Origin of the sequence: Stenotrophomonas sp. S39, from assembly GCF_016624665.1 — a bacterium.
GTDB lineage: Bacteria > Pseudomonadota > Gammaproteobacteria > Xanthomonadales > Xanthomonadaceae > Stenotrophomonas.
On sequence record NZ_JACVTT010000010.1, the window covers coordinates 1 to 57671 of the forward strand.

Sequence of the window (57671 nt, forward strand, 5' to 3'; positions counted from 1 at the left end):
GACGTACTTGCGGCGTCCCCGCAATCCGACACCGCCCCGCCAACCCACGGATAGCCCGCTGTTGCCTTTGACGTTGACGTTGCCTTGAGCAGGTGCAGGGCGCAGCCCTGCCAAAAAACCTACTTCACCCGGCGGCCCGAGCGGTCGATGCGGAACCATTCGCCGCCTTCCATCGGCGTATGCCCATCGCCATCCGGCGTCCCACGCCGGCACCCGTTGCAGACCTCCGCCACGCCATCCTTGAACGGCCACGCGAAATCGAACAGCGCCGGAATCACCTGGCGGAACTGCAGGTCGAAATAACCCACGCGATCGCCCACGCGCCCGCGCAGCAGGCCTTCCTGCGGCGTGTCCGGGCCGTTGTCCCAGGTCAGCACCGGCAGGCTGCGGCCCGTGCGGTCCACGTAGTGGAAGCCCTGGTCGGCATAGACCACCGCCAGCCCGTGGTCGTCGTAATCCAAGTCTTTCAGCGCCCCTGCACTGATCTTCAGCGTGTGCCCGACCACTTCGCAGCCGGGCAGGGCCCGCAGGCCGTGCTCATCGGTCAGCAGCTTGCAGTCCGGTGCCTGTGCCAGCGCCGCGCCACTGGCCATCAGGCTGCACAGCACCAGCGACCGCGCGAGGCGGCCACCGGCAGGCAGTGGTCGCAAAGGCCGCGCCGTCACTGCGCCTCACCCTTGCGTTCGAACGCGGTCGGCGCCGGCAGCTGCACCGGCACGCCCTTGTCATCGCAGGTGCCGGCCTGGCACAGGCGCTCGCGCAGGGCCGGGGTGGCCTGCACGATCATGTGGTAGATCGCGTTCTGCTCCAGCGTGCCACGGATGGCCTTGCTGCCCGGGCCACGTGCCCAGATGCCCACGTCTTCGCCACCGTGCGATTCGGACTTCATCGGCACCAGCGCTTCCTGCATGTAATCCGGGTGCGTCGTGTCCACCTCGTGCAGGTTCGGGCGGCCATTGGCCTGCTCGAAGCTGCTCGGGTTGTGCGGGTAGACCTTCGGGCCGGCCGGCTGCTGGTTGGTCGCGCCGGTGTGGCCCGGGCCGTTGGCGTAGCTCAGGGTGGTGTACGGCTGGCCGTTGCCGTCCAGTGCGTAGTCCAGCTTGCCGGCACCGTCTTCGCCGCCCTTGTCCTTCACCTTGCCCAGGATCGGGTTGCCACGCGCCGGGTAGCCGACGAAGTTGAGGGTGTGCGAGTGGTCGGCGGTGACGATGATCAGGGTGTCATCGGCCGAGGTCAGTTCGTTGGCCACGCGCACTGCATCGGACAGGGCAACGGTTTCGGTCAGCGCGCGGTAGGCGTTGCCACTGTGGTTGGCATGGTCGATGCGCGCGCCTTCGATCATCAGCACGTAGCCTTCCTTGTGCTGGGCCAGGTTCTTGATTGCCGCGGCGGTCAGTTCGGCCAGGCTCGGCTCGCCGGACGGATCCTGCGGGCGCTCGTATTCGTAACGCATGTGGTCCGGTTCGAACAGGCCGAGCAGGGCCGGGGCGTTGGCGGCGGCGGCCAGCTGCTTGCTGTTCCACACATACGCACCCTGCGGATGCGCCTGCTGCCATTCCTGCACCAGGCTGCGGCCGTCCAGGCGCTGGCCGACCTTGTCGTCATATTCGGGGTCGCGCTCTTCCACGGTGGTGAACTCGCCACGACCGCCGCCCAGGGCGACCAGCGGGCCACGCCCATAGCGCGAGGTGGACAGCAACTGCTGGGCGATGTCCTGGCAGCCGGCGGCCTTGGCTTCCTCGGTCAGGTCGGTGTCGTTTTCCCAGTTGCGCTCGGGCGAATGGGCGTAGGTGGCGGCCGGGGTGGCGTGGGTCAGGCGTGCGGTGGAGACGATACCGGTGGCCAGGCCGGCGCTGTCGGCCAGCTGCAGCCAGGTCAGCAGGCCCTTGGACAGGCTGTCGGCGCAGTCGGTGCGGCTGCCGGCGCTGACGCCGATAGCGCCCATATGGGTCTTCACGCCGGTGGTGATGGCGGTCATGGTGCCGGCCGAATCCGGCGTCTGCGAATCGGTGTTGTAGGTCTTGCTGAACGCGGTGGCCGGGAAGCGCTCCCACGACAGCAGGTTCTCTTCGCCGGCGCTGCCCTTGCGCTGGCCTTCATAGATGCGCGCGGCGGCCACGGTGGTCAGGCTCATGCCATCGCCCAGGAACAGGATGACGTTCTTGGCCTTGCCGGCCATCGCGCCGTTGGCTGCGGCCTGTGCGGCGCCACTGCGGTACCACCACTGCGGGGTCTCGCCGGCCGGGTGGGCGACGGGATCAACGGCGACCTTCAGGCCGGCCGGGGCGGAGGCGGGGGTGGTGCTGGCGCAGGCGCCCAGCAGCAGGGTGGTGGCGCAGGCGGCCAACAGGGAGACGGAACGACGCATGGACGCTGGGATCTCACAAAGTGTAACGGGGCGTTCATTATGCCCAACCCTGCAATGCACGCCGATGACACACTGTTTGCCGGTGGGGCGGTCGTACCGCCCGCCCGCTTGGGCTATCGTGCCAGCATCCCTTCCTTCCCCCCTGGATTGCCTATGAAGCTGGTCTCTGCCTGGCTGCGGATTCCATTCTGGCAGCGCGTGGTCGGTGGCTTCGTGCTCGGCGCGCTGGCGGGCTGGGCGCTTGGCCCGGCCGCCGAAACGTGGTTCGGCCCGCTCGGCGAACTGTATGTCACCCTGATCAAGATGATCGCGGTGCCGCTGGTGTTCTTCGCGGTCATCAACGCGATCTCGTCGCTGCATGGCCAGAAATCGGTCGCCGCGCTCAGTGGCCGCACCTTCCTGTGGTTCGTGATTACTGCGGCACTGGCGGTGTGCGTGGGCCTGGGCGTTGGCACGGTGCTGCAGCCTGGTGCCGGTGGCCTGCAACTGTCGATGGCCAGCAACTACGTGCCGCGCGAAGTGCCCAGCGTGGTGCAGGTGCTGCTGGACGTGGTGCCGGCCAACGTGTTCTACGCGCTGTCGGGCATCGGCACCAAGGTCAACGCCGCCGGCGAGACCGTGCTGGCGGCCGGTCGCGGTTCGATCCTGCCGGTCATCTTCTTCGCCGGCCTGGTCGGCTTTGCCATCGTCAAACTGGGCGAGAAGGTGACCGAGGCGCGCAAGCTGGTCGGGCAGATGAGCGACATCATGATCCAGGTGACCCGCTTCGTGCTGGAAGTCACCCCGATCGGTACGTTCGGCCTGATCGCCGGCCTGGTCGGCAGCTACGGCTTCGAGAAGCTGCTGCCGCTGGGCCATTTCGTGCTGGCCCTGTACGTGGCCTGCGCGCTGCACATCGTGGTGGTCTACAGCGCGCTGCTGCTGTCGCACGGCCTGAATCCGCTGAAGTTCTTCCGCGGTGCGGCGCCGGGCATGCAGGTGGCGTTCGTCAGCTCGTCCAGCTTCGCCGCGATGCCGGTGGCATTGCGTTCGATCACCCACAACCTGGGCGTGAACAAGGATTACGGTTCGTTCGCGGTGCCGCTGGGCGCGAGCATCAAGATGGACGGCTGTGGTGCGATCTATCCGGCGCTGTGCGCGGTGTTCATCGCCCAGTACAGCGGCGTGCCGCTGACGCCCGAGCAGTACGTGGTGGTGCTGATCGCTTCGGTGCTGGGCAGCTTCGGCACCGCCGGCGTACCGGGTACGGCGGTCATCATGGCCACCGTGGTGCTGAGTGCGGCCAACCTGCCGCTGGAAACCATCGGCTACCTGTACGCGATCGACCGCATCCTGGACATGATGCGCACGATGACGAACGTGACCGGCCAGATGCTGGTGCCGGTGCTGGTGGCCAAGGAAACCGGCCTGCTCGACCAGGCGGTGTACGACAACCCGTCCACCAATGTCGGCCTGGACGATCCCGACCCGACGCCGCCGCGTAGCTGAAGCGGCACTGCAACGGGCTGTATCAGCACCTGTAACACCGCTGATACAGCCCCCGCCGGGCCTTGTGCAGCGTTGTTTCCTGCACGTTAAGGCAAACGAAATCCGAACGACTCTGTAACACCCTGCTGGCAATCCACCGCGCTGCAAGTGGCTGAACCGCTTGCTACCAAGGCGTTTGGAAGTTGGCACGGAAGCTGCTCTGTCCCTGCGCATACGCAACGGGAGAGCGGCATGGACAGCAGCACCACCCATCTCGGTTCCTCGGTCCGGCAGCTGGCGCTGCTGCTGGCCCTGGCCTGCCCGCTGGCGGCTGCCGCCTCCGGTGCACGCCAGGGTGTGAAGCCGCAGCCGGGCGAAATCGTCCTGCTGCGGGATGTGGCCGCACGTCCGGCCTATCGCATGGCGCCGCCCGGCATGGCGTTGATCGCCGACCCCAAACCGCAGCATGAGATCGCCACCGCACTCGGCAGCGGCGGCGGCTCCAGCGGCATGGACGAACTGAGCGATGACGACTATGCCGGGCTCGGCGCGGGCCAGACCGGCCACCTGGCCGCGCCCGGCGGCACCACCGTGGAGCGGGTGACCCACCAGGCACTCGGCGGCACCCTGGGCCGTTCCAGTGACGGCGCGCTCGGCGGCAACGCCCTGGGCGGCGCGATGAGCGGCCCGCTGGGTGCAGTCGGCAATACCACCCGCGGCATCGGCGACACCGTACGCGGCGCGCTGGCACAGTTCCCGCTCGGTGCGGCTGCGCCGCAGGGCGGTGGCAAGTGAAGCGCGCGGCACGTGGCGCGCTGCTGCTGGTGCTGGCGGCTGCGCCGGCCCTGGCCTGGGCCGATGATTACAGCGGCATGCTGTCCTACCTGGACGTGGCCCGCATCGGCGACCGCGCGCTGGCCGGTGCCAGCGGCGCCATCATGGTCAACCAGGCCAGCGGCGACCTGAACATCCAGGCCAACCTGCAGGGCATGGCAACCGGCGACCAGGCCAACGTCGCCATCGCCGCACGCCAGCAGCGCCATGCCGACGTGGTGCTGTCCGGGCCGCTGCAGGCCAGCGCACATATCGAAGGCCAGGCGCTGGAAGGCGCCAGTGGCATCGCATCGATCAACCAGACCAGCGGCATCGCCAACACGACGCTCAACGTCGTCAGCGCGACGCTGGCCCGGCAAGGGATACGCGAGACCGACGACGCGGCTTTGGCGGCGTCGGACATCGCGTCAGCAGGGGGGCAGGGCGACACCGGCGACGGTGTTGCGGCGGGTATCCGTAGTGTCGGCGTTTCCGCGTCGGCACTGCGGGGCTTCGACGGTGTCCTGCAACTCAATCAGATCGCGGGAGCCCGCAACGACACGGCCAACGTGCTTGGCCTGGTCGTCCAGGGCAACCCGTGAGCAGTACCCACCACCCGATGTATCACTGATGAGAGAGGGCACCATGAAAGCGACCATCAAGCAGTCTCTGCTCGCCATGGCAATTGCTTCTGCCTCGACCGCTGCCGCGGCCAATGGCTGGGACAACCAGAACGCCAACGCGAACATCAACCACAACCATGTCGTGACCGAGACCCGCAACGACACCCACAACCACACCGACAACGAGGTCCGCAACTGGACCCGTACCAGCACCACGGTGCGCAACAACACCGACAGCTCCACCGTGACCCGCAACCGCATGGTCAACGAGCAGGTACAGAAGAACAGCAACATCCAGGCCGACGAGCGCAAGGAAAAGAACAACCACGGCGTCGACGTGAACCTGGAAAAGGACCTGCGCCTGAGCAGTGACGTGAACTTCTCCGGCGATCCGACCATCACCGGCAACATCGACCTGGATTCGGCCGCCATCGCGGTCATCGACAACCGCCAGTCGATCAGCCACAACACCGCCGGCAACAGCCTGCTCACCAACAGCGCCTCGATCGCCGATGACGTCGGTTCCGGTGCGTCCGGCAACCTCGGCTTCAACGTCGCTGCCGGTGACAACAACGCGCAGGACAACGCCGCTTCGCTGTCCGCCGCTGACGCGTCCTTCAGCTTCGGCATGGCCGACGCCGAAGTGTTCGTCAACCAGTCCGGCATGGGCAACACCACCGTCAACTACGGCGTCACCAACGCCGCCGGCCTCGGTGGCAATGCCTTCAGCGGCGCGTCGGGCAACATCGGCGTGAACATCGCTTCGGGCAACAACAACGAGCAGAAGAACGCGCTCGCTGCTTCGGTTGCCACCAGTGCGATGGCCCAGTCCAGCATCAGCTCCAACCAGGTCTCCAGCGGCAATGCCGTGAGCAACGCGGGCTTCGTGCAGTCCTACACCGACACCGTGGAAGTGGGCATGAGCGGTGGCGTGGGCGGCCTGACCCTGGCCTATGGCGCGGGCACCTACCGCGGCACCGGCAATGCCTACCAGATGGCCAACTACTATCTGGATACCTGGAGTGGCGATCTGCCGCACCCGGGTGGCAACGCCACCGGCCACATCGATCTGGACAACGAGATCCAGAACGCCACGCCGAACCCGGGCCGTCCGGGCGTCGGTGGCCTGGGCTTCGATACGCGTGAAAGCGGCACCAGCCAGTTCGTCGAGCTGGGCATCGCCGACCTGTACGCCAGCCTGAGCGGCACCGTCACGACCACCCGCTGGGTGAACGTGAATGCGACCAACACCGCGGCGCTGTCGGGCAGTGCGTTCTCGGGCGCCTCCGGCAACATCGGCGTGAACGTCGCCTCGGGCACCGGCAACCTGCAGGCCAACAGCCTGGCCCTGGCCGTGGCACAGCCGAGCACCGGTGGCGGCACCGGCGGCGGCGAGTAACTCCTGGCGTGACCGCTTTCGCAGCGAAGCTGCGTTGAGTGCAACAAGCCCGGCCATCCGCCAATGGCCGGGTTCCCCCGGGAGCCCCTGCTCCTCCTCCCCCTTGGGGCAGGGGCTCCTTCCTTCCGCTGGAGGGCACCATGGCCGCACACCGCTGCTGGATCCGCCTGTTGTCCTGCCTGCTGTTGCTGGGCAGCGCCCATGCGTGGGCAGGCGATATCGCGTTCACGGGCGTACTGCCCAATGGCGCGCTGATGCAGCAGAAGGTGGAAAGCATGCAGGAGCGGCGCTACCGCAACCTGGTGCGGCAGCACACCGATTACAGCTGTGGCGCGGCCGCACTGGCCACCATCCTGCGCTACGCCTACCACCTGGACACCACCGAAGCGACGGTGATCGAAGGGATGATGGGCGTGTCCGATCCGCAGCTGGTGAAGGAACGCGGTTTCTCGCTGCTGGACATCAAGCGCTATGTCGAATCACTGGGCATGCGCGGGCGTGGCTACCGCATCGACGAGAACCGGCTGCGCACGTTGCGCGTGCCCGGCCTGGTCCTGATGGACGTGCGCGGGTTCCGCCATTTCGTGGTGCTCAAGCAGGTCCGTGGCGGCATCGTCGAGGTGGCCGATCCGATCCTCGGCAACCGCAGCCTGTCACTGGCTGAATTCAACGAAGCGTGGCCGTCGCGTGCTGTTTTCGTCGTGATCGGCAGCGACTTCGATCGCAATACCGTTCTTCTGCAACCCAGCGAGCGGCCCAGTGCACGTGCGTTGTACGCGCGGCAGGGCCCGATCACCGATGCCGAACTGGTCGATTTCGGCTTCAGCCACGCCGACCTGTTCTGAAGGAGGCTCGATCATGCTGTGCCAACGTCTGTTGATCGCCACGCTGCTGCTGTTGCCGGTGCTGCCCGCCTGGGCGGCTGAAGGCGCACCAGGACGTGGCCTGAAGGAAATACCCGATCCCGAACTGAACCTGATGCGTGGCCGCTACACCGTAGGCGGCAACAACGTCGCCTGGTTCGGGGTGACGATGATCTCGCAGTGGCAGGGCCCCAACGGCAGCAGCGTGCAGGGCGCGCTGACGCTGGGCATGGACTTCCGCCAGGGCGGTACGCCACGGCTGACGTTCCAGCCGCACGTGCAGGTCACCAACGCCGATGCCGCGCTGCCCACCACGGACAGCCGCAGCATCGACAGCAGCGGCCTGGCCAACGCCACCGGCCTGGTGCAGGCGGTGCAGGTGGCCGGCGATGGCAACACCGCGCGCAACGTGACCACCCTGACCGTACGTGACGGCGCAGTGCCGACCACCAGCGACGACGGCACCCGCATCGCGCAGATGCAGCAGGGCGGGGCCAGCGCGACGGCGGTGCTCGATGGCAACCAGGCGCGCCTGATGCTGCAGATCGACGGCCAGGGCCTGGTCCAGCAGTGGATCCGCAATGGCAGCGTCGGCCAGGGCATCGCCCTGTCCGGTGATGGCCAAGTGGCAAGCAACCGGCTGCAGCTTGAGCTGGTGCGCAACACCGTGGCCAGCAACCAGCCGTTGAGCCAGAACGTGGCCCAGGCGATCGCGCTGAACCGCGGCATGGGCCCGGGCCAGTAACACGGCCTGGTCAAGGGGGAAGGACGGACAACGCAGGCCAACGACATGCACACTTATTTGCGGCTTACCCCGCTGGCGCTGGCGGCGCTGGCGGCCAATGCCTTCGCCCAGGAACCGGCGACGGAGGCCAAGGACGGTGCCGACGTACAGGCGCTGATTTCCCAGCTGGAACAGCTCAAGGCCAACTACGCACAGGAAGTGCGCCGCCTGCGCGAGCTGGACATGCAGGTGCAGGCCATGCAGGCCCGCCTGAGCGGACGTGCCGGCGGCGCCACGACCCCGGCAGCACCCCTCGCCCCGGCGGCCGCAGCCGCAGCGCCACCCAGCAGCGAGGGGTATGCCAGCACCGCGGCCGAGGCCCAGCAGGCCAAGCAGGAGGCGCGGCGCAGCGTGGATGACGTGAAACAGCAGCAGGCAGCGCTGTTCTCGCGCAGGTTCACCTTGGAAAACAGCCTCACCTACGCGCGATACGACCGCAAGCAGCTCAGCCTCAACGGCTTCCTGGCCTTGGATGCGATCTTCCTCGGCAACATCGCCATCGAGAACGTCGAATCCGATTCGCTGACCTACAACCTGGCCGCGCGCTGGGGTGTCAGCCCGAACCTGACGTTGAACATGGACGTGCCCTACCTGGCACGGCGCACCGTGTACCAGAAGGGCGGTGCGGGTGGTGCGGCGGCGGCCATCGCGCAGGAAGAGACCAATGGCAACGGCCTGGGTGATATCAGCGCGAGCGCCAACTACCGCCTGTTCGGCGAGCGTGGCTGGCGCCCGGAAACAGTGCTGACCGGCGGCGTCACCGCACCCACCGGCCGCGCGCCCTATGGCCTGGACTGGAAGGTGCTCGAGCGCGATGACGATGACTACATCCGCTTCGCGGTGCCGCGCGAACAACCGACCGGCAACGGCGTATGGCAGGCCAACCTGGGCGTGTCGATGGTGAAGACCGCCGACCCGGCCATCCTGTTCGCCAATGCCGGCTACATCCATTCCTTCCCGCGCGGCTTCGACGATATCGACAGCAACCCGGACACCGTGAATCCCGGCGACGTGAAGCTGGGCGGGTCGGTGTACTTCGGTGCCGGCGTGGCCTTCGCCTTCAACGAGCGCACGAGCCTGAGCATTTCCTTCAGCGACAAGATCAGCGCACGCGCGTCGACGCGGTTCCAGGGCGGGCAGTGGGTGAAGGTGATCGGCAGCGATGCCAATGCAGCGTCGTTGAACCTGGGCGTGACGTATGCGCTGAATCAGCACGCGACGATGGTGACGCTGCTGGGCATCGGCCTGACCCCGGATGCACCGGACTTCACCCTGTCGTTCAAGGTGCCGTACATGTTGTAGCCGATTGCGGTGATGACGCATCGGTAACGCCGGGCTTCGCCCGGCGTTCTTTTTTCTCGCAGCGGCGCTCACGCTTTCAGTAGAGCCGAGCCATGCTCGGCTGGCTTCCTACCGTTCCGGTGGCAGCTCCAGCCGGTGCTTCCGGCACAACCGGTACACCGTCACCCGCGATACCTGCATGTGCCGCGCGCAGGCCGATACGTTGTAGCCATGCATCTTCAGTGTCCGCAGCAGCACATCGCGCTCGACCTGGCCGCGGGCATCCTGCAGCACCGCGCGCGGGGCAGGCGTCTCGGCGTCGGCCATGTCCAGGTCGCTGGCGCTGATCAGTTCGTGTTCGCTGACGATCGCCGCGCGCTGCACCCGGTTCAACAGTTCGCGCACGTTGCCGGGCCAGTCGAAGTGGCGCATCGCCAGGCGCGCGCCGGGATCGAAACCGCGCGCGCGGCCCGGATGGCGGTTGCGGAAGCTGCGCAGGAAATGCTCGGCCAGGAGCAGCACGTCGTTGCCACGGTCACGCAGCGCCGGCATCGGCAGCCGCAGCACGTTGAGCCGGTAGTACAGGTCGCGGCGGAACCGCCCCTGGGCCACGGCCTGCTCGAGGTCGACATGGGTGGCCGCCAGCACGCGCACGTCCACCCGCAGGGGCTGGTTGCTGCCGACCCGTTCCAGGGTGCCTTCCTGCAGCACCCGCAGCAGGCTGGTCTGGGCGTCGGCAGGCAGGTCGCCCACCTCGTCCAGGAACACCGTGCCGCCGTCGGCGGTTTCAAACAGGCCCACCCGGCGCTGCGCGGCCCCGGTGAAGGCACCGCGCTCGTGGCCGAACAGCTCCGACTGCACCAGGCTGGCGGGAATGGCGCCGCAGTTGACCGCCAGGAAGGGCCGGCCGGCACGACCGGACAAGGCGTGCAGGGCCTGCGCCGCCAGCTCCTTGCCGGTGCCGGTTTCGCCGGTGACCAGCACCGGCAGTTCGACCGGGGCGAACTTGTGCAGGGCAGCCCGCACGGCCAACAGCGCCTGGCTGTCGCCGATCAGGGCCGGCAGGCCGCCGCCGTCGCGCATCGATGCCGTGGCCGGATCCTCCTCGCCGCAGTCACGCTGCATCGCCGTCAGCAGGTCCTGCAGTTCGCGGGGCAGGGTGAACTGGTCCTGGCAGGCACGCAGCAGCGGTGCCCAGCTGGGCGGCGGTGCATCCAGGCCTGCCGGCAGCACGGCCAGCCAGGGCAGGTGGTGGTGCTGCTCGACCCAGGGCAGCAAGGGCCCCAGCGCCTCTGCATCGAGATGGCGCAGGTCCAGCACGGCCACCAGGTGGTCGCGCCCGCGCAGGCCCACGGCCATGGCGGGCGAGGGGCTGACGCAGCGCAGCTGCCAACCGGCGGCCGCCAGCGCCTCGCGCTCGCCCGCCAGGGGCTGGCCGAACCAGATCACACAGCGTGATGGAACCTGCAGGCTTGCCGCCATGCCTTCCCCCAAGCATCCGGGCAACGCGGGCGGTGTCAGACTGGGCATCGCCGCGTGCCGCCCCACGCCGGGATGCCATGGCCGCATCCAGCGGCCCGTCGCGGCAGGTATCCCGCCGTGACATCAAAGACCAACGCAGGCCGCGCCGGCCAGCGGCCACGCATCGGCGCTGCAGGACAGGCGGGCAACAAAAAAGCCGCTGCAGGGCAGCGGCTTCCGGTGCGGGCGCGGGTGCGGCGGGCTCAGAGCTCGACGCGGCGTGCCTGCATGAACTTGTTGCCCCAGTAGCCGGTCAGCAGGGTGTCGACGCGGACGTCCTTGCCGGTGCTCGGTGCGTGCAGGAAGCGGCCTTCGCCGACATAGATGCCGACATGGTCGACGCGACCCTTGCGGCCGAAGAAGACCAGGTCGCCGGCGGCCAGCGCGGCACGGTCGTTGATCAGTTCGGCATTGTTGTCATGCGCCATTTCGCGCGAGACGCGCGGCAGCTCGATGCCCAGGGCCGAGCGGAACACGTAACCGACCAGGCCGCTGCAGTCGAAGCCGCTGTCCGGGTTGCTGCCACCCCAACGGTAGGGGGTGCCCAGCAGGGTCATCGCACGGCGCAGCAGGGACTGCACCTTGCCGTTGTCATCCAGGTTGCCCACCACGGCGCCGGTGGCGACGCTGCTGGTGTCGTAGTTGGCGAGCAGGCGGCTGAGGTCGCCGGCAACCATGGCCGAGCGGTCCATCAGCGGAATGGTGTCGTTGGCGGCCAGATGCGGCAGCAGGGCGGCCAGGGTGGCGCTGGCGGCGGCATCGGCGCGGCTGCGCTGGGGAGCGGCAGCGTCGGCCTTGGCGGCCGGCCGGGCGGTCTCGGCCACCGGGGCCGGGGTCGCATCGGTCTTGGCGGGGGCACTCTGCGACCAGGCCGGGAGGCTGGTCAGACACAGCGCCAGGCCCAGGAAAAGCGGGCGGACACTACGTGAAGAAGCGGCGGTCTGGCCTTGGCCTTGCAGGTCGTCAGTCGTCACGCGTCGGTCACAGGAAAAAAACGATGGGGCATCATGCCCTGTAAAAGCGTCAATAAGTTAAAAATTCCGTTAATAAAACGTTATTCACGCAGTGATTTCCGTCACAGTTTTGAACATATCGCCTGTTCATTTTAGCGAAGAACGCGTTTCGCTCCTGTGTAGTGGTCTTTCCAGTAGGCGCCGCTGAGCGAGTCCAGGCGGACGGTGCCGCCGGTGCTCGGCGCGTGCACGAAACGGCCTTCGCCGACGTAGATGCCGACATGGGTGACGTTGCCGCGGCTGCCGAAGAACACCAGATCGCCAGTGGCCAGGCGCTGCGGGTCGATCTTCGGCCCCTGCACGGCGGCCAGGTCGCGCGAGGTGCGCGGCAGCTTCAGGTCGACCATCTCGCGGTACACGTAGGTCACCAGGCCGCTGCAGTCAAAGCCCGAGTCGGGCGTGTTGCCGCCATAGCGGTAGGGCGTGCCGACCAGGCTGATGGCGCGCATCAGTACCGAATTGGCGGCCTCGGGGTTGTCCGGCGTGGTGGCCGGCCAGTGCGCCGACGGCGGCGGCGTGGCGGGGCGGACGGCCTTGCCGCCACCGCAGGCGGCCAGCAGCAGGGGCAGGGCCAGCAGCAGGGCGGGCGCGAGGATCCGGCGCAGGCCGGACGAAACTGGCGTCTTTTGCATGTTCTCCGGATAATGCGCCACCTTGGATTGGCCGTCATGATGGCGGCGTCCCCGCCGGGCGACAACCCGCCCCAACCCGCCTGCCTCCGGCAGATCCAGACAGAGTTGCGCATGAAGATCGAAAAAGACCGCGTTGTCCGCTTCCACTACACCGTCTCCGAGGTCGGCCAGGCGCCGATCGAATCGTCCAAGGACCGCGGTGAGCCGCTGTCGATCCTGATCGGCCACGGCAACATCATCCCGGGCCTGGAAAACGCCATGATGGACAAGGAAGCCGGCGCGACCTTCGACGTCGATGTCACGGCGGCCGATGCCTACGGCGAGCGTCGCGAGGGCCTGTCCCAGCGCGTGCCGAAGAAGCACTTCGGCAACGCCAAGCTGGTCCCGGGCCAGCAGGTGGTGCTGCAGACCAACTTCGGCCCGCGCGCGGTCACCGTGCAGAAGGTCGGCATGAGCGTGGTCGACGTCGACCTGAACCACCCGATGGCCGGCAAGGACCTGCATTTCGACGTCGAGATCGTCGAAGTGCGCGAAGCCGCCAAGGAAGAAATCGACCACGGCCATGTCCATGGCGACGGTGGCCACCAGCACTGATCGCAGCGCGATCGTGAGGGCAGCAACGACCCGCTCCGGCGGGTCGTTGCGTTTCTGGAACACGGCGCGGCCGTCCACGGCGCGCAGGGCGGCGGCATAATGGCGGACCTGCCTGCCGGATGCCCCGTGAACGCCGCTTCCCTTTCCCTGCAGCCGGTGGCTTCCGGCGAACGCATCGCCGTGCTGGACGTGCTGCGCGGAGTGGCCCTGCTGGGCATCCTGCTGATGAACATCGAGGCCTTCAGCGGACCGCTGGACCTGGCCTTCACCGGCATCGACGCGCGCTGGCACGGGCTGGATTACGTGGCCGACGCCTTCGTCTACATCTTCGTGCAGGGCAAGTTCTTCACCCTGTTCTCGCTGTTGTTCGGTGCCGGCTTCGCGGTCATGGCGCAACGCGCGCAGGCGGCTGGCCGCGAGTTCACCCCGTTCTACCTGCGGCGCAGCCTCGGCCTGGCGCTGATCGGCCTGTGCCATGCGCTGCTGGTGTGGTCCGGCGACATCCTGGTGCTGTACGCGCTGGTGTCGCTGCCGCTGCTGGCCTGCCGCGAAGCGCCGCGCAGCTGGTTGCCGTGGATGGGCATCGTGGTCTACCTGGCCGGCGTGTCGATGATGCTGCTGATCGGCGCGATCGTGACGCTCTCGCCGGCGCAGGACCTGCAGAAGATGGTGGTCGATGCGCAGCAGGCCATCGACCAGCAGCGGCTGGTGTACGGGCAGGGTAGCTGGATGCAGGGCAACGTGCAGCGCCTGCATGAGTTCGGTTCTTCGCTGGGCGCGCTGGTGATCACCGGGCCGGAAGTGCTGGGCATGTTCCTTATCGGCAGCTGGTTTGCCGGCAGCGGGGCGCTGGCCGAACCGGACCGATTCCCCCGCCTGTATGCCGGCCTGCGCTGGGTCGCACTGCCGCTGGGCCTGCTGGTCACGCTCGCCGGGGTGCTGTGGAAGCCCTACCTCGCGCCGGGCCAGTACACCCTGGAAACCACGGCGGTGATGTCGCTGGTGTCGGTTGGTGCGGTGCCGATGTGCCTGGGCTACCTGGCCTGGATCGTGCACTGGCGCGCGCGGCTCGGCTGGCTGGCACCGGCAGGGCGCATGGCGCTGACCCACTATCTGGCGCAGTCGCTGGCCTGCACCTGGCTGTTCAACCATTACGGGCTGGGCGGGTTCGACCTGATGCCGCGCGCCTGGCAGGTGGTGTTCGCGCTGCTGCTGTTCGCGCTGCAGGTGGGCATCTCGCACTGGTGGCTGCGGCGCTTCCGCTTCGGCCCGATGGAATGGCTGTGGCGCGCGATGACCTACCGGCAGTGGCCGCCCATGCGCCGCGAGGTCGCGCAGGGCTGATTCCCGCCTGTGCCGCTCACGTTGCGCTGCATGTTCCCCATGGCATGCTCGGCCACGGCAGCGGCACCCTCCACGCAGGGCGTGGATCCATGATTCTCCCTTCTTCAGAGCGATCCCGATGAGCACTGCATCCTTTGACTATGACCTGATCGTCCTTGGCGGCGGTTCTGCCGGCCTGGCCGGCGCCATCCGGGCTGCCCAGCATGGCAAGCGCGTGGCGCTGCTGGAACCCGGCGCGCTGGGCGGTACCTGCGTCAATGTCGGCTGCGTGCCGAAGAAGGCGATGTGGCTGGCGGCCGACCTGCACGAGCGCATCGGCCTGGCCAGTGCGATGGGCTTCGATGTGCCGGCGCGTCCGGCGTTGTCGTGGAAGGAACTGGTGATCCATCGCCAGGCCTACATCAGCAACATCCACACCAGCTACAACAAGCGCCTGGACGAAACCGGCGTGGTGCGCATCCCCGCGCGCGGCCACCTGGTCGATGCGCACACCGTGGCGTGCAGCGATGGCGTGCGCTACAGCGCCGAGCACATCCTCATCGCCACCGGTGCACACCCGCAGCGGCCAGACATTCCCGGCGCGGCGCTGGGCCTGGTGTCCGATGATTTCTTCGACCTGCGCAGCGCACCGGCCGAGGTGGCGATCATCGGCGGCGGTTATATCGCGGTGGAGCTGGCCGGGCTGCTGCAGGCGCTGGGCAGCCGGGTCAGCCTGCTGGTGCGGGGTACGCGCCTGCTGGAACGCTTCGATTACGAACTGACCGACCAGCTGGCCGAGAACCTGAAGCAGCAGGGCGTGCGCATCCACTTCGATTACCGCCTGCGTGAACTGCAGCGCGATGGTGAGCGCGTGCGTGCCTTCGGCCATGATGGCCCGCTGGAGAGCGTGTTCGATGCGGTGTTCTTCGCGACCGGGCGCCGCGGCAACAGCCGCGATCTTGGCCTGGAAGCGCTGGGCATCGGCATCGGCGAGCACCAGCAGGTGGAAGTGGATGAGTGGCAGACCACGGCGGTGCCCAGCGTGCATGCCGTGGGTGACATTGCCGGCAAGGTTGGCCTGACCCCGGTGGCGGTGGCCGCGGCAAGGCGCCTGATGGACCGCCTGTTCGGTGGTCGCCCGAGCGCGAAGATGGATTACAGCAACGTGGCCAGCGTGGTGTTCTCGCACCCGCCGCTGGGCGCGGTCGGCATGAGCGAGGAGCAGGCACGCGCCTGTTTCGACCAGGTGACGGTCTATCACAGCCGGTTCCGGCCGATGCTGCAGGCGCTGGCCAACGGCACCCAGCGCAGCCTGTTCAAGATGGTCTGCGCCGGTGCCGACGAACGCGTGGTGGGCATCCATCTGCTGGGTGAAGCGGCTGACGAGATCCTGCAGGGCTTCGCGGTGGCGGTGAAGATGGGCGCGACCAAGGCCCAGTTCGACGACACCGTGGCCATCCACCCGACCTCGGCCGAGGAAGTCGTGCTGATGCGCTGACCCGCGGTTGGTGTAGAGCCGAGCCCACGCTCGGCTTTCTCCGCCTTGGCATCGCGAAGCCGAGCGTCGGCTCGGCGCTACGGGTTGCTGGGCGCGTGCATGCGACAATGCGCGTCCCCACATACCTCCGTGGCCGCACCCCGTGCGGCCTGCCGCCGTCCTGATGTCCAGTCCTTCCCCCCGCATCGCCACTGCTTCCCCGCGCATTGCCCTGGGTGGCATCGGCCTGGCTGCGGTCGGTGCCATCGCGGCGTCCGGCAAGGCCATCATCGTCAAGCTCGGCCTGCGCCATGGCGTGGATGCCACCACCCTGCTGGCCCTGCGCATGCTGATGGCGCTGCCGCTGTTCGTGCTGATGGCCCTGTGGTCGGCACGCCGTACCGAACCGCTGTCCTGGGCCGACCGGGCGCGCGTGCTGTGGCTGGGCTTCACCGGTTACTACCTGTCCAGCCTGCTCGATTTCCAGGGCCTGCAGTACATCAGCGTGACCCTGGAACGGCTGATCCTGTACTTGAACCCGACTCTGGTGCTGCTGATCAACGTCCTGCTGGCGCGGCAGCGTCCGGGCCGCTGGCAGGTGGCAGCGCTGGCGCTGAGCTACCTGGGCGTGCTGCTGGCCTTCGGCCATGACCTGCAGCGCGAGGGCGGGCAGATCATCGTCGGCAGCCTGCTGGTGCTGGGCAGCGCGCTCAGCTACGCGCTGTACCTGTTCGGCAGTGGCCAGGTGGTCGCGCGCATCGGTGCGGTGCGGCTGACCGCCTATGCCAGCTGCGTGGCCAGCGTGCTGGTGCTGCTGCATTTCGCCATCACCCATCCGCTGCCGCTGCTGTGGCAGGCACCTGCGGCGGTGCAGTGGCTGTCGCTGGTCAACGCCACGGTATGCACCGTGCTGCCGGTGCTGGCCATCATGCTGGCCGTGCAGCGCGTCGGCTCGTCGCTGGCCGCGCAGGTGGGTATGCTGGGTCCGGTTTCCACCATCGTGATGAGTCTATGGCTGCTCGACGAGCCGATGGGGCCGGCGCAGATCGCCGGCACCGTGCTGGTGCTGATCGGCGTACTGCTGGTGACCCGCCTGCGGCGCTGACGCCGGAACAGGCGCGTGACCGCATCCTGGCGGTGATCCGCGCGATCCCGCCAGGGCAGGTGCTGGGCTACGGCCAGGTGGCCATGCGCGCGGGGCTGCCAGGCCGCGCACGGCTCACCGCGCGCATCCTGGGCCAGAACGAAGACCCCGGCCTGCCGTGGCACCGCGTGCTGCGCTCGGACGGGCGCATTGCCATGGCCGAAGGTTCGGCGGGCTGGCGCGAGCAGTCGCAGCGCCTGCGTGCCGAAGGCGTGGTGGTCGAGAACGGCCGGGTGCGGATGCCGGCCATCGACCCGGCTGCGGCGCTGGATGCCGCGATCTGGGGCCCGGGCTGATCGCTGCCGGCCACTGAACGGAGCGGGCGGGGCGGTCGCCACGCTGTCGTGATGCTGCGGCTATGATGGAGGCCGTTCCATGCCGGTATTCCCATGTTCCCGCGACTGCCCACCGTCACCAAGGCCCTGCTGATCGCCAACGCGATCCTGTTCCTGCTGCAGCAGCCGTTCCTGCTCGGCATGCAGACCTTCGAGCCCTTCATGCTGCAGCCCTGGCAGCAGGGCTTCGATGCGTTTTCCCCGGGCGGCAACTTCCAGCCCTGGCAGCTGCTGACCTACGGCTTCCTGCACGGCAGCTTCGGCCACCTGTTCTTCAACATGCTGGCGGTATTCATGTTCGGCGCGCCGCTGGAGCAGACGTGGGGCGAGAAGCGCTTCCTGCTGTATTACCTGGTGTGCGTGGCCGGTGCCGGTGTCTGCCAGTTGCTGGTGGGTACGCTGCTGGAGAACCCGGCCACGGTGCTGGGCGCATCCGGCGGTGTGTTCGGCCTGCTGCTGGCCTACGGCATGCTGTTCCCGAACCAGCGCGTGATGCTGCTGTTCCCGCCCATTCCGATGAAGGCACGCACGTTCGTGATCCTGTTCGGCGTGGGTGAACTGGTGCTGGGCATGACCGGCTGGCAGCCGGGCGTCGCGCATTTCGCACATCTGGGCGGCATGCTGTTCGGCTGGCTGCTGATCCGCTACTGGCGCGGGCAGCCGCCGTTCAACAAGCGCCGCCCGCCCGGCCCACCGAAGCGCCCGAACCACCTGCGCAGCGTCAAATGATCCAAGGGATCATTTGACGCTGTGGGTGCCGACCGTTGGTCGGCACGCTCTGGATCGGATCTTTTGACGCTGTAGGTGTTTGTGGGTGCCGACCGTTGGTCGGCACTCGGTGCCCACATCCACGCATGGCGTGGATCTACAGATCCTGCAACACCACCTGCGCCGCATTGTGCCCCGGTGCTCCGGTCACGCCGCCGCCGGGATGGGTGCCCGAACCACACAGGTACAGCCCCGGCAGCGCACCGCGATAGCCCGCCTGGCCGACCATCGGCCGCGCCGAGAACAGCTGGTTGGCGCTGAGCGCACCGTGGAAGATGTCGCCGCCGATCAGGCCGAAGGTGCGTTCCAGGTCCAGCGGTGACAGCACCTGCCGGCCGAGCACGCTGGCCGCGAAGCCCGGCGCGTGCTGCTCGACCGTGGCGATCATCAGGTCGGCCACTTCATCGCGATGATCATCCCAGTGCCGCCCGCCGGGCAGCACCGGCGCGACGTGCTGGCAGAACAGGCTGGCCACATGCTGCCCGGGCGGGGCCAGCGAATCGTCCAGCGTGCTGGGAATCAGCATCTCCACGATCGGTTTGCGCGACCAGCCCTCGCGGCGTGCATCCAGCCAGGCGCGGTCCATGTACTCCAGGCTGGGCGCCATGATGATGCCGGCGCTGAGGTGATCGCCGTGGCCGGGCAGGGCGCGGAAATCCGGCAGCCGCGACAGTGCGACGTTCATCCGGAACGTGCCCGAGCCGCAGCGCCACTGCGCCATCCGCTCGCGCGTCGCCTGCGGTACCTCTGCCGGTTCCAGCAACCGTTCGTAGAGCAGCTTGGGATTGACGTTGGCGATCACCGCGCGTGCGCGCAGGCTTTCGCCGTTGTCCAGTTCCACGCCGGCCGCACGGCCCTGTTCGACCAGAACGCGCCGCACACCGGCATCCACGCGCAGCTCGGCGCCAGCGTCGCGCGCCGAGGCGGCAATGGCCTGGCTGATCGTGCCCATGCCACCGATCGCATGGCCCCAGGCACCCTTTACGCCGTTGCACTGGCCGAACACGTGGTGCAGCAGCACATACGCACTGCCCGGCGTGTACGGGCTGGCGAAATTGCCGACGATGCCATCGAAGCCAAACAGCGCCTTGATCGGTTCGCTCTCGAACCAGCGGTCCAGATACTCGGCGGCCGACAGCGTGAACAGGTCCAGCAGCTCCTGCCGCAGCGAGGCGTCCAGCGTGGCCAGTTCGCGGCCGAGGCGCCCCATCTGCCAGAGCGTGGGCAGGGCACGCCATCCGCCGGCCACGCCCAGGTCCGGTGGCGCACGCAGTGCCCATGCGCGCAGCACGTCGGCGAAGATCTCCAGCCGCGCTTCGTACTCGGGAAGCCGCTGCGCATCGCGCGCCGAGAACTTCGCGACCTCGGCCTGGGTGCGGCCCGGCGCCGACAGCAGGTAGCGGCCATCGTCCAGCGGCAGGAAGTTGTTGGCCGGCCGGTTGACGATGCGCAGGCCATGGGCATGCAGCTGCAGGTCGTCGATCACCTTCGGCTGCAGCAGCGACACGGTGTAGGACGCCACCGAGTTGCGGAAGCCGGGATGGAACTCCTCGGTAACCGCCGCTCCGCCCAGTACGTTGCGGCGCTCCAGCACCAGCACCTTCTTTCCCGCTCGCGCCAGGTAGGCCGCGCACACCAGCCCGTTGTGGCCGCCGCCGGCAATGATGGCATCCCACTGGCTCATGCCTGGGCGATCGCCGCTTCGATGGTGGCGATGTCGATCTTCTTCATCGGCATCATCGCGTTGAAGGCGCGCTTGGCCAGCGCCTTGTCCGTGCTGGTCACCGCCTCGATCAGCATGCGCGGGCTGATCTGCCAGGATACGCCCCAGCGGTCCTTGCACCAGCCGCAGTCGCTTTCCTGGCCGCCGTTGCCGACGATGGCATTCCACAGGCGATCGGTTTCGGCCTGGTCGGTGGTCTGGATCTGGAACGAGAACGCTTCGTTGTGCTTGAACGCCGGGCCGCCATTGAGGCCGACGCAGGCCACGCCACAGACGGTGAACTCGACGGTGAGCACGGCGCCTTCCTGGCCGGCCGGGTAGTCCCCGGGGGCGTGGTGGACGGCGGTCACCGCGCTGTCGGGGAAGGTGTTGGCGTAGAAGGTGGCGGCCTCCAGCGCGTCCTTGTCGTACCACACGCAGATGATGTTCCTGATGGCCATGAGCGGCTCCGCAGCGGGCGAAGGCGCAGCGATAGCACGGGCGGTGTTAATGCCGGATCGTGCTGCACTGCAGGACCGCGCTACCATCCTGCGGGAGAGCGGTTCCCTCCATGGCAGCACGACAGGGACGATGCGTGAAGATCCTGATCCTGGGCGGATATGGTGTATTTGGAGGGCGCCTGGTGCAGTTGCTGGCGGATCTGCCGCAGCTGGAGCTGCTCGTGGCCGGGCGCACCCTGGCGGCGGCCGAGGCGTTCTGCCTGGCGTACCGCGGCCAATCCACGCTGCGGCCCTTGCGGGTGGAACGGCAGCAGCTGGCGCCGACGTTGCAGGCCGAACGGCCCGACCTGGTGGTCGATGCGTCCGGTCCCTTCCAGGATTACGGCCGCCAGCGCTATGCGGCCATCGAAGCCTGCATCGCCGCCGGCATCGATTATCTGGACTTTGCCGACGCGGCAGATTTCGTTTCGGGTGTTCCGCAGTTCGATGCGCAGGCGCGGGCGGCCGGCGTCTACGTGCTGTCCGGGGTCAGCAGCTTCCCGGTGCTGACCGCTGCGGTGCTGCGGGTGATGGCCACGCGCATGGACATCCTCAGCGTGGAAGGCGGCATCGCGCCGTCACCGTATGCGGGCATCGGCCTGAACGTGATGCGCGCGGTGGTGGGCTATGCCGGCGCGCCGGTGAAGCTGCGCCGTGGTGGGCGCGACGGCCACGGCGTGGGCCTGGCAGAGAGCCGCCGCTTCACTGTCGCGGTGCCGGGCCGGATACCGCTGCGCAACCTGCATTTCTCGCTGGTGGACGTGCCCGACCTGCAGGTGCTGCCGCCGGAACACCCGACGCTCACCGATATCTGGATCGGCGCCGGTCCGGTGCCGGAAGTCCTGCACCGCATCCTCAACCTGTTGGCCAAGGCCCGCCAACGACTGCGCCTGCCATCGCTGGAACCGTGCTCGCAGCTGTTCTACACCGTGCTGAACCTGATGAAGTTCGGCGAGCATCGCGGCGGCATGATCGTGCGCGCGGTCGGAGTGCGTGACGGTGCGCCGCTACGCCAGAGCTGGCACCTGCTGGCCGAGGCCGATGATGGCCCCTACATTCCATCGATGGCCATCGAAGCGCTGATCCGCAAGCAGCTCCTCGGCGAGCGGCCAGCGCCGGGTGCGCGCCCCGCGACGCACGCGCTGGAGCTGGCCGACTACGATCGATTGTTTGCCGGCCGCACCATCCATACCGGCTTCCGCCACGACATGCCCGGCGCCAGCCTGTACCAGCGCGTGCTGGGGGACGCCTATGCGCGGCTGCCAGCCGCCGTGCAGGCGCTGCATGCGCCGGGTGCGGCGCGGTGCTGGCAGGGCAGGGCGCGGGTGCAGCGCGGCCGAGGCCTGGTGTCGCGTCTGCTGGGCGCGCTGTTTGGTTTTCCGGCGGCGGGCGAGCAGGTACCGGTCAGCGTTGAGTTCACGCCGGAAGCCGGTGGCGAGCGCTGGACGCGCACGTTTGCCGGCCGCCGTTTTTCCTCGCTGCAGACCGAAGGGTGCGGCCGCAACGAGGCGCTGCTGGTCGAGCGTTTCGGTGCGGTGTCGGTGGCCCTGGCCATCGTGGTCGAGGGCGGCCGGCTGCAGCTGGTACCGCGCCGCTGGTCGCTGCTCGGCATTCCGCTGCCACGCGCGCTGCTGCCGGGTGATAACAGCTTCGAGTCGGAAGTGGACGGGCGTTTCGTGTTCGATGTCGAGATCGGCGCGCCGCTGGTCGGTCGCATCGTGCACTACCGGGGAACGCTGGAACCAGAGTGACGCGCGTTGGCCTGGTCGCAGGAACGAGGGCGCCTCTGAGGCGCCCTTTTTTGTCGCTGTATTTCTTCCCCGAAGCATCGATGAAACCGAAAGCATTAACTCATTAAATCTTTCGAATATCGCCGTCGATAAGCGGGCAAATATGCCGGCAAAAGTCTCAGTTGAATGGAATGTAAACAATTGTTTTCTTTTGTATCAAGAAAAAATCAATTAAATCAACAAGATAAAATATTTGCTATCAACCCTTGCAAGTTAAACTTTTATGAAATTAATATTCTATTCAGCTGCTACGAAGATGAAACGCTGATGCAGCGAGTCTGAAAAACGAGTGTGTCTTTTCACGGAACAAGGAATTTTCATGACCTATAGCAAGACGGCCATCCGGCTGAAGCGCACGGCACTTGCCGCTGTCCTGACCTCCTTCATCGGCGCCGCCGCGGCGCAGAGCACCACCGGTTCCCTGTATGGCAACGCCCCGGCCGCCGCAGGCGCCACAGTCGTCGTACAAAGCGATTCGGGCCTCAAGCGCAGCGCGAACGTCGATGCAAACGGCCGCTACAACCTGGGTTCGCTGCCGGTGGGCCGCTACTCCATCACCCTCGAGCGTGACGGGCAGGTGGTAGAGCAACGCGACAACGTGCTGCTGAAGGTCGGCGTCGGCACGGAAGTCTCCTTTGGCCAGTCCGCCAGCGGCGGTGCCACCAACCTCGACGCAGTGAACGTCACTGCAGCCAACATCCCGAAGATCGACGTGACCAACACGGTCTCCAAGTCGGTCATCACCTCCGAACAGCTCGATGTCCTGCCGCTGGGCCGCAGCGCCGAAGCGATCGCCCTGCTCGCGCCAGGCGTTGTCGCCGGCAGTGGCGAGTTCTCCAATGGTTCGCGCTCGGTGCTGTCGTTCGGCGGCTCCAGTGTCACCGAGAACGCGTACTACCTGAACGGCTTCAACGCGACCAACCCGCTGAATGCAATGGGCGGTGTCAGCCTGCCGTATGGCTCGATCGACCAGCAGGAAACCTTCATGGGTGGCTACGGCGCCGGCTACGGCCGTTCCACCGGCGGCGTGATCAACCAGCTCGGCAAGCGCGGTACCAATGAATGGAAGTTCGGCTTCCAGACCACCTGGTCGCCCGATTCGCTGGCCGAATCGCCGCGAGACATCTACTACCCCAACCACACCGCGCCACCGGGTCTCGAACTCGAGGACGATACCGGCACGGTGGCCGGCTCCCTGTACCGCTCGCGCAAGGGTGACACGGCGACCCGCACCACCTACAGCGGCTATGTCAGCGGCCCGCTGATCGAGGATCGCCTGTTCATCCACCTCGCCGCCGAGAAGGATCGCAACGAGGGCGTGTCCACCAGTGCTGCCGAAGCCGCACAGCAGATCCGCAGCCACTACACCACCGATACGCCCAAGTTCTACGGCAAGATCGACTGGAACATCAACGACAGCAACACGCTGGAATACACCCGGCTGCAGAACACGGACCGCTACAGCAGCTACTACCGCGAGTTCGACTACGACACGATGAGCGAAGGCGAGCGCACCGGTACCTTCGCCAACACGACCAAGCTCAAGGACGAGTTCGACATCTTCAAGTACACCGGGTACCTGACCGATGACCTGACCCTGAGCGCGGTGTGGGGCCGCAGCAAGGAAACCAACCTGGAATCCAATCCGCAGGATTCGGCCAACCCCTACATCAGTGGACCGACCAGCCAGGATCCGTCGATCACCGGCGGTACGCCGATCCGCAACGACCAGACCGCGCTGTACACCAAGTCGCTGGATGCGGGCAGCAAGACCCGCGGCCTGCGCGTGGACCTGCAGTACCGCATCGGCAGCCATGAGCTGACCGCCGGTATCGACAACATGACCTACCAGGGCCACAACGAAGGGCAGGCGATGACCGGCCCGGGTTACGCCTGGATCTATTCGCGCATCGCACCGGGTTCTTCGCCGGCGCCGGCGTTCGACGTCGCCGCCCCGGGTGGTGATGGCTACTACGTGCAGAAGTACATCTTCTCCACCACCACCAGCATGTCGGTGGAACAGAAGGCCTACTACCTGGAAGACCGCTGGCAGGTCAGCCCGAACTGGCTGCTGACCCTGGGCCTGCGCAACGACAAGTTCACCAACTGCAACAGCTCGGCCATTGCCTACGTTGAAAGTGGTGACCAGTGGGCCCCGCGCCTGGGCGCCAGCTGGGATGTCTTTGGTGATTCGTCGATGAAGGTGTTCGCCAACCTCGGCCGCTACTACCTGGCCCTGCCCAACAGCGTGGCCATCCGTGGCGCATCGGCATCGACCTATACCCGTGAGTACTTCACCTACGGTGGCATCGATGCCAACGGCAACCCGACCGACCTGACCGCACTGGGCCCGGGCCCGGTATCGACCAACAACGAGTACGGCGTTGCGCCCGATCCGTTGTCGGTTGCACCGACCGACCTGAAGTCGCAGTACCAGGATGAGTTCATCATGGGCTTCGAAAAGACCCTGGGCTCGTCCTGGAACACGGGCGCGAAGTTCACCTACCGTCGCCTGCAGACCGCCATCGACGATACCTGCGACTCCGACCAGATCTACGCAAAGCTCGATGCGATGGGCGTTGATACGGACGGCCTGGAAGTGCCGGGCTGCGTGATCTTCAACCCGGGCAAGACCAACACCTTCATGGTCAAGCACAGCGATGGCTCGGGTTACACGCCGGTGCAGATGAGCTCGTCGGACTGGGGCTACAACGGCAACAAGGCCAAGCGCAGCTACGTTGCCGTCGATCTGTTCATCGAACATCCGCTGAGTGACAAGTGGTACGGCCGCCTGGACTACACCTGGTCGCGCAGCTACGGCAACACCGAAGGCCAGGTCAAGTCGGACATCGGCCAGGATGAAGCGGCCAAGACCCAGGACTGGGATTCCTACTACCTGATGGAGTACGCCGGTGGCTACCTCGCCAACGACCGTCGCCACCAGCTGAAGGGCTATGGCGCGTACCAGTTCAACGATGAGTGGACGGCGTCGGCCACCCTGCGTGTCACCTCGGGCATGCCGAAGAGCTGCCTGGGCTACTACGGTGCCGATGGCAGCGATCCGATCGGCTATGAATCGTCGTACCACTACTGCAACGGCGAGCCGTCGCGCCCGGGTGATGCCGGCCGCCAGCCGTGGACCTACCGCTTCGACCTGGGCGTGATGTACCGCCCGGCCTTTGCCGACCACAAGCTGGCATTCGGCCTGGACGTGTTCAACGTGCTCAACCAGCGCCGTGCGGTCCAGTCCGATCCGTCGTATGAATCGGGCCAGCACACGATTTCCAATACCTACGGTATCGGCACCTTCTACACCGCGCCGCGTTCGGTGCGCCTGAGCGCGTCCTACGATTTCTGATGTAAAAACCGCTCTCTTTCAGCAGGACGTTTGACCCCGGCATCTGCCGGGGTCTTTTTATGTGCGGGCACGGCCCACGAAAAAGGCGCCCTGCGGCGCCTTCTTCGTTACTGCACCACGCTTGTGGTCAGCGCCAGACCTTGATCTGCTCGGCGTCGGTACGCTGCATCGGCTGGCCGGCCTTGCAGCTGAAGGTCGCGCCGAACGCCGGCAGGTTCGACAGCGGGCCGTTGGTGCGCCAGCGGCCCGGTGCACGGATGTCGGCGGTCAGGCGGCGAGCGGCTTCGTTCGGCGACAGCTGCTGCGGCCACAGTGCAGCCCAGGCGCGGAAGAAGTCCTGCTGCTGCGCCGGCTTGGCCTTCGGCTCCTGCGCGGTGTAGGCCGCCCAGGCCAGTTCCAGGCCGGCGATGTCGGCCAGGTTCTCTTCCTGGGTCAGCGTGCCGTTGACCTTGGCACCCTTCACGCCGGGGAATTCGTAGGCGCCGTACTGCGCGGCCACGCGGCTGCCCAGCAGGGTCCAGGCGGTCTTGTCGGCCGGGGTCCACCAGCTGCGCAGTTCACCCTTGGCATCGACCAGGGCGCCCTTGGCATCGATGGCACGGTTCAGTTCGTGGCCGACCAGGCCACCGAAGCTGCCGAACTTGTCGGCGGCATCGGCCTTGGCGTTGAACACCGGGCCCTGCAGGATGGCGGCGGTGACGATCAGGCGGTTCTGCGCCAGATCGTAGGCCAGCGACGGCTGCTGCGGCAGCACGTCCCAGCGGCGGTCGGCATTGCCCTTGCCGATGCGCTTCATTTCCTCGCGGTGGCGCCAGGTCGAAGCGATCAGCATGTTGCCGCCGAACGAACCACGGCCCATCGGCTGCACGGTGTAGTCCAGGTCGCGCAGCGGGGTGCCGATCTCGATCTTCAGCGCGCCCAGCTTGGCCTGTGCTTCGGCCTTGGCCTCGGCGCTCATCCAGGTGCTGTTCTTGACCGCCTCGATCTGCACTTCACGCACCTTGTCGACGATCCACGCCGCCTGGCGACGGTCTTCGGCGGACAGGTAGCGGGCGGCGTACTCGCGGCCGACCATCGGGCCGGCGGCCACGTTGATGGCATCCAGGACGCTTTCCCAGCGCTGCGCGGGCAGGGTCTGGCCACGCAGCACGCGGCCGCGGAACTCGAACTCGGCGTCGCGGTAGGCCTTGGACAGGTACGGTGCCATCGAGTCGCCCACGCGCCAGCGCAGGTAAGCCTTCCACTGTTCCGGCTTGAGCTTGGTGACCATGGTGTCGAGCTGCTTGAACAGGCCCGGGTCCGCCAGCGAGACCAGGTCGTCGTTCACGCCCTGCGCCTTCAGGAAGGCATCCAGCTGCAGGTTGCGGTAGCGGCTGTTGAGTTCCTTGGTCGAGATCGGCGCGTAGTTGTTGAACGGGTTGTTGATGCCGGCCAGCGACTGCGCGTTGCGGGCCAGTTCGGTTTCCAGTTCGATCACCGACTGCGATTCGGCATCCAGCTTGGCTGCCGGGGTGCCGGTCAGGGCCAGGATCTGCTTGACGTAGTTGCGGTAGCGGCCCATCAGGGCCACGGTGTCGGCGTCGGTACGGGTGTAGAACGCCGGGTCGGGCAGGCCCATGCCGCCTTGCATGAAGTAGCCGATGTGGCGGTCCAGCGCCTTCAGGTCCACGTCCGGGCCGAAGTTGAAGGCCACCGGGATGCCGACCTGGTGCAGCGCGGCGATCGAGGCCGGCACGTCCTTGGCCTTCTTGATCGCGTTGATGCGGGTCAGCAGCGGGGCGATCGGGTTGGAGCCATCGGCTTCCACCGCGGCTTCGTCCAGGCCGCTGGCCCAGAAGTCGCCCAGCAGCTTCTGCACGTTGCCCTGCGGCGCCTTCATCGAGGCGTCCAGCAGTTCACGCTGCTGCTGGCGGCTGCGGTCGACCAGCTGGCCCAGCGCGGTGGCGGCGCCGGACTGCGGCACCGGGTTGGCCTTCAGCCAGTCCGCGTTGGTGGCATCGTAGAAATCGCTGCACTGGGCGCTGACGGCCGGGGCGCGCACGGCCTTCTTCTTGGCGGCGAACGCATCGTGGGTCGGGACCAGGGTCGCCAGGCTGATACCCAGGGCGACGGCAAGCGGACGGAAATTGGGCATGTAGAACGAATCCGTGATGGATTGAGGGCGGGCGAACTATAGCAAGCCGTGCATGGGCACGGGATGCATGCGTCACGTCGCATCCGCCGGGCATGGCCCGGCGCTACCGGGTGGCATGGCCAGTAGATCCACGCCATGCGTGGATGGCCGGAGCCGCCAAAAACAAAGGCCCGGGAAATCCCGGGCCTTCGAGGGTCTGCCTTGGCGTCAGCCGCGGCTTACCAGATCACCACCTGCTGGTCGCCGGTGCGGGCCATCGGCGAGCCGGCCTTGCACTGGAATGCAGCGGCGAAGGTCGGCAGGTTCGACGGCGCACCCATGGCGCGGAACTGCGCCGGGGCGTGCGGGTCGGTGGCCAGGCGGACCTTGGCATTTTCAGCGGTGTACTTGGTGCGCCACACGGTGGCCCAGTTGAAGAAGAAGCGCTGGTCGCGGGTGAAGCCGTCGACCTTCGGATCTTCCTTGCCGGCGGTGGCCTTCTGCAGGGCGTCGTAGGCGGTGGCCAGGCCACCCAGGTCGGCGATGTTCTCGCCCAGGGTCAGGTGGCCGTTCACGGCCTGGCCGTCGACCTTGTACTGGTCGAACTGCTTGACCAGCTTGCCGGTCAGGCCTTCGAAGTTCTTCTTGTCAGCCGCGGTCCACCAGTCTTCCATGTTGCCGGTCGGCCCGAAGCGCGCGCCCTGGTCGTCGTAACCGTGGGTCATTTCGTGGCCGATCACCGCGCCGATGCCGCCGTAGTTCAGGGCGTCGTCGGCCTTCGGGTCGAAGAACGGCGGCTGCAGAATGGCGGCCGGGAACACGATCTCGTTCTGCAGCGGGTTGTAGTAGGCATTGACCGTCTGCGGGGTCATGCCCCACTCGGTCTTGTCCACCGGCTTGCCGATCTTGGACAGGTTGAACTTGTAGTTGAACTCGTTGGCCGCGCGCACGTTGCCCAGGTAGCTGTCGCGCTGGGTCTGCAGGCCCGACCAGTCACGCCACTTGTCCGGGTAGCCGATCTTCGGGGTGAAGGTTTCCCACTTGGCGATGGCCTTGGCCTTGGTCTCGTCGCTCATCCAGCTCAGGCCCTGGATGCGTTCCTTCAGCGACGCGGCCAGGTTCTTCACCAGTTCTTCCATCTTCGCCTTGGCTTCCGGCGAGAAGGCGACCTTCACGTACAGCTGGCCGAAGGCTTCGCCGGCATCGTTCTCGATGGTGCCCAGCACGCGCTTCCAGCGCGGCTTCTGTTCCTTCTGGCCATTGAGGGTCTTGCCGTAGAACTCGTAGTTCTCCTGCACGAAGGCGTCGGCCAGGTACGGCGAGGCGCCATCAACGGTATGGAAGCGCAGGTAGGCGCGCCAGACCGACGGATCGGTGTCGCCCAGTGCCTTGCTCACTTCCTCGTGGAAGGCCGGCATGGCCAGCGAGAACTTCTCCGGTGCGGCAACGCCCTGCGACTTGAAGAACTCGGTCCAGCTGAAGTTCGGGGTCAGCTTGTCGGCGTCGGCCAGGGTGACCGGGTTGTAGAACAGCTCGACGTTGCGCGACAGGTCGACGCGCGACTTGGAAGCCTTGGCCAGGCGGGTCTCGAACTTGACCACGTCCTCGGCCTGCTTGGCGGCATCGGCAGCGGCCACGCCCGACAGTTCCAGCACCTTGGCGACGTGCGCCTGGTAGGCCTTCAGCTTGTCGGCGTTCTTGGTGTCGGTGTAATAGGTGGTGTCCGGCAGGCCCAGGCCGCCCTGGCTGGCGTAGGCCATGTTCATGGCCGAGTTCTTGAAGTCCGCTTCGGCGCCGAAGCCGAACAGGACGTTGTCGCCCTTGGCGGCGCTGGTGCGCAGGTAATCGGCGATGGCGGCCTTGTCCTGCAGGCCGTCGATGGCGGCCAGGTCAGCCTTCAGCGGCTCGATGCCCTGGGCGTTGATCTTGGCTTCGTCCATGCCGGTGGCCCACAGGTCGCCGACGATCTTCTCGATGTGGTTCGGGTTCTTGACCTGGGCAAGCTGCTGGGCCAGCTGGTGCTGCACGGCCACCGAACGCTCGTCGAGGATGGTGAAGGCGCCCCAGCTGGTGCGGTCGCCCGGAATCTCATTGGCGGCCAGCCACTTGCTGTTGACGTAGTCGCCAAAGGCGCCGCAGGCGTCCATCGCGCTGTCCAGGTCACTGGCCTGGAAGGCGTTGTAGGCCGGCAGCTTGGCCTCGTCCAGCTTGTAGGTGGTGGCCTGGTCAGTGGCGGCCGGCGTGGAGGCGGTGGCGTCCTTTGCCGGGGTGTCGGTCTTGCCGCAGCCGACCAGCGCGGCCGAAACGGCCAGGGTCAGCAGCACGATCTTGGGAGTACGGGTCACTTGAATGGCCTCCAGGCCGAGTGATTCAGGGAAGGGCCGTTTGGGGCGGCCGTGGGCCGAACGATACGCCGCTGGCCCGCCCTGCAAGGGTGTCGAAGGTCATGGCCGATTGCAAACCCCGCAGCCGTTGGCCGGACCGCCAGATACGGAAAAGGAAAGGGCGGCTTGCGCCGCCCTTTCCGGGTACTGCCTTGAAGCGCTATCAGAACTTGTACGAGGCGCCCATGTAGAAGTAGCGGCCCACGTTGTCATACAGCGCCGAACCCACGTCCGAACCGAAGTAGTTCACCGGCGGATCCTTGTCGAAGGCGTTGTCGATGCCCAGGTACACGTCGATCTTGTCGCCCGGGAAGCGATAGCCGAACTGGAAGTTGTTGTACACGTAGGAACCGTTTCGGATCGGGCTCTGCGAACCGGGGTTGCTGTTGTAGCTGTCCGGGGTCACGCGCAGATTGCCGTCCACGTAGGTCATGTCCCACGACGCACGCCACTGGCCCAGCGAGTACTTGGTCTGCAACTGGGCGCGCCAGCGCGGATCGGTCACGTAGGTGACGTACTCGGTGTATTCATCCGGGAAGTCCTGGAAGGCCCATTCGCGGGACTGCAGCAGACGGGTACCAACGAAGCGCACCACGGTATCGCCGCCGGCCAGCTTGAAGCGGTAGTCCATTTCCAGGTCGACACCGATGCGGCGCGAGCGGGCCAGGTTTTCGTTCAGCGCGGTCCAGCGGGTGATCGAGTACTCGGGGAAGGCGCGGCCCGTGGCGTCGGTGAAGCCGCCAACCGGTGCACGCACGATCTGGTCACAGAACGCGTTGCCCACGCCCCCCGGCGAATCGACGCAGCGGGTTGCATTGGTCTGCGCGGTCACTGCACCGATGGCGTCCTTCAGGTTGATGTTCCAGTAGTCGATCGACATGCCGAACCCTTGCAGGAACTCCGGCTGCCACACCAGACCGTAGGTGAAGCTGCGAGCGCGCTCGGGCTTCAGGTCCGGGTTGCCGCCGCTCACGCCGGGGCGGCTGGCAGTGTAGGTGTCGACCCAACCCACCGGAATGCCCAGCGCCGAGCAGTTGGCCTGGCGCAGCGCCGGATCCTTGGCGGTGGACGGACGGTTGCTGTTGGTCACCAGGTAGTTGCAGGGGTCGGCGACGGTTGCGAAGTTCTCGCTCTGCGGGTTGTACAGCTCACCGATGCTCGGTGCGCGCACGGCCTGCGACAGGGTACCGCGCGCACGCAGGGACGGGATGATGGTCCAGTCCAGGCCGACCTTCCAGGTGGTGGTCTTGCCGATGCTGCTGTAGTCGGACCAGCGACCGGCGGCATCCATCGTCAGGTTGTAGATACCCGGGATGTCGGCCAGCAGCGGCACGGTGGTTTCCACGAACGCTTCACGCACGTCGTACTTGCCGGCGCGGTTGGGAATGGCGTTGAGGAAGGTCAGGCCCTGTGCGGCCAGCGGATCGGTGATTTCGCGGCTCTTCTCGCGGCGGTATTCCACGCCACCGGCCACGCCCACGTCACCGGCCGGCAGGCTGAACAGCGAGCCATTGGCAACCGATGCGCTGAACACGCTCTGCTGGATGCGCGAGAAGTTGTACGAATTGACGTTCATCCAGTCGCGCGCGGCCTGGGTGACCTGGCCATTGCCCAGCACGCTGAACGGAACGCACCCGTCACGGCCAAATGCCGAGTAGACGCGGCCGGTGTGCGGATTGATGGCGTTCGGGTCCAGGGTGGTGCGGCAGGTAACCTGGCCGGTGGCCGGGTCGATCACGGCGTCCAGGCCAGCCTGCCAACGCTCGTTGATGCGGTTGTTCAGGTTCCAGCGCTTGACCTCGCTCTGGCCCCAGTTGCCGTACACATCGTAGGTCCAGTTCTCGCTCAGGTTGCCTTCCATGCCGAACACGAAGCGCTGGGTGTTGCGCTCCACGTGCTCGCCGCGCTGGCCGGCATCGACGTTGAAACGGTTCAGCGTGAGCGACGAGGCGCCGTTGGCCAGCATCAGCGCACGCAGTTCCGGCGACACGAATGCGTTGTCACGCTGGATGCGGATGGTGGTATCGAACGACGGCTGGGCCAGGAAGTCCGACTCGGTCTCGGTGTACTTGCCTTCGAAGTACAGGCGGTGGTTGTCGGTCAGATCGAAGTTGACGATCGTGTTCACGCTCTTGCGATCGAACTCCGGCTGCAGGTCAGCCACGGCGTTCAGATCGGCGAAGTCGCAGTTGGTGCAGCTGCTGTTGCTGACCACGATGCCGTCGTAACGCTGCTTGCGGAACGTGCCATCCGGGTTGAACTGGTAGCGGTTGCCCCAAGTGGCCGGATTGCTGGCACTGAAGGTGCCCAGGGTGAACGTACCGCCGTAGGAGATCGAGTGGTTGCCGCCCGGGCCGCTCAGCACGGTCTGCGGGTTGCTTTCGCTCGGCGGCTTGGAGGAGTCGTAGTTCGGGTTCGGAACCGAGACCAGGTACTCGCGGCCGATGGCACGGTCGGTGCGCACGAAGCGGTCCTGCTTGCTGTATTCCAGCGCGATGGCGGCGTTGCCGCGGCCACCGGCGAAATCGGTGCCGGCCGACACGCTGACGAACGAGCGGTTGAAGCCGCCTTCATCGGCCATGCCGGTCTGGCCACGGATTTCCGCGCCGTCGAAGGACTTCTTCATGATGAAGTTGACCACGCCGGCCACGGCGTCGGCGCCGTACACGGCCGAGGCGCCGCCGGTGATGACTTCCACGCGCTCGATCCATTCCACCGGAATGGTGTTCACGTCCACCGAGGTCGAACCGGAGGTCGCACCCACGTGGCGGCGGCCGTTGACCAGCACCAGCGTGCGCGAGGTGCCCAAGCCGCGCAGGTCCAGCAGGCCTACGCCGGCGGTACCGATGAAGCGGGTGGAGTTGCCCAGCGTGTAGCTCGGGGTCAGCGCCGGCATGCGGGTCATCAGGTCGCCGATGTTGTTCGCGCCGGTGGCGCGGATTTCTTCGGCAGTGATGGCCGTCACCGGAGAGGGGGTGACGAAGCCGGTGCGCGCGATACGCGAGCCGGTCACGCTGATGCGGTCCAGATCAACCGGATTGGAGCCCGGGCTGGCTTCCTGCGCCAGGACGGGGACGGCGGCGGCGGCCATGAGGCCGGCCAGCAGGGCGCAGGTCAGCGGGTGGCGACCGGGCGTGCGGTGAATCGTCATGCGTGAAACCCCCTAATGGATGTGAATGCTGGCTTCCGTGCCATGGTTCTGTGTTTGTTCATGTGTCGTCCTGACTTGACTCGAACCTAACATGGCCTTAACGGGAAATGCATGTTTTCATCACGCATTGACGCACTTCGTGTCCCAGTTGTTCATCAAATTGCAACAAATACAGTGGCTTAGTCTCAGTTGTGATGGTTACGTCTGTAAGCCAACAATGGAGATGAATAGGGGGTTAAGCGAAGCTTTGCGCAGAAGTGGCGTGGGCTTTGCGCAAGCTGGCGTGTCGCGTGTCTGTCCGCGCGTCGGCTGCCGGGCTGAAGACAAAAGAAAAGGGCGGCCAAAGCCGCCCTTTTCATGTTGACGTTGTCGCCGGTCAGAACTTGTAGGAAACCCGGGCGAAGAACGTACGGCCGTACCAGTCGTACTGCGACGCGTACAGCGGGGTGTTGCCGTAGCGGGTACCGGCGGTGTTGGAAATCAGGTCCGGTGCCTTGTCGAGCAGGTTGCGCACGCCGACCATCAGGCTCCAGTCGTCCATGTTGTAGGCCACCGAGACGTTGTGGCGGAACTGCCAGCCGGCCTTGATGTCGCGCGTTGCGTTCTGGTAGCCGGAGTAGGTGAAGGTCCGGTCCAGATCCTTGTTCTGCGTGCTGCTGTTGTAGACGCCCTGCCAGTTGAAGGCCCAGTCACCGCGTTCCAGGCTCACGCTGGCCAGGCCGACGGTCTTCGGACGGCCGATGTAGCCCACTTGGTCGGAGGTGGTGAAGCCGCTGTCAGCTGCCGAATCGAACAGCTGGTAGGTGTCTTCCAGCGTGTAGGTGACCTGCGCTTCGGCGGACAACTTGCCGAAGGCGAAGTCGTTGTCGTAGTTGATCTGCAGGTCGTAGCCGCGGGTACGCTCGCGGTTGATGTTCACGTACTGGTTGTAGATGGTGGTGATCTGGTTCGGGTTGGCCGGATCGGTCGGGCTGTTGCGCACCAGGTTGTTGCAGAACGAGTTCGGGTACACGGCCGAACCGTAGCAGCCGAACACGATGTCGTATTCGTCAAGCTGGGTGATTTCGCCGCGCACGTCGTAGTCGAAGTAGTCCAGCGCGATGTTCAGGTTGGCGAAGGTCGGGGTCCACACCAGGCCCAGGGTCTTGGCCTTGGAGGTTTCCGGTTTCAGCTGGCCAGCGCCGCCACCGGAATAGATGGTGGCACTGCCACCGCCGCCGGCGTAGGTTTCCGGAATGCCAGCAGCACCGCAGTTGGCGCGCAGGAAGTCGTTGTTGCTGTCGCCCCACAGGATGCAGGGGTCGATCTGGTTCTGGGCCAGGAAGCCGGTCTGGTTGCCCAGGTACAGCTCATACAGGCCCGGCGCACGGTAGGAGGTGCCCATGGTGCCGCGGACGCGCAGCGAGGGGACGATCTGCCAGTTCACGCCGGTCTTCCAGACCTTGTCCGAACCCGACACGGAGTCATATTCGAACACGCGGCCGGACAGGTTGACCGACAGCGATTCGATGCCCGGAATGCCCTTCAGCAGCGGCACGTCCACTTCGGCAAAGGCTTCCTTCACCTTGTCGGTGCCCTTGGTGATGTCGGCGGTGCTGGAACCCCAGATGTTGCCCGAGCGCGAGAACTCCGACGGGGTGTCGTTGATCTTGTACTTGCGGAACTCGACGCCGAAGGCCGAGGCGACGTCGCCGGCTGGCAGCGTGAACAGGTTGCCGCTGAGGATGGCGTTCGCGCTGGTCTGTTCGTACACGGTGTTGCCAGTGTGGTACCGGCCGATCGCGTTCACCAGCTCGTCCATGCGCTGGCCGCTCAGGAAGCCGGCGTTGAAGTAGTCAACCGGCATGTCGCCGCTGTTGTCGTAGGACAGATCACCCGTGCGCGTCGCATCGATGGCCAGCGCACCGTAATCGCCGCTCGAGCGGCTGTAGCCGGCATTGATTTCCCAGGCCCAGCTCTCGGTGGACTTGAACTGGCCATCGAACTTGGTGGTGCCGTAGAAGTAGTCGACGGTGATCTTCTGGTCGCTCGGGAACGGCATGATGACCTGGAAGAGGTCATCGGCCGCTTCGCTGTACACGATCGGGAAGAACTGGCGCCAGGAGTGCGCCTTGGTCTCGCGGCGGTTGTACAGGAACTGCGTCTTCCAGTTGAAGCTGTCGAAGCTGAAATCGGTGGCGGCGTACAGCGTGGCGCGTTCGCGCTGGTTGATCACTTCCTGGTCATGGTAGAACGGGTAGTTCAGCACGTCCTCGTAATAGGCCGTACCACCGTTGGCGTAGGTGGGGGTCGGGCGCGGACGCGGGCGGTAGCCCGGGAACGGACCGACAGTGCTGCCATCGGGCGAGGGCACGTAGCGGATCGCCGAGTTGTTGTAGTTGATGATGGTATTGGCGTACAGGTTGCCGGTGCTGCAGCCTGCCAGGTCGGTGCCGGCCAGGATCGAACGATCCTCGCGGTCGATACGCTTGCCGTCAGTGCCCCACACCATGTCCTGGGCGCAGGAGAAGAAGTCACGGTCGCCCACGGTCAGGGCGTTCAGGCGGTCCCACTGGGCCGCAGCAACGATGCTGCCCTTCTCGAAGTTCCAGCCGTTGGCGATCGAGGCAGAGAACTGCTCGCCGCCGCCGTGCTGCGGAACGCTCATGGAGTAGGTCATCTCCGGGCGGTCGATGCTCTTCTTGGTGATCAGGTTGACCACGCCGGCCAGAGCGTCCGAGCCGTAGATGGAGGACGAGCCGTCCTTCACGATTTCAATGCGCTGCAGGATGGCCTGCGGAATGACGTTCAGGTCGAATGAGCCGACCTGGCCGCGGGTACCGGCCGGGCCGGGGCGCTGGCCGTCGAGCAGGACCAGGGTGCGGTTGGCGCCCAGGCCACGCAGCGAGACGGTCTGCACGCCGGTGCCGCCTTCGACGACGAAGCCGCCGAACTGGTTGTTCATCTGGGTCGAGCCAGCGGCGATCGCCGAGGTCTGCAGGAAGTCAGCGGTGTCGAACTGACCGGAGGCGATGCCCTTTTCGATCGAGATGACCTGCACCGGCGAGGTGGTTTCGTACTCCGGGCGCTTGATGAGCGAACCGGTGACGCTGATGGCATCCAGGTTGGTGGCGTTCTTGGACGCGCTGCTCGACGTGGTCGTCGGCTGCTGCGGTTCCGCTTCCTGGGCAAAGACCGGCGCGGCCTGCAGGCATGCGAGGACGGCGAGGGTCAATGGGACGCGGCTTGGCTTGATCTGGCGATTGGCGGTGCGCATTTCGGTTGGATCCCCACTTGTTATGCTTCGGTTAAGCGAGTGTAAGTAGGGCGTTAGCTAAATGCAATATGAATATGAAAATTTATAACTCGTTGTTTTTAAAAGATATCCGGGGCTTTTGAAGCAAAAAAACCCTCTCGGTTCAGGATCGAGAGGGTTTTTCTTCACATCTTTGTGTTAACGGTGAAATCAGAGGCCGCCGGGGCCGCAGTCGTTCTTCAGGAACGATTCGATCAGGCCCAGCGTCTCGCGCTGCTGGCGCGGGTACCACGGCATGCTGTGCTGCTGGTCGGCGATCAGGTGGAACTTCGCCGGCACCTTGCCTTTGACCGCGTCGTAGAAGCCCTGTGCGTGGAACGAGGGCGTGCGCACGTCGCGGTCACCGACGAAGAGCATGACCGGGATGTTGGCCGACGCGGTGTTGCGCATCGGATCCATGCCCTTGACGGTCTGCCCCTGCAGGATGCGCTGCAGGCGGTTGTCGCTCCACGACGTGCCCAGGCGGGCCAGATCGGTCACCGGCGCACCAGCGATGGCGCACTGGTACGGCGAGTTCGGTCGCACCGTCGCCGCAGCAGCGGCGAAACCACCGTAGGAGTAGCCGAAGATCGCGATGCGGTCCTTGGCAGCGAAGCCCTGCGACACCAGCCAGGCGGCACCGTCGTCGTTGTCGTCGGACATCTTCTGGCCCCATTCGCGGTCGCCTGCGATCCACAGCTCGCGACCCAGGCCCGACGAACCGCGGTACTGCGGGCGAAGCACCGCGTAGCCGCGCGAAGTCAGCAGTGCGATCCAGCCCGAGGCGTCCCATTGCACGTAGTCGCGCGCCCAGGGGCCGCCATGCGGGTTGACGATGGCCGGCGGTGCCGGGTCGCCGTCCTTCCAGCCCTGCGGCAGGTCCAGGATGGCGGGAATCTCGCGCCCGTCGCGGGCCTTGTAGGTGACCCAGCGCTCTTCGCCGGTGGCGCCCTTGGCGATCCATGGGCGCTCGCTGCCCAGGCTGACCACATTCTTGCGGTCCAGCAGCAGGAAGTAGCTGGTGGGCGCATCAGGGCCGACGGCGCGGAACAGGATGCGCGAGAAATCATCGTTGTAGCGGGCGATTTCCACCTGGCGGCCGCCGGCGGCCTGCTTCAGCGTGTCCTGGATCGACTTCAGGGTCGGGTCCACGTACACCGTCTGCGCGCTGGGGCCATCGATGGTGAAGCCCACGACCTGGTTGAAGGTCTTCGGCTGGGTGCTGAACACCAGGCTGGCGATGGAGAAGTTCGGGTTGGCCAGGACAGGCTCGGGGTCGAACTTCTGCAGCTTTGCGTCGTAGAGATGGACCTGGACCTTGTCCGAGAACAGGTCGGTCAGGATGTAGTACTTGCCGGTGGCGTCATCCACGCCGGCCAGCTCCACCGTGTGCCGGTTGGACAGCTTGGACAGCAGGGGCTTCTGCAGCACGAACTGGCCGGACGACGGGTCCAGGATCAGCACCTGCTGCTCGTAGTCGCCGCTGACCGGTTCGATCTGTGCCTTGGCCAGCACCTTGCCGGTGCGCGCGTCGAACAGCGCGGGCTGGGCACGCGTACCGCCGCGGAACAGCAGCTCGGTTTCCTTGGTCTTGAGGTTGTACAGATAGTAGTTGGCGGTCAGCGAGATTTCGCTCAGCTGGCGGATGATCACCCGGTCCGGATCCAGCGGCAGCATGTTGACCAGCGACGCGGTGCCACCCAGTTCAAGGCAGCGCTGGGTCTGCTCACTGACGCCCAGCTTGCGGGTGTTGTCGGCGAAGGCTTCGCCGAAATCCTTCTGGGTCGTGTCGGTCAGGTAGGTCTTGACCACGAAGGTCTTGGTCGCGCCGGAAACACTGCCTTCGCCACAGCCGCCCAGCTGGCCGGTCCATTCCTGGCGGCCGACAGCGAGGATGCGATCGGATTTCAGCGCCGCGGCGGCGATGAACTTCATGCGGTCGCCGGACGGTGTGACCACCTTCGGGCCGCCGGACAGGCTGTCGGTGTCCCAGCTGGCCAGCGCGGTTTCTTCCGGATTGGCCGGGGACGGGATCAGTGCGACCAGATGCTTGCCGTCAGGGCTCATCGAAACCGACTGCAGCGCCGGCAGGCGCGCCAGGTCTTCAATGGGGACGGGGGCGGCGTGGGCAGAGGTGCCGGCCAGGGCCAGGGCCAGGGCGGTACCCAGGCGGAAGCGGGGAATCACGTGCATTTCTTGTCCTTGGGCTGCGCGTTGATCGAGGTCGAAAGCTGACTGATTGGTGAACGGATTCGGACGGTAGCAGATGTTCGGTAGGCGCGTCAGTGCCAACCGGAGGGCGTTCATTGCCTGGCCCGGTGGGTCCAACTTGTATGATGGGAGGTTGCCAGTCCCCACGAACCGCTTCCGGAGTCCGCAGTGAACAGCCCCGCCCGTCGTCCCCATGCCAGCCAGGTACAGAAGGGCCTGTCGCCCCATGCGCGCATCCGCAACGTGATCGCGGTGGGTTCGGGCAAAGGGGGCGTCGGCAAGTCCACCACCTCGGTGAACCTGGCCGTGGCCCTGCAGCAGCTCGGTGCCCGCGTAGGCGTGCTGGACGCGGACATCTACGGCCCCAGCGTGCCGGCCATGCTCGGCCTGTCCGGCCGCCCGGAAAGCCCGGACAACAAGAGCATCGAACCGATGCGTGCGTTCGGCGTGGACACCATGTCCATCGGCTACCTGGTGGAAGACGAGACGCCGCTGATCATGCGCGCGCCGCGGGCGACCGCTGCGCTCACCCAGCTGTTCGAAGACACGCTGTGGGACGACCTGGACTACCTGCTGATCGACCTGCCGCCGGGTACCGGTGACATCCAGCTGACCCTGGTGCAGAAGATCCCGCTGGCCGGTGCGGTCATCGTCACCACGCCGCAGGACATCGCCACGCTGGATGCGAAGAAGGCGCTGAAGATGTTCGAGAAGGTGGAGGTGCCGGTGCTGGGCATCGTCGAGAACATGGCCGTGCACACCTGCAGCAACTGTGGCCACGTCGAACACCTGTTCGGCGAGGGCGGTGGCGAGCGCATGGCTGCGCAGTACGGCGTGCCGCTGCTGGGGTCGCTGCCGCTGCAGATCGATATCCGCGAACAGGGCGACGCCGGCAGCCCGATCACCGTCGCCCAGCCCGATTCGACCGCCGCCCAGGCGTATCGCCGGGCCGCCGAGCGCCTGGTGGAGGAAGTGGGCAAGCGCCCGCGGGCGTCGATCCAGATCCTGTCCTCGCTGCTCTGAGGCAGCCACCGCGGGGCTGCGGCGTGGTTGCCCGGCCCCCTGCTAGAATCCACGCGCCCCTCGCACCCAGGACAAAGCATGAGCATCAAGAGTGACCGTTGGATCCGCCGTATGTCCGAGCAGCACGGCATGATCGAGCCGTTCGAGGCCGGGCAGGTGAAGCATGCCAACGGTGAGCGCATCGTCAGCTACGGCACCTCCAGCTATGGTTACGACGTGCGCTGCTCGCGCGAGTTCAAGGTGTTCACCAACATCAACTCCACGATCGTCGACCCCAAGCACTTCGATCCGGGCAGCTTCGTGGACATCGTCGGTGATGAGTGCATCATCCCGCCCAACAGCTTCGCGCTGGCCCGCACGGTGGAATACTTCCGCATCCCGCGCGACACCCTGGTGGTGTGCCTGGGCAAGAGCACCTATGCCCGCTGCGGCATCATCGTCAACGTGACCCCGCTGGAACCGGAGTGGGAAGGCCACGTAACCCTGGAATTCAGCAACACCACGCCGCTGCCGGCGCGCATCTACGCCAACGAAGGCGTGGCCCAGATGCTGTTCTTCCAGGCGGCGGCTGACGATGTCTGCGAAACCTCGTACAAGGACCGCGGCGGCAAGTACCAGGGCCAGACCGGCGTGACCCTGCCGCGTACCTGAGCAACCTGTCGGTAGCGCCGGGCCATGCCCGGCGTTGGCCAGATTCGCCGGGCGTGGCCCGGCGCTACCTTATTTGCCGCGTCCGAACAGCATCGCGATGCCGACGCCGACCAGGCCGACCGGCCACCAGGTCAGGAACAGCTTGGAAACATTCAGGTGCGTCCAGCCCAGGTTGCTGGCGAGCATGAACAAGCCGATCAGGATCAGCAGGATGGCGGCGACAAGATTGAATCGCATCGGGTCGTCAAAGGCTCAGGGGTGGGCCGGATATCCTAGCCGTTCCTTCCAGTAGGCGACATGCTGGTCCAGCGCGGCCGGCTCGTAACGGTGCGCTGGCCCGCTGCCCCAGACCGGGCCGGGCCAGGCCGGATCGCCGTCGTGGCGGCCGATCACGTGGAAATGCAGCTGGCGCACGATGTTGCCCAGTGCCCCGATGTTGATCTTCTCCACCCCGTCCGAGCCATGCAGGGCCTTGCAGGCGCGGTTGAGTTCGGTGCGCAGCTTGTCCTGCTGCTCGCCGTCCAGCTCGATCCACTCGGTGATCCCGGCCAGGCGCGGCACCAGGACCAGCCAGGGGAATCGTTCGTCGTTCATCAACCGCACTTGCGACAACGGTCCTTCAGCAACCAGCACGCTGTCGGTGGCCAGGCGTGAATCCAGTTCGAAATCGCTCATCCAAGATGCTCCGTGAAGAAATCGAGGGTGCGTTGCAGCGCCAGGGCGGCGCTGTCTGGATCATACGCATGTCCGACCTCCCGGTTGAAGGCGTGGTCGGCCGGATAGACGTAGGTGGCCATCTGCGGCAGCTTCTCGCGGTGGGCCTGCACGGCCTCCGGCGGGATGCTCTTGTCCTGGGCGCCGAAGTGGAAGATCACCGGGGCCTTCGGCGTTTCGTCGAGGAAATTGACGTTGCGGCCGCCGTAGTAGCTGGCCGACGGCAGGCCCAGGCGCATCGCCGCCAGCAGGGCCACGCTGCCGCCCCAGCAGTAGCCGACGGTGCCGACCTTGCCGTAGGGGGCCAGGCGCGTCGCCGCCGCGCGCACCACTTCCAGCGCCTTCTCCATGCCCAGGGTGTTGACCCGCTCCAGGCCGTCCTTCACGCCCTCGGGGCTGTAGGGCAGGGCGTCGGGGTCGGACTCCGGGCCATCGACCAGATCGAAGAACGACGGCGCCAGCACCGCGTAGCCTTCGGCGGCGAAGCGCTCGGCGACCCCGCGCATGTGCGCGTTGACCCCGAAGATTTCCTGTATGACCACCAGCGCCGCGCGCGGCTTGCCTTCGGGCAGGACCTGCCAGGCGCGGACCGGGCCATGATGCGTATCCAGGGTGATCCATTCGGACATCGTCGGGTACCTCGTTGCAGGGGACAGGCCTGCATTGTCGACGCTGGCCGGGTTAGCGGCGTGTCAGCGGCTGTGCCCGATCAGGCGGCTGGCCGTTCAGAGCCCGGCCACCAACCCCGGTATACTGGCGCCCTTTCAGGCCCCGGCCCCCAGGACCCCCTGCCATGCCGGCAGGGGCCCAGGCCCCCAGAGTCCCGCGATTTCCATGTCCCAGCTGAACCCCAAAGTCGGCTTCGTCAGCCTTGGCTGCCCGAAGGCCCTTGTCGATTCCGAGCGCATCCTCACCCAGCTCCGCTCGGAAGGTTATGACATCGTCCCGTCCTACGATTCGGCCGACGTGGTGGTGGTCAACACCTGCGGCTTCATCGATTCGGCGGTGACCGAGTCGCTGGACGCCATCGGCGAGGCGATGAACCAGAACGGCAAGGTCATCGTCACCGGCTGCCTGGGCAAGCGCCCGGAGCAGATCCGCGAGGCGTACCCGAACGTGCTGGCGGTGTCCGGCCCGCAGGACTACCAGAGCGTGATGGAAGCGGTGCACGAAGCGCTGCCGCCCAGGCACGACCCGTTCGTGGACCTGGTGCCGGACTACGGCATCAAGCTGACCCCGCGCCACTACGCGTACCTGAAGATTTCCGAAGGCTGCAACCACAAGTGCAGCTTCTGCATCATCCCGTCGATGCGCGGCAAGCTGGTCTCGCGCCCGGTGGATGAGGTGCTGCGCGAAGCCGAGCGCCTGGTGCGCGGCGGCGTGCGCGAACTGCTGGTGGTTTCGCAGGACACCTCGGCCTATGGCGTGGACGTGAAGTACGCCGAGAAGATGTGGCGCGACAAGGCCTACCAGACCCGCCTGAAGGCGCTGTGCGAAGGCCTGTCCGAACTCGATGCCTGGGTGCGCATGCACTACGTCTACCCGTACCCGCACGTGGACGAGGTGGTGCCGCTGATGGCGGAAAACCGGATCCTGCCGTACCTGGACATTCCGTTCCAGCACGCCAGCCCGCGCATCCTGCGCCTGATGAAGCGCCCCGGTGCGGTCGAGAAGACCCTCGAGCGCGTGCAGAACTGGCGCCGCATCGCCCCGGACATCACCGTGCGCTCGACCTTCATCGTCGGCTTCCCGGGCGAGACCGAGGCCGAGTTCGAAGAACTGCTGTCGTTCCTGGACGAAGCGCAGCTGGACCGCGTGGGCGCGTTTGCCTATTCGCCGGTCGAGGGCGCCACCGCCAACGACCTGCCGGACGCGGTGCCGGAAGAAGTGAAGCAGGAGCGCCTGGCGCGCTTCATGGAAAAGCAGGCGCAGATTTCCGCTGCACGCCTGGAAGCCAAGATCGGCACCGTGCAGCAGTGCCTGGTCGATGCCATCGAAGGCGATATCGCCGTGGCCCGTTCCAAGGCCGATGCCCCGGAAATCGATGGCCTGGTGCACATCCAGAATGCCGACCAGGTGCCGCTGCGCGTGGGCGAGTTCGTCGACGTGGAAATCACCGAGAGCGACGAGCACGACCTGTACGGTGACGCGCTGCCCAGCGCTGCCCGCCCGGCGTTCGACCTCAAGGTGCTGTGACCGCAGCGACGGCCGCCGGCGGCGACGCAGGCGGCCCTCGTCGCTTCATCCCGCCACTGCGTGCGGCGGTTGATGCGCGGGTGTTCGACCATCCGCTGTTTGCCGGCGTGCGCGGTTTCGCCGATCTGCTGGCCGGACCCGGGTGGCCGGCCGTCTCAGCGCTGGATGCCCGGCTGGCGCTGCCGGGCGTGCAGCTGGTGGAGCAGGATGCGGCGCTGCTGGCCGACGGCCTGCACTACGAAACCCGTATTGCCCAAGGCCGCATCGCCACCCGCGCGGACAACTGGCATGACCTGTTCAACGCACTGGTCTGGGCCAGCCTGCCGTCGCTCAAGCGCGCGCTCAATGCCCAGCAGTGCCGGCACATCGCGGCGATGGCGCCCGGCCAGCGCAACCGCGCGCAGGCCGCGCTGACCCAGTTCGATGAAACCGGTGTGGTCGTGCAGGTGCGCGATCCGGCCGTGCTGGCCGCGTGGGATGCACATGACTGGCGCGCGCTGTTTGAACCATCGCACTGGCAGGGCGGCGGCATCGGCATCGTGGCGGTGTTCGGCCACGCGCTGATGGAACAGACGCTGCTGCCGGGCCGGTTGCTGGTGGGCAAGTGCGTGCTGGTGCAGGCTCAAGAGGAAGCCGCGTGTATCGACACGGTGGCGCGCGCCATCGGCGAGGGCAGGGTGCTGGGTGATCCGCTGCAGCTGCGGCCGCTGCCGTTGGCAGGTATTCCCGGCTGGCATGAGCAGCAGGATGACGCCTTCTACGGCAACGCCGATTATTTCCGCCCGCTGCGCCCCGGCCGCCAGTACCCGCCGCCGCTGCCTCTGCTTCGGTAGAGTCGACTGTTGGTAGAGTCGACTGTTGGTAGAGTCGACTGTTAGTCGACTACATTGCCCTTGGGTCCATGAAAACCCCCGCGCTGCGCGCGATAGTCGACTAACAGTCGACTCTACCAACAGCGGCGCAGTCGACCGACCGTCGACGTTACGGCGCTGCGTACTCCACGCCGATCACCGCGAACGTGAACTGCCCACCGGGCAGCTCCACTGCGAACTCGTCATCGATGCGCTTCTTCAGCAGCGCCCGCGCCAGCGGCGAGTCGATGCTGATCCAGCCCAGCCCTGCATCGGTCTCGTCCGGGCCGACGATGCGATAGCGGCTGGTTTCGCCACTGTCCACGTTCTCCAGCTCCACCCACGCCCCGAAGAACACCGCCTGCGGGTCGGTCGGCGTGGTGTCGACCACGCGCAGCGATTCCAGGCGCTTGGTCAGGTAGCGCACGCGGCGGTCGATTTCGCCCAGCTGCTTCTTGCGGTAGGTGTACTCGGCATTCTCCGAGCGGTCGCCCTCGGCAGCGGCAGCAGCCAGCGCCTTCACCACCTCCGGGCGGCGCACGCGCCACAGGTCATCCAGTTCGGCTTTCAGCCGGGCGTGGCCGGCGGCAGTGATCAGGGCGGTGCTTTTTTCTGCGGGGGGACGCCAGCGGGACATGCAGTACGACTTCTTTCCTGGGTGACGAATGGGGAGCGGGGCAGCAGCAGATCAGCGCTTGCCGCCGAAGATGCCGCCGAGGATGCCACGCACGATCTGGTTGCCCAGCTTGGTGCCGACGGTGCGCGTGGTCTGCTTGGCCATGGTTTCGATCATGCCCTGGCGGCGCTTGGTGCCGAAGATCGCATCCTTGATCGATTGGCCGAAGCCGCCTTCCTGTGCGTCATCCTGTTCGCGGCTGCGGGCGGCCGGGGCTGCGGCTTTCTCGGTGGCCTTCTGCGCGCGCTGGGCCAGCAGCTCGGCTGCCGATTCACGGTTCACCGCGGTGTCGTAACGGGTGCCGACCGGGCTGCCCGCACGCACCTGCGCGCGCTCGGCCTCGGTGATCGGCCCCATGCGGCAGCGCGGCGGGGCGATCATCGTCTGCTGCACCGGCATCGGCACGCCCTTGTCCTGCAGCGTGGATACCAGTGCCTCGCCGGTGCCGAGCTGGCTGAGCACCTTGGCCACGTCCAGCTTCGGGTTCGGCACGAAGGTCTCGGCGGCGGTCTTCACCGCCTTCTGGTCGCGCGGGGTGAAGGCGCGCAGCGCATGCTGCACGCGGTTGCCGAGCTGGCCGAGGATGTTGCCCGGCACGTCGTCGGGGAACTGCGAGCAGAAGTACACGCCCACGCCCTTGGAGCGGATCAGCCGCACCACCTGCTCGATGCGCTGCACCAGCGAGGCCGGCGCGTCGTCGAACAGCAGGTGCGCCTCGTCGAAGATGAAGACCAGCTTTGGCTTGTCCAGATCGCCCACTTCGGGCAGCTGCTCGAACAGTTCCGACAGCAGCCACAGCAGGAAGGTGGAATAGAGCTTGGGCTTGAGCACCAGCTGGTCGGCGGCGAGGATGCCGACCACGCCGCGGCCGTCGTGGTTGACCCGCATGAGGTCGGCCAGTTCCAGCGCCGGTTCGCCGAAGAAGCCTTCGCCGCCGTCCTGGGCCAAACGCAGCACCGCGCGCTGGATGGCGGCGATCGACTGCGCGCTGACCAGGCCGTACTCGGTGGAGATGTCCTTGCGCTCCTCGGCCACCAGGCCGAGCAGGGCGCGCAGGTCATCCATGTCCAGCAGCAGCAGACCGCGGTCGTCGGCCAGCTTGAAGACGATGTCGAGCACGCCGGCCTGGGTGTCGTTCAACTCCAGGATGCGCGCCAGCAGGGTCGGGCCCATTTCGCTGATGGTGGTGCGCACCGGGTGGCCGAGCTTGCCGTAGAGATCCCAGAACACGGTGGGGCTGGCGGCCGGGGCATAGTCGGCCACGCCGATCTCGGCGGCGCGCTGCAGCAGCGCATCGGCACCGGTACCGGGCACGGCCAGGCCGGACACATCGCCCTTCACATCGGCCAGGAACACCGGCACGCCCAGCCGCGAGAAACCCTCGGCCAGGGTCATCAGGGTCACGGTCTTGCCGGTGCCGGTGGCGCCGGCGACCAGGCCATGGCGGTTGCCGAGTTTCGGCAGCAGGGTGACGGCCACATCATCGGTGATGCCTTTGCCCAGCAGAATCGGATCCATGGTCCAGCCCTTGTGGTGAATGCGCCCAATGTTAACCGGCGACGGTGGCGGGCCGACGGCCGGGTTGCCCGGACCTTGGCGGCCCCGCTACTCTGCCTGCCTGTTTCGCACACAGTGCCACCAATGCCCGTTCCTGTCCTGATTTCCCGTGGTTGGCCGCTGCTGGCACTTGCCGGCCTGGTATCCCTGGCGCCCGACGCCCATGCGCAGCGTGTCTCGGCGCGGGACCAGGCGAAGGCCGAGGCGTTGCAGCAGCGCATGGCCACCGCCGAGAAACGCTACAGCGATGCCCTGCTGCTGGTCGCCAATTCCGACCCGAAGGGCAGCAACGAAGCCGACGCCGCGCTGGAGGACATGGAAGATGTCATCAGCGAATGCGTGAAGCAGAAGGGCTGCCAGATGAGCAACATGCTGGCCACCTACAAGCGCCTGCTCAAGCGTGATGCCGACGCGGCCGCCAGCGATGACGCCGCCGATGAAAGCGGCGACCGCCTGGAAGCCGACCCGGACCACGTCGGCCCGCTCACCGCCGATGTGCCCGAGGCGGCCCGCGCCGCGGCCCTGCTCAATGACAAGCGTCATGCCTTCGACAACATGGTCGATTACAACCCGGCCGTGCAGGCGGGCATCCGCCGCTGGCTGACCGACATGCGCCCGGCGCTGCTGACCAGCTACGAGAACTACCAGAACCTGCGCGCGGTGATGTGGCCCGAGTGGGAAAAACGCGGCCTGCCCGAAGCGCTGCTGTTCGGCATCATGGCCAAGGAATCCAATGGCCGCGTGCATGCCTCCTCGCGCGCTGGCGCTGCCGGCCTGATGCAGTTCATGCCCGCCACCGGCCGCCGCTTCGGGCTGGGCCCGGACGGCACCGGCTTCGATACGCGCTTTGACGCGCGCAGTGCCGCCGAAGCCAGCGCCAGCTATCTCAACGAACGCCTGCGCGAACTGAACAACAACGTGGAAATGTCGGTGGCCGCCTACAACGGCGGCGAAGGCCGCGCCGCGCGCGTGTTCAAGCAGAGCGGCGGGCAGAGCTTCTGGACCGACAGCGTCTACAACCAGTTCCCCGGCGAGACCAAGGACTACGTGCCGATGGTGATCGCTGCCGCCTGGATCTTCCTGCACCCGCAGCAGTACGGCGTGGAGTTCCCGAAGATCAGCGCGCAGCCGGCGACGCTGCGCCTGGCCAAGTCCACCACCATCTACGAGCTGACCATCTGCCTGGGCAGCCACGGCACCCGTGATGGCTACATGCGCGTGCTGCGCAACCTCAACCCGCGCTATGAAGCCGATGGCTGGATTCCGGCCGGCACGCTGATCAATGCCACCACCCGCATTGCCGGCCTGTACCAGCGCAACTGCGTCAGCGGCCCGCGCGCGGACCTCGCCCGCACCCTCATCACCGCCGACCTGAACGCGGCCATCGTGCGCCCGACCGCCGCCAGCTACACCGGCAGCGTGGCGGTGGGTGGCGTCGTGCCGCTGGCCGACCCGAACGCCAGTACCACGGTGCCGACCGCACCGAGCGCGCCGGTGGCTGCGCCGCGTCCGGCTGCGCCCAGGGCCAAGCCTGCCAAGACCTACAAGGTCGGCAAGGGCGACACCCTGGGCCGCATCGCGGCGAAGTTCCAGTGCGAAGTGCCGACCCTGGCGCGCGCCAACGGCCTGAAGGCCCCCAGCTACAGCCTGCGCCCCGGCCAGGTGCTGAAGCTGCAGGGCTGCGACAAGTAACCGAACCGGAAGAGAGCCATGGACCTGGAAGCAACCCGCGATCTGTTCGCCAACCTGCGCGAGAACACCGACTGGGATCTCGCCACGCCCCTGCTGTGGGGCTATTACTTCGTGCACTCCACCCCGGACCGCCTGCAGGCGCTGGCGGCCACCCTGGAAGCCCAGGGCTATGAGGTGGTGGAGCTGTTCGAGCAGGAGCCGGAGGAGGGCGATGCGCCCTTCCACGTGCTGCACGTGGAGCGCGTGGAAATCCACGACGAGACCTCGCTGGACCTGCGCAACCAGGAGCTGGCCGCCCTGGCCAGCCAGACCGGCGTGGAAGACTACGACGGCGTCGACGTCGGCCCGGCCCCGACCCTGCAGTAGTGCCGGCCGCTGGCCGGCATCGCGGTGGATCCATCCACGCACGGCGTGGATCTACCGGCCCGGTGGTGAATCCATCCACGCACGGCGTGGATCTACCGACCCGGTAGTGCCGGCCGCTGGCCGGCATTGTTGCCGCTTCCTCAGCGCAGCTTCGCCAGCGCCTGGCCCAGCTGCACCGGGCTTTCGGCGCCCAGCTGCGGCGCGAACTCGGCCACGCCCGGCGGCAGCAGCACGATCACGGTCGAGCCGTAGTTGAAGCGCGCCATTTCGGCGAAGCGCTCCAGCTGGATGCCCTGGCCACGATAATCCTTGCGGGTGATGCGGTCGCCGTAGGCCGGGATTTCTTCGCCGCTCCACACCGTTTCCACCCCGGACACCAGCAGCGCACCGACCATCACGCTGACCATCGGGCCGAAGCTGGTATCGAAGTGGCAGACCAGGCGCTCGTTGCGGGCAAACAGGCGCGGCACGCCGTTCACCGCGGCCGGGCCGACGCTGAACAGGCGGCCGGGCACGTGCACGGTCTCGCGCAGTGTGCCGGTCCAGGGCATGTGCACGCGGTGGTAGTCACGCGGGGACAGGTACACCGTGGCGTACAGGCCGTCGTTGTACGGCTTGGCGTCCTCCTCGCTGCCCAGCAGCTCGGCGGCGGTGAAGGACTGGCCCTTGGCCTGGAAGATGCGGCCGGCCTCGATCTTCCCCAGCTGGCTGATGCGGCCGTCGGCCGGCATCACCAGGCTGCGCGGATCGGCGTCGGCCACGCGTGCGCCCGGCTTCAGGGCGCGGGTGAAGAACTGGTTGAAGGTCGGGTAGCTGCGCGGATCGGGGTTGGCCGCTTCGTCGAGGTTGACGTTGAACTTGCGGGTGACCGTATCGATCAGCCAGCGCGACACGCGCGGGTCGTCCGAGTACGCCAGCGAGCGCGCCATCGAGGACAGCAGGCGGTGGGGCAGGGCGTACGTCAGGGCGGTGGTCAGGCTCATGGGGCGGATTTCTCGGTCAGCTTCTGCAGGTCGCGGGCGATGGCCGGCGCGTTGAACGGGGGCCGCACCAGGCCGGCAAGCCGGCCCTGCGGGTCGAGCACGGCCAGGCTGGCCGAGTGCTCGACGGTGTAATCCTCGGGATTCTCGTCGAAATGCTTGCCCGGCACCTTCTGGAACACGAAGCCCAGCGAGGTGGCGAAGCGCTCCAGCGACGGGATGTCGGCGGTGGCGGCCAGGGTGTCCTTGTGGAAGCCGTGCACGTACTCGCCCAGGCGGGTGGCGTTGTCACGGTCCGGGTCCACCGAAACGAACAGCACGCGCGGGCGCAGAGTGTCGGGCAGGGCCTCCCACTGGTTCTGCGCACCGGCCAGCTCGGCCAGGGTGGTCGGGCACACGTCCGGGCAGAAGGTGAAGCCCAGGAACACCAGGGTCCAGTGGCCCTTCAGCTCGCCGGGGATGAGCCGGGTGCCATCGGACTGGGCCAGGTTGAAGTCGGGCAGCTCGCGGGTGTGCGGGTACAGGGTGATCGCTTCGGTGGCCGGCTGGTTGGCCGGCGGCTTCGGCGCGAACACCTGCTGCGCGGCCAGCAGGCCCAGGCCCGCCGCCAGGGCGATCAGCAGGATGATGCCGACGTTGCGATTGAACATGGGAGCCCCCGCAGGAAGTAATCCCCATCATACCGGCTGCAGCCTGATCGTTTCCGTCGCAACGGATGCCGCCGCGGGCGCCAGCCCCTATAATCGTGGGCCACTTTGCCCGCAGTACCGCCATGACCGCTGAAACGGCCGCCGAACTCCACACGATCATCGACCTGATCCGCTACGGCACCAGCCGTTTCAACGAAGCCGGGCTGACCTTCGGGCACAGCTACGACAACGCCCTGGACGAGGCCACCCAGCTGGTGCTGCACAGCCTGCACCTGCCGCACGACCTCGGCCCGGCCTACGGCCAGGCACGCCTGCTGCAGGCCGAGAAGGTCCGCGTGCTGGAGCTGTTCCAGCGCCGCATCGACGAGCGCGTCCCGGCCGCCTACCTGACCGGTGAAGCCTGGTTCGCCGGCCTCAGCTTCAAGAGTGATTCGCGCGCCCTGGTGCCGCGTTCGCCGATCGCCGAGCTGATCGAGTGCGGCTTCGAGCCGTGGCTGGCCGGCCGTGACGTCAGCCGCGCGCTGGACCTGTGCACTGGTTCGGGCTGCATCGCCATCGCCATGGGCCACTACTACCCGAACTGGGAAGTGGACGGCGTCGACCTGAGCGATGACGCGCTGTCGCTGGCCGAAGAGAACAAGGAACGCCTGCAGGCGCACAACGTCACCCTGCTGAAGTCGGACCTGTTCAACGGCCTGACCGGGCGCCACTACGACCTCATCGTCACCAACCCGCCGTACGTCACCAACGACGAGACCGATGCCCTGCCGCAGGAATACTCCTACGAGCCGGAAATGGGCCTGCGTGCCGGCGATGACGGCCTGGACCTGGTGCTGAAGATCCTGCGCGACGCCCCGCTGCACCTGAGCGAGGACGGCCTGCTGATCTGCGAAGTGGGGGAATCCGAACAGCACCTGATCAAGCTGCTGCCGGAAGTCGATTTCGCCTGGGTTGAATTCAAGGTCGGCCAGATGGGCATCTTCGCGGTCGAATGCCGCGAGCTGATCGCCCACAGCGCCCGCATCACCGAACTGGCGGCGCAGCGCCCGTGAGTTCCAATTCGTTCGGCAAGCTGTTCACCGTCACCACGTTCGGCGAGTCGCACGGGCCGGCCATCGGCTGCGTGCTCGACGGTTGCCCGCCGGGGCTGGCGCTGGATGCGGCCGAATTCGCCCACGACCTGCAGCGCCGCGCCACCGGCAAGAGCCGGCACACCTCGGCGCGCCGCGAGGCCGACGAAGTCGAGATCCTGTCTGGCGTGTACGAGGGCCTGACCACCGGCACCCCGATCGCGCTGCTGATCCGCAACACCGACCAGCGCAGCAAGGATTACGCCAACATCGGCCAGCAGTTCCGGCCGGGCCATGCCGACTACAGCTACTGGCACAAGTACGGCATCCGCGACCCGCGCGGTGGCGGCCGTTCTTCCGCGCGCGAGACCACCATGCGCGTGGCCGCCGGCGTGGTCGCCAAGAAGTGGCTGGCCGAACGCTTCGGCGTGACCGTGCGTGGCTACCTGTCGCAGCTGGGCGAGATCCGTCCGGCCGGTTTCGACTGGTCGGCGGTGGAAGACAATCCGTTCTTCTGGCCGCATGCCGAACAGGTGCCCGAGCTGGAGGCGTACATGGATGCGCTGCGCAAGTCCGGTGATTCGGTCGGTGCGCGCGTGGACGTGGTGGCCGACAACGTGCCGCCGGGTTGGGGCGAACCCATCTACGGCAAGCTCGACGGCGATCTCGCCGCCGCGCTGATGAGCATCAATGCAGTGAAGGGCGTGGAGATCGGCGACGGCTTCGCCAGCGCCGCGCAGAAGGGCACCGAACACCGTGACCTGCTGACCCCGCAGGGGTTTGCCAGCAACCATGCCGGCGGCATCCTCGGTGGCATTTCCACCGGCCAGCCGGTGGTCGCGTCCATCGTCCTCAAGCCGACCTCCAGCCTGCGCCTGCCGGGCCCGTCGCTGGATACCGAAGGCAACGTGGTCGAGGTGGTCACCACCGGCCGCCACGACCCCTGCGTCGGCATCCGCGCCACGCCCATCGCCGAGGCGATGATGGCCCTGGTGCTGATGGACCAGGCGCTGCGCCACCGCGCCCAGTGCGGCGATGTCGGCACCATCACCCCGCGCATTCCCGGGCAGATCGATGGCTGATACCCGGCCGACGGTGTGGGTGAGCCAGCCGCTGATCGACGCGGCCATCGCGCCGCTGCGCGATCGCGTGCAGCTGCTGGCCACCGATACCGTCACCGCCTGGTCGCCGCAGCAGATCGCCGAGCGCCTGGCCTCGGTCGACGGCGCGATCATCACCCTCAACGAGCGCATCGGCGCGGCCCAGGTGGCCGATGCCGCGCAGCTGCAGGTGATCGCCAACGTCGGCGTCGGCTACAACAACCTGGATGTCGACGCGCTGAGCGCGGCCGGCATCCTCGCCAGCAACACCCCGGACGTGCTCACCGAGACCACGGCCGACCTCGGTTTCGCCCTGCTGATGGCCACTGCGCGCCGCATCACCGAATCCGAGCGCTGGCTGCGTGACGGGCAGTGGGGCCAGTGGTCGTTCCAGACCATGCTCGGCGCCGACATTCACGGCAGCACGCTGGGCATCCTCGGCATGGGCCGCATCGGCCAAGGCATCGCCCGCCGGGGTGCACACGGGTTCGGCATGAAGGTGCTGTACCACAACCGTTCGCGCCTGCCGGCCGAGACCGAAGCGGCACTGGGCGCGACCTACGTGGACCTGGACACGTTGCTGGCGCAGTCCGACCACCTGGTCACCGTGCTGCCGTACACCCCCGCCTCGCACCACATCATCGATGCGGCCGCGCTGGCGAAGATGAAGCCGTCGGCCACCCTGGTGAACATCGCCCGCGGCGGCATCGTCGACGAGTTGGCCCTGGCCGATGCGCTGGCCCATGGCCGCCTGGCCGCCGCCGGCCTGGATGTCTACGAAGGCGAACCGAAGGTGCGCCCGGAACTGCTGGCGCTGCGCAACGTGGTGCTGACCCCGCATATCGGCAGCGCCTCGCTGGGTACCCGTACCGCCATGGTGCAGCTGGCCGTGGACAACCTGCTGGCCGGCCTCGGCCTGGCCGGCGAAGCAGCGCGCATGCCGAGCGCGATCAATGCCGACGCGGCCCTCGCCGCGCGTGCCGCGCTGGGCAAAAAAACCGGGAAACGATAGGGAACCTCTGCGCGCCCCGCCTGAGGAGGTTCCCCGAACCCAGCTGTCGTGCGTGAGTTTTTCCCCTTCCCGTTTTCGTGAGAGTTCCCCCATGAGCAATGCACAACGCAGCTTCCACGTCGCCATCGTCGGTGCCACCGGTGCCGTCGGCGAGACCATGCTGGCCATCCTGGCCGAGCGCAACTTCCCGGTCGGTACCCTGAGCCTGCTCGCCTCCGAGCGCTCGGCCGGCGGCGAAGTCGAGTTCGAAGGCCAGAAGGTGAAGATCCAGGACCTGGCCACCTTCGACCCCAGCGGCGTGGAGATCGCCCTGTTCTCGGCCGGTGGCAGCGTGTCCAAGGAATACGCGCCGAAGTTCGCCGCCGCCGGTGCGGTGGTGATCGACAACTCCTCGGCCTTCCGTTACGACGATGACGTGCCGCTGGTGGTGTCCGAGGTCAACCCGGACCAGGTCGGCAACCGTCCGCGCGGCATCATCGCCAACCCGAACTGCTCGACCATGCAGATGCTGGTGGCGCTGGCGCCGCTGCACCGCAAGTACGGCATCGAGCGCATCAACGTCTCCACCTACCAGTCGGTGTCCGGCGGCGGCCGTTCGGCGATGGAAGAGCTGGGCAAGCAGACCGGCCAGCTGCTGAGCTTCCAGGAGATCGATCCGCAGCGCTTCCCGGTGCAGATCGCCTTCAACCTGATCCCGCACATCGACGACTTCCAGGACAACGGCTTCACCAAGGAAGAGATGAAGCTGGTCTGGGAAACCCGCAAGATCCTCGGTGACGAGAGCATCCTGGTGAACCCGACCGCCGTGCGCGTGCCGGTGTTCTACGGCCACTCCGAATCGGTGGCGATCGAAACCCGCGACAAGGTGACCGTGGCCGAAGCGCGCGCGCTGCTGGAGCAGTCGCCGGGCGTGGAAGTGGTGGACCGCCATGAAGCTGGTGGCTACCCGACCCCGGTCACCCACGCCTCGGGCACCGATGCGGTGTACGTCGGCCGCATCCGTGAAGACCTGTCGCACCCGCGCGGCCTGAACCTGTGGATCGTCTCGGACAACGTGCGCAAGGGCGCGGCGCTGAACGCCGTGCAGCTGGCCGAGCTGGTCGCCGCCGAACAGCGCTGATTGGAGGGCCGGGCAATGCCCGGCCTTTTCTGTAGAGCCGAGCCCATGCTCGGCTCATCCCGAGCAGCCGAGCAGCCGAGCAGCCGAGCAGCCGAGCACGGGCTCGGCTCTACATGGATGCGGACCGCGGTCCGCACGCTTTATAGTGTCGCCCATGAATAAACGGGCCAGGGGCGCATCGCGCCCGCTCATCTATCTCTCCGCCGCGCTGCTGGCACTGGCCAGCAGTTCGGCCATGGCCCTGGGCCTGGGCGACATCCGCGTGCTGTCACGCCCCGGCCAGCCCCTGCTGGCCGAGATCCCGGTGGTGTCCGCCGATCCTTCCGAGCTCGAGAACCTGCGCGTGGCGCTGGCCTCGGCCGCCACCTTCGAGCGGGTCGGCCTGCAGCGGCCGACCGGCCTGGTCAGCGAACTCCAGTTCGAACTGACCACCAACAGCCAGGGCAGGGCGGTGGTGCGGGTGACCTCGCAGGCTCCGGTGGAAACCCCGTCGCTGAGCTTCCTGGTCGAAGCCGACTGGGGCCAGGGCCGTCTGGTCCGCGAATATTCCGCCCTGGTCGATGCACCGGCCAGTGCACTGGCCGTGGCCGAGCCGGAAATCGTCGCCCCGGCCGGGGTGCTGGGCAACACCATCACCCGCGATACGCCGCCGCCGCCGGCAGCGCAGGCGCCTGCCGCCGCCCCGGCCGCGCCGGCCACCGCGGCGCGACCGGCCGAGCCGCGACCGCGTGCTGCCGCACCCGCTGCCCGTGCCGCTGCCGACGGCAGCATCACCGTGCAGCAGGGCCAGACCCTTTCGCAGATTGCCGGTGCGCTGGCCCGGGGCAACCAGATCAGCCGGGAGCGGGCGATGATCGCCCTGCTGCGTGCCAATCCGGAGGCCTTCATCCGCGGCAACGTCAACCTGCTCAAGCAGGGCGCGGTACTGCGCGTGCCGGGCAGCGACGCCCTGGCCGCGATCGACGGCAACGAAGCCGCCGCGCTGGTCCGCGAGCATGCCGCGCAGTGGCGCCAGGCGCGCACGATGCCGCAGCCTGCCGGTGCACCGGCGGCCGCGCCCGTGGCCGCCACCGCCACGCCCGCTGCTGCTGCTGCCAGCGCAGGGGCACGTCTTGAGATCGCTCCGGCGCTGGCGTCCGACGCCGCGCACGCGGGCACAACCACCGGCACCGGTGCCGGCAGCGAGGGTGACATGCTGGGCAATGAACAACTGCGGCAGGCCAGGGAAGACGTTGCCACCCGCGATGCCGAGATCGGTGAGCTGAAGCAGCGCGTGGCCGAGCTGGAGAAGCTGAAGGAACAGCAGCAGTCCTTGATTGCGATGAAGGACAACGACCTGGCCGCTGCCCAGCAGCGCCTGGCGCAACCACCCGGCGCACCCGCCGGCGGCACGCCGTGGTACTGGCTGGGCCTGCCGCTGTTGCTGCTGGTGGCCGGTGCCGCCTGGCTGCTGCGCCGGCGCAAGCCCTCGCCGTTGCCCCCGCTGCGTGAGGAAGGCGACGCCGTGGCCCTGGCCGCAGCGGTGCCTGCCGGTGCCGCGCTGGATTCGCTGGCCGAGCAGTCGTCGTGGGCCGCTGGCCACGAAGAGGATGGCCGCCAGGAACCGTCGATGCCGGCCTGGGCCCTCGAAGACGACCGTGCCGCCCAGGCGCATGCCGACCAGGATGCGCTGCCGCCCGAGCCGGTCGAAGAACCGATGGCACCGCCTGCTGCCGACGTCGAGACGTCCTGGCAGGTAGGGGCGCTGGTGACCGACGAGGGCGACGAACTGCCGCCGGCGGTGAGTGACGCCCCGCGCTGGGATGAACCCGCGCCCGAGTTCTCGCCCGCCCCGCCGGAACCGGCCGATGAGGTCGGCGTGCCCGATTACGCGCTGCAGGCCGAGCAGCAGCCGGAGTTCCGCGGCGTGTTCGATCTGCCGGCCGAACCGGCGGAGGCTGCGCCGCCCGCGGCCGCGCCCCTCGACGAGGCGGTGGCGGCCGATGGATCCAGCGACCCCGACTGGGTCCCGCGCGCGGGCCAGGAGCGGCTGGAACTGGCCATCGCCTACCTCGACCTCGGCGACGCGCAGACCGCGCGGACGCTGCTGGAAGAAGTCGCCACCGACGGCGACGTGCACTGCCAGGCGCAGGCGCGCGAACTGCTCGCCCGGCTGGACTGACCACAGGACCACAGGCGCCGCCCATGACCCGCGAAAACCGCATCGACTACGTTGAGTTCGCCTCGGCCGACCCGGCCGCCAGCCGTGCCTTCTTCGAGGCCGTGTTCGGCTGGTCGTTCGTCGACTACGGCGAGGACTACACCGCCTTCGACGATGGCCGCCTGCAGGGCGGCTTCTTCCGTGGCCAGCCGCAGCGGGCCGAAGCCGGCGCACCGCTGCTGGTGCTGTATGCCGATCTGCTGGCGCCGGTCGAAGCGGCCGTGCGCGCGGCTGGCGGCCAGATCGTACGGCCCGTTTTCTCTTTCCCCGGTGGCAGCCGCTTCCAGTTCGTCGAGCCCGGTGGCAACGAACTGGCGGTCTGGTCCGAACGCGACCCGGCCTGAGCGCCGTCCCACCCGCAACATCGAGGTAGCAGCACATGCGTTACGCGCTCGGCGTCGAATACGACGGCAGCGATTTCAGGGGCTGGCAGAACCTGGGCGAGGGTGGACCCAGCGTCCAGGCCAGCCTGGAGAAGGCCTTGTCCTCGGTGGCCGATGCGCCGCTGCAGGTGGTCTGCGCCGGCCGCACCGATGCCGGCGTGCACGGCCAGTGCCAGGTCGTGCATTTCGATACCGACGTGGTGCGCGATCCGCGCGCCTGGATGCTGGGCACCACCACCCGCCTGCCGCGTTCCATCGCGGTGCGCTGGTGCGTGCCGGTGGCCGACGATTTCCACGCCCGCTTCTCGGCGCGCGCCCGCCGCTACCGCTACCGCCTGCTCAACCGCGAGGTGCGCCCGGCACTGGACCGGCAGACCCTCAGCTGGGAACGACGGGCGCTGGACGAGACCCTCATGCATGCCGCCGGCCAGGCCCTGCTCGGCGAGAACGACTTCAGCGCGTTCCGCTCGGTGCAGTGCCAGGCGCTGCATGCGCGGCGCGAGCTGCAGGCCCTGCAGGTCAGCCGCCAGGGCGAGGTCATC

47 protein-coding genes (1 of these 47 running past the window's edge) are annotated in these 57671 nt (G+C 67.1%); 28 read left to right on the forward strand and 19 right to left on the reverse strand.

The genetic code is table 11. The features are described from left to right. Positions 1–119: 119 nt before the first annotated feature. The gene (locus IAE41_RS04865) at positions 120–665 is read right to left on the reverse strand and encodes a WG repeat-containing protein (protein ID WP_200732299.1); all 546 of its coding nucleotides are present in this window, start codon (positions 663–665) and stop codon (positions 120–122) included. Then, on the reverse strand, positions 662–2368 hold the full coding sequence (locus tag IAE41_RS04870) for an alkaline phosphatase (RefSeq protein WP_200732300.1): 1707 nt from the start codon (positions 2366–2368) through the stop codon (positions 662–664). Before IAE41_RS04870 ends, IAE41_RS04865 begins: the two co-directional genes overlap by 4 nt. A 153-nt stretch (positions 2369–2521) precedes the next feature. On the opposite strand from IAE41_RS04870, the gene IAE41_RS04875 reads away from it, so the two are divergent. From IAE41_RS04875 to IAE41_RS04905, 7 genes are all read left to right on the forward strand, one after another. Then, positions 2522–3856 carry a dicarboxylate/amino acid:cation symporter gene (locus IAE41_RS04875; RefSeq protein WP_200732301.1) on the forward strand — a complete coding sequence of 445 codons (1335 nt, stop codon included), beginning with the start codon at positions 2522–2524 and terminating at the stop codon, positions 3854–3856. Positions 3857–4087: 231 nt separating this feature from the next. Then, positions 4088–4630, forward strand: coding sequence for a hypothetical protein (locus tag IAE41_RS04880; protein ID WP_079222670.1), 543 nt, complete (start codon positions 4088–4090; stop codon positions 4628–4630). Continuing rightward, positions 4627–5250, forward strand: coding sequence for a hypothetical protein (locus IAE41_RS04885; protein ID WP_079222669.1), 624 nt, complete (start codon positions 4627–4629; stop codon positions 5248–5250). Before IAE41_RS04880 ends, IAE41_RS04885 begins: the two co-directional genes overlap by 4 nt. A gap of 43 nt (positions 5251–5293) precedes the next feature. After that, complete coding sequence (locus tag IAE41_RS04890) at positions 5294–6670, forward strand: adhesin (RefSeq protein ID WP_200732302.1); 1377 nt, start codon at positions 5294–5296, stop codon at positions 6668–6670. Positions 6671–6810: 140 nt separating this feature from the next. Next, positions 6811–7515, forward strand: a complete 705-nt coding sequence (locus tag IAE41_RS04895; RefSeq protein ID WP_079222667.1) for a C39 family peptidase — start codon at positions 6811–6813, stop codon at positions 7513–7515. Between the two features lie 13 nt (positions 7516–7528). Beyond that, positions 7529–8278: a hypothetical protein gene (locus tag IAE41_RS04900; RefSeq protein WP_200732303.1), complete on the forward strand. Its 750-nt coding sequence runs from the start codon at positions 7529–7531 to the stop codon at positions 8276–8278. Positions 8279–8323: 45 nt separating this feature from the next. Further along, positions 8324–9619, forward strand: coding sequence for a transporter (locus IAE41_RS04905; protein WP_079222665.1), 1296 nt, complete (start codon positions 8324–8326; stop codon positions 9617–9619). 108 nt (positions 9620–9727) lie between these two features. Here the strand turns inward: IAE41_RS04905 and IAE41_RS04910 are convergent, their stop codons facing one another. The 3 genes from IAE41_RS04910 to IAE41_RS04920 all read right to left on the reverse strand — a co-directional run bounded on the left by IAE41_RS04910 (position 9728) and on the right by IAE41_RS04920 (position 12764). Next, a complete protein-coding gene (locus IAE41_RS04910) occupies positions 9728–11080 on the reverse strand; it encodes a sigma 54-interacting transcriptional regulator (RefSeq protein ID WP_200732304.1) in 1353 nt (450 codons plus the stop codon). 242 nt (positions 11081–11322) lie between these two features. Beyond that, a complete protein-coding gene (locus IAE41_RS04915; RefSeq protein ID WP_200732305.1) occupies positions 11323–12093 on the reverse strand; it encodes a C40 family peptidase in 771 nt (256 codons plus the stop codon). Positions 12094–12224: 131 nt separating this feature from the next. After that, entirely contained in the window at positions 12225–12764 is a 540-nt protein-coding gene (locus tag IAE41_RS04920; RefSeq protein WP_200732306.1) for a C40 family peptidase, read from the reverse strand. A 111-nt stretch (positions 12765–12875) separates the two neighbouring features. Between IAE41_RS04920 and IAE41_RS04925 the strand changes: the two genes are divergently transcribed. From IAE41_RS04925 to IAE41_RS04950, 6 genes are all read left to right on the forward strand, one after another. After that, positions 12876–13358, forward strand: a complete 483-nt coding sequence (locus IAE41_RS04925) for a peptidylprolyl isomerase (protein WP_079222661.1) — start codon at positions 12876–12878, stop codon at positions 13356–13358. Between the two features lie 99 nt (positions 13359–13457). After that, positions 13458–14702, forward strand: a complete 1245-nt coding sequence (locus tag IAE41_RS04930) for a DUF418 domain-containing protein (RefSeq protein WP_200732307.1) — start codon at positions 13458–13460, stop codon at positions 14700–14702. A gap of 118 nt (positions 14703–14820) precedes the next feature. Beyond that, positions 14821–16179, forward strand: a complete 1359-nt coding sequence (gene gorA / locus IAE41_RS04935; RefSeq protein WP_200732308.1) for a glutathione-disulfide reductase — start codon at positions 14821–14823, stop codon at positions 16177–16179. Between the two features lie 163 nt (positions 16180–16342). Beyond that, positions 16343–17263, forward strand: a complete 921-nt coding sequence (locus IAE41_RS04940) for a DMT family transporter (RefSeq protein WP_108747860.1) — start codon at positions 16343–16345, stop codon at positions 17261–17263. Continuing rightward, entirely contained in the window at positions 17260–17598 is a 339-nt protein-coding gene (locus tag IAE41_RS04945) for an MGMT family protein (protein WP_234458311.1), read from the forward strand. The genes IAE41_RS04940 and IAE41_RS04945 overlap by 4 nt, the downstream gene beginning before the upstream one ends. Positions 17599–17691: 93 nt before the next feature. Then, positions 17692–18366 (forward strand): rhomboid family intramembrane serine protease, encoded by a 675-nt coding sequence (locus IAE41_RS04950; protein ID WP_079222658.1) that lies wholly within the window; start codon positions 17692–17694, stop codon positions 18364–18366. Between the two features lie 136 nt (positions 18367–18502). On the opposite strand, the gene IAE41_RS04955 is transcribed toward IAE41_RS04950, so the two are convergent. Together IAE41_RS04955 and IAE41_RS04960 are read right to left on the reverse strand one after the other, a co-directional pair. Then, the gene (locus IAE41_RS04955; protein ID WP_200732309.1) at positions 18503–20089 is read right to left on the reverse strand and encodes an NAD(P)/FAD-dependent oxidoreductase; all 1587 of its coding nucleotides are present in this window, start codon (positions 20087–20089) and stop codon (positions 18503–18505) included. Then, positions 20086–20568, reverse strand: a complete 483-nt coding sequence (locus tag IAE41_RS04960) for a VOC family protein (protein WP_108758107.1) — start codon at positions 20566–20568, stop codon at positions 20086–20088. The genes IAE41_RS04955 and IAE41_RS04960 overlap by 4 nt, the downstream gene beginning before the upstream one ends. A 134-nt stretch (positions 20569–20702) precedes the next feature. On the opposite strand from IAE41_RS04960, the gene IAE41_RS04965 reads away from it, so the two are divergent. Both IAE41_RS04965 and IAE41_RS04970 read left to right on the forward strand, forming a co-directional pair. Then, positions 20703–22358, forward strand: coding sequence for an SDR family oxidoreductase (locus IAE41_RS04965; RefSeq protein ID WP_200732310.1), 1656 nt, complete (start codon positions 20703–20705; stop codon positions 22356–22358). A 358-nt stretch (positions 22359–22716) separates the two neighbouring features. Further along, entirely contained in the window at positions 22717–25755 is a 3039-nt protein-coding gene (locus IAE41_RS04970) for a carboxypeptidase regulatory-like domain-containing protein (protein ID WP_200732311.1), read from the forward strand. A gap of 127 nt (positions 25756–25882) precedes the next feature. Here the strand turns inward: IAE41_RS04970 and IAE41_RS04975 are convergent, their stop codons facing one another. From IAE41_RS04975 to IAE41_RS04995, 5 genes are all read right to left on the reverse strand, one after another. Continuing rightward, the gene (locus IAE41_RS04975) at positions 25883–27889 is read right to left on the reverse strand and encodes a M13 family metallopeptidase (protein ID WP_200732312.1); all 2007 of its coding nucleotides are present in this window, start codon (positions 27887–27889) and stop codon (positions 25883–25885) included. A 218-nt stretch (positions 27890–28107) separates the two neighbouring features. Continuing rightward, positions 28108–30213, reverse strand: a complete 2106-nt coding sequence (locus tag IAE41_RS04980; protein WP_200732313.1) for a M13-type metalloendopeptidase — start codon at positions 30211–30213, stop codon at positions 28108–28110. Positions 30214–30415: 202 nt separating this feature from the next. Further along, positions 30416–33403, reverse strand: coding sequence for a TonB-dependent receptor (locus tag IAE41_RS04985; protein WP_200732314.1), 2988 nt, complete (start codon positions 33401–33403; stop codon positions 30416–30418). Positions 33404–33779: 376 nt separating this feature from the next. Then, the gene (locus IAE41_RS04990) at positions 33780–36659 is read right to left on the reverse strand and encodes a TonB-dependent receptor (RefSeq protein WP_200732315.1); all 2880 of its coding nucleotides are present in this window, start codon (positions 36657–36659) and stop codon (positions 33780–33782) included. 189 nt (positions 36660–36848) lie between these two features. Then, a complete protein-coding gene (locus IAE41_RS04995; protein ID WP_200732316.1) occupies positions 36849–38870 on the reverse strand; it encodes a prolyl oligopeptidase family serine peptidase in 2022 nt (673 codons plus the stop codon). Between the two features lie 186 nt (positions 38871–39056). On the opposite strand from IAE41_RS04995, the gene apbC reads away from it, so the two are divergent. Beyond that, positions 39057–39911: an iron-sulfur cluster carrier protein ApbC gene (apbC, locus tag IAE41_RS05000; protein WP_108758114.1), complete on the forward strand. Its 855-nt coding sequence runs from the start codon at positions 39057–39059 to the stop codon at positions 39909–39911. A gap of 78 nt (positions 39912–39989) precedes the next feature. Further along, complete coding sequence (gene dcd / locus IAE41_RS05005; protein ID WP_079222647.1) at positions 39990–40562, forward strand: dCTP deaminase; 573 nt, start codon at positions 39990–39992, stop codon at positions 40560–40562. A 69-nt stretch (positions 40563–40631) separates the two neighbouring features. Here dcd and IAE41_RS05010 read toward each other — a convergent pair whose 3' ends face one another. The 3 genes from IAE41_RS05010 to IAE41_RS05020 are packed head-to-tail and all read right to left on the reverse strand — an operon-like array spanning position 40632 to position 41905. Continuing rightward, positions 40632–40799 (reverse strand): DUF5668 domain-containing protein, encoded by a 168-nt coding sequence (locus IAE41_RS05010; RefSeq protein ID WP_174208692.1) that lies wholly within the window; start codon positions 40797–40799, stop codon positions 40632–40634. A gap of 15 nt (positions 40800–40814) precedes the next feature. Next, a complete protein-coding gene (locus IAE41_RS05015) occupies positions 40815–41237 on the reverse strand; it encodes an HIT family protein (protein WP_079222646.1) in 423 nt (140 codons plus the stop codon). Then, positions 41234–41905, reverse strand: coding sequence for a dienelactone hydrolase family protein (locus tag IAE41_RS05020; protein WP_079222645.1), 672 nt, complete (start codon positions 41903–41905; stop codon positions 41234–41236). Before IAE41_RS05020 ends, IAE41_RS05015 begins: the two co-directional genes overlap by 4 nt. Positions 41906–42110: 205 nt before the next feature. On the opposite strand from IAE41_RS05020, the gene rimO reads away from it, so the two are divergent. Next, positions 42111–43472 carry a 30S ribosomal protein S12 methylthiotransferase RimO gene (rimO, locus tag IAE41_RS05025; RefSeq protein WP_200732317.1) on the forward strand — a complete coding sequence of 454 codons (1362 nt, stop codon included), beginning with the start codon at positions 42111–42113 and terminating at the stop codon, positions 43470–43472. Next, complete coding sequence (locus IAE41_RS05030; protein ID WP_200732318.1) at positions 43469–44305, forward strand: DUF3025 domain-containing protein; 837 nt, start codon at positions 43469–43471, stop codon at positions 44303–44305. Before rimO ends, IAE41_RS05030 begins: the two co-directional genes overlap by 4 nt. A gap of 148 nt (positions 44306–44453) precedes the next feature. Here IAE41_RS05030 and greB read toward each other — a convergent pair whose 3' ends face one another. After that, positions 44454–44960, reverse strand: coding sequence for a transcription elongation factor GreB (greB, locus tag IAE41_RS05035; RefSeq protein ID WP_079222642.1), 507 nt, complete (start codon positions 44958–44960; stop codon positions 44454–44456). 51 nt (positions 44961–45011) lie between these two features. Continuing rightward, complete coding sequence (locus tag IAE41_RS05040) at positions 45012–46517, reverse strand: helicase HerA-like domain-containing protein (RefSeq protein ID WP_108747104.1); 1506 nt, start codon at positions 46515–46517, stop codon at positions 45012–45014. Positions 46518–46640: 123 nt separating this feature from the next. Here IAE41_RS05040 and IAE41_RS05045 point away from each other — a divergent pair, with 123 nt between their 5' ends. Beyond that, the gene (locus IAE41_RS05045; protein ID WP_108758117.1) at positions 46641–48248 is read left to right on the forward strand and encodes a transglycosylase SLT domain-containing protein; all 1608 of its coding nucleotides are present in this window, start codon (positions 46641–46643) and stop codon (positions 48246–48248) included. Positions 48249–48266: 18 nt separating this feature from the next. Continuing rightward, positions 48267–48614, forward strand: a complete 348-nt coding sequence (locus IAE41_RS05050; protein WP_200732319.1) for a ribonuclease E inhibitor RraB — start codon at positions 48267–48269, stop codon at positions 48612–48614. A 140-nt stretch (positions 48615–48754) separates the two neighbouring features. Here the strand turns inward: IAE41_RS05050 and asd are convergent, their stop codons facing one another. Together asd and IAE41_RS05060 are read right to left on the reverse strand one after the other, a co-directional pair. Further along, the gene (gene asd, locus IAE41_RS05055) at positions 48755–49597 is read right to left on the reverse strand and encodes an archaetidylserine decarboxylase (RefSeq protein ID WP_079222638.1); all 843 of its coding nucleotides are present in this window, start codon (positions 49595–49597) and stop codon (positions 48755–48757) included. Further along, positions 49594–50244, reverse strand: a complete 651-nt coding sequence (locus IAE41_RS05060) for an SCO family protein (RefSeq protein ID WP_108747100.1) — start codon at positions 50242–50244, stop codon at positions 49594–49596. The genes asd and IAE41_RS05060 overlap by 4 nt, the downstream gene beginning before the upstream one ends. A gap of 122 nt (positions 50245–50366) precedes the next feature. Between IAE41_RS05060 and prmB the strand changes: the two genes are divergently transcribed. The 7 genes from prmB to truA form a co-directional block, all read left to right on the forward strand. Next, positions 50367–51296 (forward strand): 50S ribosomal protein L3 N(5)-glutamine methyltransferase, encoded by a 930-nt coding sequence (gene prmB / locus IAE41_RS05065; RefSeq protein ID WP_108770725.1) that lies wholly within the window; start codon positions 50367–50369, stop codon positions 51294–51296. After that, positions 51293–52396: a chorismate synthase gene (aroC, locus tag IAE41_RS05070; protein ID WP_079222636.1), complete on the forward strand. Its 1104-nt coding sequence runs from the start codon at positions 51293–51295 to the stop codon at positions 52394–52396. Before prmB ends, aroC begins: the two co-directional genes overlap by 4 nt. Continuing rightward, on the forward strand, positions 52389–53426 hold the full coding sequence (locus tag IAE41_RS05075) for a D-glycerate dehydrogenase (protein ID WP_079222635.1): 1038 nt from the start codon (positions 52389–52391) through the stop codon (positions 53424–53426). Before aroC ends, IAE41_RS05075 begins: the two co-directional genes overlap by 8 nt. Before the next feature lie 91 nt (positions 53427–53517). Continuing rightward, the gene (locus tag IAE41_RS05080; protein ID WP_164072893.1) at positions 53518–54546 is read left to right on the forward strand and encodes an aspartate-semialdehyde dehydrogenase; all 1029 of its coding nucleotides are present in this window, start codon (positions 53518–53520) and stop codon (positions 54544–54546) included. A gap of 154 nt (positions 54547–54700) precedes the next feature. Beyond that, on the forward strand, positions 54701–56707 hold the full coding sequence (locus IAE41_RS05085; protein ID WP_200732320.1) for a FimV/HubP family polar landmark protein: 2007 nt from the start codon (positions 54701–54703) through the stop codon (positions 56705–56707). Positions 56708–56730: 23 nt separating this feature from the next. Further along, complete coding sequence (locus IAE41_RS05090; RefSeq protein ID WP_079222632.1) at positions 56731–57090, forward strand: VOC family protein; 360 nt, start codon at positions 56731–56733, stop codon at positions 57088–57090. A gap of 35 nt (positions 57091–57125) precedes the next feature. Next, positions 57126–57671, forward strand: the 5' portion of a protein-coding gene (gene truA, locus IAE41_RS05095) for a tRNA pseudouridine(38-40) synthase TruA (RefSeq protein WP_200732321.1). Its footprint extends 225 nt past the window's final position; the window shows 546 of its 771 coding nt (coding positions 1–546); its start codon is at positions 57126–57128; its stop codon lies off the right edge, out of view.

Coding starts and splice junctions, on each gene's coding strand:
- IAE41_RS05015 (WP_079222646.1), bottom strand. CDS start 41,237: ATGAGCGATTTCGAACTGGATTCACGCCTGGCCACCGACAGCGTGCTG.
- IAE41_RS04995 (WP_200732316.1), bottom strand. CDS start 38,870: ATGCACGTGATTCCCCGCTTCCGCCTGGGTACCGCCCTGGCCCTGGCC.
- IAE41_RS04875 (WP_200732301.1), top strand. CDS start 2,522: ATGAAGCTGGTCTCTGCCTGGCTGCGGATTCCATTCTGGCAGCGCGTG.
- asd (WP_079222638.1), bottom strand. CDS start 49,597: ATGAGCCTGACCACCGCCCTGACGTACGCCCTGCCCCACCGCCTGCTG.
- IAE41_RS04900 (WP_200732303.1), top strand. CDS start 7,529: ATGCTGTGCCAACGTCTGTTGATCGCCACGCTGCTGCTGTTGCCGGTG.
- IAE41_RS05075 (WP_079222635.1), top strand. CDS start 52,389: ATGGCTGATACCCGGCCGACGGTGTGGGTGAGCCAGCCGCTGATCGAC.
- dcd (WP_079222647.1), top strand. CDS start 39,990: ATGAGCATCAAGAGTGACCGTTGGATCCGCCGTATGTCCGAGCAGCAC.
- greB (WP_079222642.1), bottom strand. CDS start 44,960: ATGTCCCGCTGGCGTCCCCCCGCAGAAAAAAGCACCGCCCTGATCACT.
- IAE41_RS05080 (WP_164072893.1), top strand. CDS start 53,518: ATGAGCAATGCACAACGCAGCTTCCACGTCGCCATCGTCGGTGCCACC.
- IAE41_RS04955 (WP_200732309.1), bottom strand. CDS start 20,089: ATGAGCCAGTGGGATGCCATCATTGCCGGCGGCGGCCACAACGGGCTG.
- IAE41_RS05085 (WP_200732320.1), top strand. CDS start 54,701: ATGAATAAACGGGCCAGGGGCGCATCGCGCCCGCTCATCTATCTCTCC.
- IAE41_RS04975 (WP_200732312.1), bottom strand. CDS start 27,889: ATGCCCAATTTCCGTCCGCTTGCCGTCGCCCTGGGTATCAGCCTGGCG.
- IAE41_RS05020 (WP_079222645.1), bottom strand. CDS start 41,905: ATGTCCGAATGGATCACCCTGGATACGCATCATGGCCCGGTCCGCGCC.
- IAE41_RS04930 (WP_200732307.1), top strand. CDS start 13,458: ATGGCGGACCTGCCTGCCGGATGCCCCGTGAACGCCGCTTCCCTTTCC.
- gorA (WP_200732308.1), top strand. CDS start 14,821: ATGAGCACTGCATCCTTTGACTATGACCTGATCGTCCTTGGCGGCGGT.
- IAE41_RS04950 (WP_079222658.1), top strand. CDS start 17,692: ATGTTCCCGCGACTGCCCACCGTCACCAAGGCCCTGCTGATCGCCAAC.
- IAE41_RS04870 (WP_200732300.1), bottom strand. CDS start 2,368: ATGCGTCGTTCCGTCTCCCTGTTGGCCGCCTGCGCCACCACCCTGCTG.
- IAE41_RS04895 (WP_079222667.1), top strand. CDS start 6,811: ATGGCCGCACACCGCTGCTGGATCCGCCTGTTGTCCTGCCTGCTGTTG.
- IAE41_RS04990 (WP_200732315.1), bottom strand. CDS start 36,659: ATGCGCACCGCCAATCGCCAGATCAAGCCAAGCCGCGTCCCATTGACC.
- IAE41_RS04960 (WP_108758107.1), bottom strand. CDS start 20,568: ATGGCCATCAGGAACATCATCTGCGTGTGGTACGACAAGGACGCGCTG.
- IAE41_RS05040 (WP_108747104.1), bottom strand. CDS start 46,517: ATGGATCCGATTCTGCTGGGCAAAGGCATCACCGATGATGTGGCCGTC.
- prmB (WP_108770725.1), top strand. CDS start 50,367: ATGACCGCTGAAACGGCCGCCGAACTCCACACGATCATCGACCTGATC.
- IAE41_RS04905 (WP_079222665.1), top strand. CDS start 8,324: ATGCACACTTATTTGCGGCTTACCCCGCTGGCGCTGGCGGCGCTGGCG.
- IAE41_RS04985 (WP_200732314.1), bottom strand. CDS start 33,403: ATGACGATTCACCGCACGCCCGGTCGCCACCCGCTGACCTGCGCCCTG.
- rimO (WP_200732317.1), top strand. CDS start 42,111: ATGTCCCAGCTGAACCCCAAAGTCGGCTTCGTCAGCCTTGGCTGCCCG.
- IAE41_RS04890 (WP_200732302.1), top strand. CDS start 5,294: ATGAAAGCGACCATCAAGCAGTCTCTGCTCGCCATGGCAATTGCTTCT.
- IAE41_RS04880 (WP_079222670.1), top strand. CDS start 4,088: ATGGACAGCAGCACCACCCATCTCGGTTCCTCGGTCCGGCAGCTGGCG.
- IAE41_RS04910 (WP_200732304.1), bottom strand. CDS start 11,080: ATGGCGGCAAGCCTGCAGGTTCCATCACGCTGTGTGATCTGGTTCGGC.
- IAE41_RS05090 (WP_079222632.1), top strand. CDS start 56,731: ATGACCCGCGAAAACCGCATCGACTACGTTGAGTTCGCCTCGGCCGAC.
- IAE41_RS04920 (WP_200732306.1), bottom strand. CDS start 12,764: ATGCAAAAGACGCCAGTTTCGTCCGGCCTGCGCCGGATCCTCGCGCCC.
- IAE41_RS04970 (WP_200732311.1), top strand. CDS start 22,717: ATGACCTATAGCAAGACGGCCATCCGGCTGAAGCGCACGGCACTTGCC.
- IAE41_RS05060 (WP_108747100.1), bottom strand. CDS start 50,244: ATGTTCAATCGCAACGTCGGCATCATCCTGCTGATCGCCCTGGCGGCG.
- IAE41_RS04925 (WP_079222661.1), top strand. CDS start 12,876: ATGAAGATCGAAAAAGACCGCGTTGTCCGCTTCCACTACACCGTCTCC.
- IAE41_RS04940 (WP_108747860.1), top strand. CDS start 16,343: ATGTCCAGTCCTTCCCCCCGCATCGCCACTGCTTCCCCGCGCATTGCC.
- IAE41_RS05050 (WP_200732319.1), top strand. CDS start 48,267: ATGGACCTGGAAGCAACCCGCGATCTGTTCGCCAACCTGCGCGAGAAC.
- IAE41_RS05010 (WP_174208692.1), bottom strand. CDS start 40,799: ATGCGATTCAATCTTGTCGCCGCCATCCTGCTGATCCTGATCGGCTTG.
- IAE41_RS05045 (WP_108758117.1), top strand. CDS start 46,641: ATGCCCGTTCCTGTCCTGATTTCCCGTGGTTGGCCGCTGCTGGCACTT.